General features: G+C 52.1%; 45 protein-coding genes, 1 pseudogene and 1 other annotated feature (1 of these 47 cut by a window edge). Of the genes and pseudogenes, 24 read left to right on the forward strand and 22 right to left on the reverse strand.

Annotation, left to right across the window (positions count from 1 at the left end):
* A protein-coding gene (gene araD, locus AC2FC2_RS12645) for an L-ribulose-5-phosphate 4-epimerase (RefSeq protein ID WP_404759458.1) crosses the window boundary here: on the reverse strand, positions 1 to 70 show its beginning. It extends 626 nt beyond the left edge of the window; only the first 70 of its 696 coding nucleotides appear in the window; the start codon lies at positions 68 to 70; its stop codon lies beyond the left edge, outside the window.
* 364 nt (positions 71 to 434) lie between these two features.
* Here araD and osmB point away from each other — a divergent pair, with 364 nt between their 5' ends.
* Entirely contained in the window at positions 435 to 653 is a 219-nt protein-coding gene (gene osmB / locus AC2FC2_RS12650) for an osmotically-inducible lipoprotein OsmB (RefSeq protein WP_004945176.1), read from the forward strand.
* A gap of 205 nt (positions 654 to 858) precedes the next feature.
* On the opposite strand, the gene yciH is transcribed toward osmB, so the two are convergent.
* Positions 859 to 1,185 (reverse strand): stress response translation initiation inhibitor YciH, encoded by a 327-nt coding sequence (yciH, locus tag AC2FC2_RS12655; RefSeq protein ID WP_404759457.1) that lies wholly within the window; start codon positions 1,183 to 1,185, stop codon positions 859 to 861.
* Between the two features lie 10 nt (positions 1,186 to 1,195).
* The gene (gene pyrF, locus AC2FC2_RS12660; RefSeq protein ID WP_490659325.1) at positions 1,196 to 1,924 is read right to left on the reverse strand and encodes an orotidine-5'-phosphate decarboxylase; all 729 of its coding nucleotides are present in this window, start codon (positions 1,922 to 1,924) and stop codon (positions 1,196 to 1,198) included.
* Positions 1,925 to 2,251: 327 nt separating this feature from the next.
* On the opposite strand from pyrF, the gene bhsA reads away from it, so the two are divergent.
* Both bhsA and AC2FC2_RS12670 read left to right on the forward strand, forming a co-directional pair.
* Positions 2,252 to 2,512, forward strand: coding sequence for a multiple stress resistance protein BhsA (gene bhsA / locus AC2FC2_RS12665; protein WP_209633803.1), 261 nt, complete (start codon positions 2,252 to 2,254; stop codon positions 2,510 to 2,512).
* Between the two features lie 170 nt (positions 2,513 to 2,682).
* Entirely contained in the window at positions 2,683 to 2,979 is a 297-nt protein-coding gene (locus AC2FC2_RS12670; RefSeq protein WP_209634223.1) for an Arc family DNA-binding protein, read from the forward strand.
* 55 nt (positions 2,980 to 3,034) lie between these two features.
* Here the strand turns inward: AC2FC2_RS12670 and lapB are convergent, their stop codons facing one another.
* The 3 genes from lapB to pgpB all read right to left on the reverse strand — a co-directional run bounded on the left by lapB (position 3,035) and on the right by pgpB (position 5,572).
* Positions 3,035 to 4,204 carry a lipopolysaccharide assembly protein LapB gene (gene lapB / locus AC2FC2_RS12675; RefSeq protein ID WP_209633805.1) on the reverse strand — a complete coding sequence of 390 codons (1,170 nt, stop codon included), beginning with the start codon at positions 4,202 to 4,204 and terminating at the stop codon, positions 3,035 to 3,037.
* 6 nt (positions 4,205 to 4,210) lie between these two features.
* Complete coding sequence (locus tag AC2FC2_RS12680) at positions 4,211 to 4,513, reverse strand: LapA family protein (RefSeq protein ID WP_209633807.1); 303 nt, start codon at positions 4,511 to 4,513, stop codon at positions 4,211 to 4,213.
* 294 nt (positions 4,514 to 4,807) lie between these two features.
* Positions 4,808 to 5,572 carry a phosphatidylglycerophosphatase B gene (gene pgpB, locus AC2FC2_RS12685; protein WP_490659326.1) on the reverse strand — a complete coding sequence of 255 codons (765 nt, stop codon included), beginning with the start codon at positions 5,570 to 5,572 and terminating at the stop codon, positions 4,808 to 4,810.
* A gap of 278 nt (positions 5,573 to 5,850) precedes the next feature.
* Between pgpB and ribA the strand changes: the two genes are divergently transcribed.
* Positions 5,851 to 6,444 (forward strand): GTP cyclohydrolase II, encoded by a 594-nt coding sequence (gene ribA / locus AC2FC2_RS12690; RefSeq protein WP_209633811.1) that lies wholly within the window; start codon positions 5,851 to 5,853, stop codon positions 6,442 to 6,444.
* A 46-nt stretch (positions 6,445 to 6,490) separates the two neighbouring features.
* Here the strand turns inward: ribA and acnA are convergent, their stop codons facing one another.
* Entirely contained in the window at positions 6,491 to 9,163 is a 2,673-nt protein-coding gene (gene acnA, locus AC2FC2_RS12695) for an aconitate hydratase AcnA (protein WP_490659327.1), read from the reverse strand.
* Positions 9,164 to 9,601: 438 nt separating this feature from the next.
* Here acnA and AC2FC2_RS12700 point away from each other — a divergent pair, with 438 nt between their 5' ends.
* On the forward strand, positions 9,602 to 10,207 hold the full coding sequence (locus AC2FC2_RS12700) for a hypothetical protein (RefSeq protein WP_490659328.1): 606 nt from the start codon (positions 9,602 to 9,604) through the stop codon (positions 10,205 to 10,207).
* Positions 10,208 to 10,363: 156 nt separating this feature from the next.
* Here the strand turns inward: AC2FC2_RS12700 and cysB are convergent, their stop codons facing one another.
* Together cysB and topA are read right to left on the reverse strand one after the other, a co-directional pair.
* Positions 10,364 to 11,338, reverse strand: coding sequence for an HTH-type transcriptional regulator CysB (gene cysB, locus AC2FC2_RS12705; RefSeq protein WP_037415807.1), 975 nt, complete (start codon positions 11,336 to 11,338; stop codon positions 10,364 to 10,366).
* A 359-nt stretch (positions 11,339 to 11,697) separates the two neighbouring features.
* Entirely contained in the window at positions 11,698 to 14,301 is a 2,604-nt protein-coding gene (topA, locus tag AC2FC2_RS12710; RefSeq protein WP_265553507.1) for a type I DNA topoisomerase, read from the reverse strand.
* A 426-nt stretch (positions 14,302 to 14,727) separates the two neighbouring features.
* Here topA and AC2FC2_RS12715 point away from each other — a divergent pair, with 426 nt between their 5' ends.
* Positions 14,728 to 14,979 (forward strand): YciN family protein, encoded by a 252-nt coding sequence (locus tag AC2FC2_RS12715; protein WP_490659329.1) that lies wholly within the window; start codon positions 14,728 to 14,730, stop codon positions 14,977 to 14,979.
* 46 nt (positions 14,980 to 15,025) lie between these two features.
* Here the strand turns inward: AC2FC2_RS12715 and sohB are convergent, their stop codons facing one another.
* Entirely contained in the window at positions 15,026 to 16,072 is a 1,047-nt protein-coding gene (gene sohB, locus AC2FC2_RS12720) for a protease SohB (protein ID WP_265553509.1), read from the reverse strand.
* A 360-nt stretch (positions 16,073 to 16,432) separates the two neighbouring features.
* On the opposite strand from sohB, the gene AC2FC2_RS12725 reads away from it, so the two are divergent.
* Together AC2FC2_RS12725 and cobO are read left to right on the forward strand one after the other, a co-directional pair.
* Positions 16,433 to 17,194 (forward strand): YciK family oxidoreductase, encoded by a 762-nt coding sequence (locus tag AC2FC2_RS12725; protein WP_490659330.1) that lies wholly within the window; start codon positions 16,433 to 16,435, stop codon positions 17,192 to 17,194.
* A gap of 12 nt (positions 17,195 to 17,206) precedes the next feature.
* Complete coding sequence (cobO, locus tag AC2FC2_RS12730; RefSeq protein WP_490659331.1) at positions 17,207 to 17,797, forward strand: cob(I)yrinic acid a,c-diamide adenosyltransferase; 591 nt, start codon at positions 17,207 to 17,209, stop codon at positions 17,795 to 17,797.
* Positions 17,798 to 17,835: 38 nt separating this feature from the next.
* Here cobO and rluB read toward each other — a convergent pair whose 3' ends face one another.
* The 5 genes from rluB to rnm form a co-directional block, all read right to left on the reverse strand.
* On the reverse strand, positions 17,836 to 18,732 hold the full coding sequence (gene rluB / locus AC2FC2_RS12735) for a 23S rRNA pseudouridine(2605) synthase RluB (protein WP_209633828.1): 897 nt from the start codon (positions 18,730 to 18,732) through the stop codon (positions 17,836 to 17,838).
* 209 nt (positions 18,733 to 18,941) lie between these two features.
* Positions 18,942 to 19,754, reverse strand: a complete 813-nt coding sequence (locus tag AC2FC2_RS12740; protein ID WP_490659332.1) for an alpha/beta fold hydrolase — start codon at positions 19,752 to 19,754, stop codon at positions 18,942 to 18,944.
* Between the two features lie 148 nt (positions 19,755 to 19,902).
* Positions 19,903 to 20,262: a Rap1a/Tai family immunity protein gene (locus AC2FC2_RS12745; RefSeq protein ID WP_209633832.1), complete on the reverse strand. Its 360-nt coding sequence runs from the start codon at positions 20,260 to 20,262 to the stop codon at positions 19,903 to 19,905.
* 114 nt (positions 20,263 to 20,376) lie between these two features.
* The gene (locus AC2FC2_RS12750; protein ID WP_209633835.1) at positions 20,377 to 20,997 is read right to left on the reverse strand and encodes an L-threonylcarbamoyladenylate synthase; all 621 of its coding nucleotides are present in this window, start codon (positions 20,995 to 20,997) and stop codon (positions 20,377 to 20,379) included.
* Between the two features lie 47 nt (positions 20,998 to 21,044).
* A complete protein-coding gene (gene rnm / locus AC2FC2_RS12755) occupies positions 21,045 to 21,932 on the reverse strand; it encodes an RNase RNM (protein WP_209633836.1) in 888 nt (295 codons plus the stop codon).
* A 243-nt stretch (positions 21,933 to 22,175) separates the two neighbouring features.
* Positions 22,176 to 22,279 (forward strand) — a sequence feature (Trp leader region).
* A 24-nt stretch (positions 22,280 to 22,303) separates the two neighbouring features.
* Here rnm and AC2FC2_RS12760 point away from each other — a divergent pair.
* The 6 genes and pseudogenes from AC2FC2_RS12760 (at position 22,304) to AC2FC2_RS12785 (ending at position 29,387) form a co-directional block, all read left to right on the forward strand.
* On the forward strand, positions 22,304 to 23,866 hold the full coding sequence (locus tag AC2FC2_RS12760) for an anthranilate synthase component 1 (RefSeq protein WP_490659333.1): 1,563 nt from the start codon (positions 22,304 to 22,306) through the stop codon (positions 23,864 to 23,866).
* Positions 23,866 to 25,460 (forward strand): annotated as a pseudogene (gene trpD, locus AC2FC2_RS12765) (bifunctional anthranilate synthase glutamate amidotransferase component TrpG/anthranilate phosphoribosyltransferase TrpD). The gene AC2FC2_RS12760 and the pseudogene trpD overlap by 1 nt, the downstream one beginning before the upstream one ends.
* Before the next feature lie 3 nt (positions 25,461 to 25,463).
* Positions 25,464 to 26,825: a bifunctional indole-3-glycerol-phosphate synthase TrpC/phosphoribosylanthranilate isomerase TrpF gene (gene trpCF, locus AC2FC2_RS12770; protein ID WP_490659341.1), complete on the forward strand. Its 1,362-nt coding sequence runs from the start codon at positions 25,464 to 25,466 to the stop codon at positions 26,823 to 26,825.
* 31 nt (positions 26,826 to 26,856) lie between these two features.
* Entirely contained in the window at positions 26,857 to 28,047 is a 1,191-nt protein-coding gene (gene trpB, locus AC2FC2_RS12775) for a tryptophan synthase subunit beta (protein ID WP_006321162.1), read from the forward strand.
* On the forward strand, positions 28,047 to 28,853 hold the full coding sequence (gene trpA / locus AC2FC2_RS12780; protein ID WP_209633843.1) for a tryptophan synthase subunit alpha: 807 nt from the start codon (positions 28,047 to 28,049) through the stop codon (positions 28,851 to 28,853). Before trpB ends, trpA begins: the two co-directional genes overlap by 1 nt.
* Before the next feature lie 219 nt (positions 28,854 to 29,072).
* A complete protein-coding gene (locus AC2FC2_RS12785; protein WP_209633845.1) occupies positions 29,073 to 29,387 on the forward strand; it encodes a BON domain-containing protein in 315 nt (104 codons plus the stop codon).
* Between the two features lie 47 nt (positions 29,388 to 29,434).
* Here the strand turns inward: AC2FC2_RS12785 and ompW are convergent, their stop codons facing one another.
* Positions 29,435 to 30,079 (reverse strand): outer membrane protein OmpW, encoded by a 645-nt coding sequence (ompW, locus tag AC2FC2_RS12790; RefSeq protein WP_115185164.1) that lies wholly within the window; start codon positions 30,077 to 30,079, stop codon positions 29,435 to 29,437.
* 283 nt (positions 30,080 to 30,362) lie between these two features.
* Here ompW and AC2FC2_RS12795 point away from each other — a divergent pair, with 283 nt between their 5' ends.
* The gene (locus tag AC2FC2_RS12795) at positions 30,363 to 30,803 is read left to right on the forward strand and encodes a YkgJ family cysteine cluster protein (RefSeq protein WP_209633847.1); all 441 of its coding nucleotides are present in this window, start codon (positions 30,363 to 30,365) and stop codon (positions 30,801 to 30,803) included.
* A gap of 39 nt (positions 30,804 to 30,842) precedes the next feature.
* Positions 30,843 to 31,595, forward strand: coding sequence for a YciC family protein (locus tag AC2FC2_RS12800; RefSeq protein WP_037415868.1), 753 nt, complete (start codon positions 30,843 to 30,845; stop codon positions 31,593 to 31,595).
* Between the two features lie 46 nt (positions 31,596 to 31,641).
* On the opposite strand, the gene AC2FC2_RS12805 is transcribed toward AC2FC2_RS12800, so the two are convergent.
* Positions 31,642 to 33,345: a SulP family inorganic anion transporter gene (locus AC2FC2_RS12805; protein ID WP_490659334.1), complete on the reverse strand. Its 1,704-nt coding sequence runs from the start codon at positions 33,343 to 33,345 to the stop codon at positions 31,642 to 31,644.
* Positions 33,346 to 33,579: 234 nt separating this feature from the next.
* On the opposite strand from AC2FC2_RS12805, the gene AC2FC2_RS12810 reads away from it, so the two are divergent.
* A complete protein-coding gene (locus AC2FC2_RS12810; RefSeq protein ID WP_037415874.1) occupies positions 33,580 to 34,119 on the forward strand; it encodes a septation protein A in 540 nt (179 codons plus the stop codon).
* Between the two features lie 75 nt (positions 34,120 to 34,194).
* The gene (gene yciA, locus AC2FC2_RS12815) at positions 34,195 to 34,623 is read left to right on the forward strand and encodes an acyl-CoA thioester hydrolase YciA (protein ID WP_012145405.1); all 429 of its coding nucleotides are present in this window, start codon (positions 34,195 to 34,197) and stop codon (positions 34,621 to 34,623) included.
* A gap of 179 nt (positions 34,624 to 34,802) precedes the next feature.
* On the opposite strand, the gene tonB is transcribed toward yciA, so the two are convergent.
* A complete protein-coding gene (gene tonB / locus AC2FC2_RS12820) occupies positions 34,803 to 35,549 on the reverse strand; it encodes a TonB system transport protein TonB (protein WP_209633854.1) in 747 nt (248 codons plus the stop codon).
* A 237-nt stretch (positions 35,550 to 35,786) separates the two neighbouring features.
* Positions 35,787 to 36,440 carry an epoxyqueuosine reductase QueH gene (locus tag AC2FC2_RS12825; RefSeq protein WP_209633856.1) on the reverse strand — a complete coding sequence of 218 codons (654 nt, stop codon included), beginning with the start codon at positions 36,438 to 36,440 and terminating at the stop codon, positions 35,787 to 35,789.
* 181 nt (positions 36,441 to 36,621) lie between these two features.
* On the opposite strand from AC2FC2_RS12825, the gene AC2FC2_RS12830 reads away from it, so the two are divergent.
* Positions 36,622 to 36,918 carry a YciI family protein gene (locus tag AC2FC2_RS12830; RefSeq protein WP_209633858.1) on the forward strand — a complete coding sequence of 99 codons (297 nt, stop codon included), beginning with the start codon at positions 36,622 to 36,624 and terminating at the stop codon, positions 36,916 to 36,918.
* A 273-nt stretch (positions 36,919 to 37,191) separates the two neighbouring features.
* Complete coding sequence (locus tag AC2FC2_RS12835; RefSeq protein ID WP_209633860.1) at positions 37,192 to 37,455, forward strand: DUF1471 domain-containing protein; 264 nt, start codon at positions 37,192 to 37,194, stop codon at positions 37,453 to 37,455.
* Positions 37,456 to 37,535: 80 nt separating this feature from the next.
* Here the strand turns inward: AC2FC2_RS12835 and AC2FC2_RS12840 are convergent, their stop codons facing one another.
* The gene (locus tag AC2FC2_RS12840; protein ID WP_209633862.1) at positions 37,536 to 38,087 is read right to left on the reverse strand and encodes a TetR/AcrR family transcriptional regulator; all 552 of its coding nucleotides are present in this window, start codon (positions 38,085 to 38,087) and stop codon (positions 37,536 to 37,538) included.
* A gap of 124 nt (positions 38,088 to 38,211) precedes the next feature.
* On the opposite strand from AC2FC2_RS12840, the gene AC2FC2_RS12845 reads away from it, so the two are divergent.
* Positions 38,212 to 39,684 (forward strand): MFS transporter, encoded by a 1,473-nt coding sequence (locus AC2FC2_RS12845; RefSeq protein WP_490659335.1) that lies wholly within the window; start codon positions 38,212 to 38,214, stop codon positions 39,682 to 39,684.
* A 196-nt stretch (positions 39,685 to 39,880) separates the two neighbouring features.
* Positions 39,881 to 40,372 (forward strand): Dps family protein, encoded by a 492-nt coding sequence (locus tag AC2FC2_RS12850; protein WP_209633867.1) that lies wholly within the window; start codon positions 39,881 to 39,883, stop codon positions 40,370 to 40,372.
* 47 nt (positions 40,373 to 40,419) lie between these two features.
* On the opposite strand, the gene AC2FC2_RS12855 is transcribed toward AC2FC2_RS12850, so the two are convergent.
* The gene (locus AC2FC2_RS12855) at positions 40,420 to 40,596 is read right to left on the reverse strand and encodes a YciY family protein (RefSeq protein WP_071593055.1); all 177 of its coding nucleotides are present in this window, start codon (positions 40,594 to 40,596) and stop codon (positions 40,420 to 40,422) included.
* 252 nt (positions 40,597 to 40,848) lie between these two features.
* Between AC2FC2_RS12855 and cls the strand changes: the two genes are divergently transcribed.
* Together cls and AC2FC2_RS12865 are read left to right on the forward strand one after the other, a co-directional pair.
* A complete protein-coding gene (cls, locus tag AC2FC2_RS12860; RefSeq protein ID WP_209633868.1) occupies positions 40,849 to 42,309 on the forward strand; it encodes a cardiolipin synthase in 1,461 nt (486 codons plus the stop codon).
* A gap of 177 nt (positions 42,310 to 42,486) precedes the next feature.
* A complete protein-coding gene (locus AC2FC2_RS12865) occupies positions 42,487 to 42,810 on the forward strand; it encodes an HI1450 family dsDNA-mimic protein (RefSeq protein ID WP_004945300.1) in 324 nt (107 codons plus the stop codon).
* Between the two features lie 63 nt (positions 42,811 to 42,873).
* Here the strand turns inward: AC2FC2_RS12865 and AC2FC2_RS12870 are convergent.
* On the reverse strand, positions 42,874 to 43,412 hold a 539-nt coding region (locus AC2FC2_RS12870; RefSeq protein ID WP_490659336.1), incomplete at its 5' end, for an oligopeptide/dipeptide ABC transporter ATP-binding protein.

The following is a 43,412-nucleotide window of genomic DNA, read 5'->3' on the forward strand; positions in this document are numbered from 1 at the left end:
ACGTCACCAGGTGATGGCGCGGCAGTGCCAGGTTGGCTTCGAATACGTGCTGTTTGAGCTCGTTAAGCATTTATCTTTCTCAATTAGGCGTGTTGAGCCTATTGTCAGCAGCCCGTCCCCAGGGAGGTATGGTGCAAATCGCTAAAGACCACGCAGGCTTCTGCTGGAAACGAATATTTGCGAGAGAAAGGGTGAATCGCCTGTACATAACAGGAGAACGGACTTTAAGACTATTTACCTGTTTATTACTTACCAGATGCTTATAGTGAATATGGGCAGAAGTTGTACATTTGGCCTTTTAATTATTCTGCCTTTAACAAAAAATGCCATTTTTTATATCGATACTCTATGGGAGCCAATAGCAGGCCGAATTCGGGGTTCATGCCTATACTTAAGAGGCACTCCCATATAGCCAATGCTAAGGAGAAGTCATTATGATGATTATCAATAAACGTTTCGCCACCGCCGCTTTGGCGCTTACGCTAGCGTTTTCACTCAGCGCTTGTTCCAACATGTCCAAACGTGACCGCAACACCGCTATTGGTGCTGGCGCGGGGGCAGTAGGCGGTGCAGTGTTGACCGATGGTAGCGCACTGGGTACGCTCGGCGGGGCCGCCGTTGGGGGGATCATTGGTCATCAGGTGGGTAAATAATCTGACTGACCGTTCTACAGATACCTCTGCCGACAGGCTGGCAAAAGCATTTTTGCTTTGACGTATTAGCCATAATAAAGATTATTTCAGGTCTGTTTTATCTTCATTCGATGGCATATTACCATCAGTGGGCTCAGGCCCGGCAGCAGTACCCTTAAGCCATGCCGCAGTGTGGTATCGCGGCATGGCCGTTCGCCAGATGCAGTTAACCGCCTGCCAGCTTGACCTTCATTCCTTTGCCTTCCAGCAGCTGTTTAAGCAAATCGCGCTTATCGCCTTGGATTTCAATGACGCCATCCTTGACTGACCCGCCGCAACCGCACTTTTTCTTCAACTCGGCGGCTAATTTATCCAAGGCTGCATCGTCCAAATCCACACCCGAGATAAGACACACACCCTTACCTTTTCGCCCGCTGGTCTGGCGTTGAATACGCACGATACCGTCGCCCTTTTCGCGCTGCGGTTTACTCTCTTCCTGCTTGATGCGCCCTGTGTCGGTGGAATAGACCAGCCGGCTGTTATCATCACTCATGATCTTTTCCTCAAGCCAGTGAGGAGCGAATGGCGCTCAATGTGGCGGCAGGATCGGCTGATTGGGTGATCGGACGCCCAATAACCATATAATCGACACCAGCCGCCTGCGCCTGTACAGGGGTCATGATACGACGTTGATCGCCCGCGGCGCTGCCCTCCGGGCGAATGCCTGGCGTGACCAATTGGAACTGTTGACCACACGCCGCTTTCAGACGCTCAGCCTCATGTGCCGAACACACTACGCCGTCCAATCCACAATCACGGGTCAGACGTGCAAGCCGTTCCGCGTGCTCAGCGGGTGAAAGATCGATACCGATAGCCTGCAGATCTTCTGCTTCCATGCTGGTAAGTACAGTAACCGCAATCAACAACGGTGCCTGGGCACCGTAAGGCAGCAACGCTTCTTTCGCGGCTGTCATCATACGTGCACCGCCGCTGGCGTGGACATTCACCATCCAGACACCCAGCTCGGCAGCTGCGGCTACGGCATGGGCTGTGGTATTCGGAATATCGTGGAATTTCAAATCCAGGAATACCTCGAATCCGCGGTCGTGCAACTCGCGTACGACTTGTGGCCCAAACAGGGTGAACATTTCCTTGCCCACTTTTAACCGGCAGTCTCGTGGATCGATGCGATCAGCAAATGCCAGCGCAGCACCAATATCTGCGTAGTCCAGCGCCACGATAATCGGAGATGATTTTAAGTCATTGTTATTGATGTTATTTTCAGACTTCATTTCTTCTACCTTCTGTAAAATGGACGTAAATAGGCAACAACCTACCAAACTGACGCCGCATTCTACATGTCAGTCGACAGAAATCCCAGCCACAGCGCGCCCTGCCGTTAAGTAATGTTAGTCGTTGATACGTCATCAAGCGTCAATATCACCCCGACGTCCTTAACCCAGCTGATGTAAACCGCCGTAAAGATGCGTAAATTATCATTCATATAATTTGAACAAGATGCTCAGCATTATCAGATTTTAAATCCAATCAGATGCTTTATTATTCAACACATCGGAAGCGAACGCCTTCCAACCTAATTAAACAGACTGGAGTCTCATATGAAAAGCATCAAATATTTTGCAGCAGCCGCAGTTGTCGCTATGACCTCTTTTGCCACTCTGGCCGCTGAGCCGGTGGATATGCAACAGGCAACCAGCCTGACCGCTTCCGGTGTTGTTTCTGCCGGTCATGCTACGACGCTGAGCAGCCTGGAAGCCAAGTTGGCCGCTAAAGCCGATGCGCAAGGTGCAAGCAGTTATCGCATCATTTCTGCCGGCGGTAATAACATGCTGAGTGGCACTGCGGTTATCTATAAATAAGCACTTCAGTATGGGGCCCGGTCTACCGGGCTCTACCGCTTTATCCCTTCAATATCGCGCGTTATTTCCCCTCCTCAGTGTTACAGAAATATTAAATTTTTATTACACACTAGACACTCACTCATGACTGGCTTAGCTTGAAGGCAATCTTCCCGCATAAAGGCTTCAAAATGAGCGAGATATCTACACTAACGATTAAAATCCCTCTGGAACTCAAAGAAAAAATTCGTGCCATTGCCGCCGATAACCAACTTTCTTTGAGCGCTGAGGTTTGTCAACGCCTTGAACACAGCTTCGACTTACCGGCTAAAGCAGAAAAAGCCGCTAAGAAATCGCCGGAGTTACACCATGGCGAAATCGATAATCAGGGGATTGAAGAGGAAATCGAACAACCTTTGAACCAGAAAGAATTGAAAAAACTGCGTCAGTTACTGAAAGGTGGCGTGAAAGCCAGCAAGAAAAAATAAAGCTGCACCAGCACAATAAAAAACGGGGCTAAATAGCCCCGTTTTTTATTGTGCATTATTGCCCATCCAACCCACGGATAGGCTTAACCGATGACCAGGCTCGGCATGACGGGCAATGCCAATACAGGGAATGTGCAGTAAAACCACATTTATGGCAGCGGTAACGCGGCTTGGTCCGTATTTGTTCCCCAACCATATCCCGCAGCAGCAACAGGCTCTCTTTTGCACGCCCGTCTTCCGCATCCGCCAGGTGATAATCCATCAAGCGGTAAAATACTCTCATTGTCGGATGGCGCTGTAACTGGCGGTTGATATACACCTGCACCACGTCACGCCCTTCATGCTGTTCAATAATCTCTGCCAGCATTAATTCGGCGGTGGCGCCGGTGTTTTCTTCCACGCAACGCTTGAGGAAGTCCGCCCAATCCTGCTTTTGTTCCAAATGTTGGTAACACTCATGCAGCATCGGCAGGGTTTCGCTAACCAGTTCTTTATCCTGGCTCAACACCCGCTGTAACGACTCTACCGCTTTGGCATATTCACCCTGCGCCATATAAATGCGGCCAACCATAATCGATACGCGCGCACACTGTTTGTCAGCCGAGGCCGCCCGCTTCAGCAAGCCCATCGCTTTATCGAGATCGTCGCTGCCCATGGCCTGCAGCGCCAGCTCGCAATAGAAATGTGCGATCTCGGTACGTTGCTTGTCTTTGCCCAACTTGACCAGTTTTTCCGCCACGTCAATGGCGCTCAGCCAGTCGCTGGTCGCCTGATGGATCGCCAACAACTGCTGCAACGCAGAGAGGCGAAAATCCTCTTCACCGACCAGTTGGCCGAACATGTCTTCGGCGCGATCGTACATACCGGCCGCCATGTAGTCGCGGCCCAACTGTTGAATAGCCAGCAGGCGTTGTTCGAAGGTGAGAGAGGCGCTTTCCATCAGCGCTTGGTGGATACGGATGGCACGGTCTACTTCACCGCGCGAACGGAACAGGTTACCCAGTGTCAGGTGTGCTTCAACGGTGTTACTGTCCTCTTTCAACATATCAAGGAACAGATCAACCGCTTTATCTTGCTGATTGGAGAGCAGGAAGTTAACCCCAGCCACGTACTCGCGCGACAGACGGTTGGCTTCCTGTTGTTTATCCTGTTGAGCACTTCTGCGCCCCATGTACCAACCGTACGCGGCAGCCACGGGCAGCAACAGAAACAGCAGCTCTAACATAGAAGATTATTCCTTGCTGACAACGGGCTGAGCTACCGGCTCAGCAGGTTGTTCAAGCTGCAGTTCCAGCCTTTTGATTTTGCGTTCGGCCCGCCCCAATGCAATACGGGTGCGCAAATAAAACAGGCCACAAATGACCCAACCGAGAACAAAACCAGCACCAAACAACGCCGCCAACAGGGTCGATACGCGATAGTCGCCCTGCGCAACCAGGTAGTTAAAACTCACAACCTGATCGTTATGCGCGCCCAACGTGACAGAAATCACGAAAATCACCAGAACCAACAAAAAAATCAGCAAATATTTCACATTCTTTCCCGCGATGCCGAGTTAATCGGATGAATTATGCCAATGCGTGGCGTCCCTAACCATTAAGTTAGCATTTCCCATCGTGGCAGGGAAACCCTGCGGCACGATAAAACCACATATCTGCTGGCATATTCGACAGTAAACGACGCTCCCGAACAAATTAATGAGAAAGCTTCTCAAAATAATGGATTAATAAGGATATGGGGACATTGATGCGAATTGCAATGAAGGTATATGTAAGCGGTTAATGCGGCGTCAGTGCGACACCGCATTATGTGACATGGTCACTTATAATTATTTTGTCGCCGTTCTTTCCGCGATTTCATGCTGCTCTTGCGGGGGCGGAGTCAAAGGCCCAAACCAGCGCTGTGCCAGCCAGCAGGCAATCGTCACCAACAGCCAACTGATCAGCGTCGCCATCACCAAGTCACGCGGCCAGTGCATACCCAACAATAAACGACTGCCCATGACCCCCGTTGCCCACAGCATCAATACCGCGACAGTCTTATAATGCCGACGTGGCCATAACAGCCCTACGCCCAGCAGCGCCCAACTGGCAGCAAACATTGTATGACCCGAAGGGAACGCAAAGCCGGTCTCAAATTGCCAATGCTCACGTAACCATGCAGGCACAAGTGTTTGATCTTGTAACTGCTCTTTCACTAACGCGCTCCGCTCTTTGCGGTTGAGCGAGTAAAAGTATTTCTCGTCAATCTGATGGGCTGACTCCAGCCATAACACAAAGGGACGTGGCTCCTGCACCCGATCTTTAATAATTGACTTAACGCCCTGCCCGATCAAAATCGACGCACTCAGCAAAACCAGCAGGCCGATGGCTGGCTTGATGCGAAAACGCAGACACCACAAGAACCAGGCTGCGAGGATAATACTGGTCAGAATGCCCCACGGTGACGTGACCGTTTCAGTTATCCAATACAGGCCTTTCAATAGCCGCCCGTCACCGCCCGGCAACCATTGCCACCCGGAAATCCATGCCACTAACGGCATCAACAACAATATTATCGCCCCTGCTGCCGTACGCTTTGCTATCTCAAACATTCCAATCGCCCTTTGTCTAAGCCAATTGGCAGTGTAACAATCTTGCAATATTGATAACACTCGAAAAATTAAACAGATAGAAAACCTATTGCAATAATAGTTGGCTGAAAACATCGGATGCTGATTTGCTGAGCACCTCAGGGCAAGAAGTTATGGCAAAATAGCCGATAATTAACGAAATGCCGATCGTCGTTGCGCATTTTAATCCTGGTCAGTTCACTGTGCCGGACGTAGGATGCCCAACCATGATTGAATCGGAAGTATTTGTGGAGAGTAACATGCAGCTTAAACGGGTGGCAGAGGCCAAATTGCCAACACCTTGGGGCGATTTCCTGATGGTAGGATTCGAAGAACTGGCTACCGGGCACGATCACCTGGCTCTGGTCTTCGGTGATATTTCTGGTACGAAGCCGGTACTCTCACGCGTGCATTCTGAGTGCCTGACCGGTGATGCATTGTTCAGCTTACGCTGTGACTGTGGTTTTCAATTGGAAGCTGCGCTGGAGCATATTGCAGAAGAAGGCCGCGGTATTTTGCTCTACCACCGCCAGGAAGGTCGCAATATCGGTTTGCTGAATAAAATTCGGGCTTACGCCTTGCAGGATAAGGGCGCGGATACCGTCGAAGCCAACCACCAGCTGGGTTTTGCCGCAGATGAGCGCGACTTCACCCTGTGTGCAGACATGTTCAAACTGCTGGGTGTGGATGAGGTCCGTTTACTGACCAATAACCCGAAAAAGGTTGAGATCCTGACTGAAGCCGGTATCAACATCACCGAACGTGTTCCGTTGATCGTGGGTCGTAACCCGAAAAACGAGCGTTACCTGGCCACCAAGGCTGAGAAGATGGGCCATTTACTGGACCAAAAGTGATTTCTTCTCTGGAAAAATAAGGGCGCCACGAAAGGCGCCCTTTTTATTACAGCATTTTCCTGATCACATAATGCAGAATGCCATCATTTTCATAGTAGGTCAGCTCATTGCCGGTATCGATACGGCAACGGGTATTAACCACTTCCTTGCGTCCATCGGCATACGTAATCAACACCGGCACCGTCTGTCCCGGTTTCAGCGTTTGTAAACCGCTAACGCTAATCTGCTCATCCCCGCTCAGGCCCAAGGTTTTACGTGTCACACCAGCAGGGAACTCCAGTGGCAGAATGCCCATGCCAATCAGGTTAGACCGGTGAATACGTTCAAAGGACTCGGCAATCACAACCCGAACGCCCAATAAGCGAGGACCTTTCGCCGCCCAGTCACGGCTGGAACCAGACCCATATTCTTTACCGGCAATCACCGCCAGCGGTACATTTTCCTGTTGATACTGCATAGCCGCATCGTAGATGGACAGCTGATTCTGTGACGGAATATGCCGGGTGTAACCGCCTTCAACACCCGGCACCATTTCATTGCGGATGCGGATATTGGCAAAGGTACCGCGCATCATCACCTCATGGTTACCACGGCGAGAGCCATACGAGTTGAAGTCCAGCGGCGCAACGCCATGCTCACTCAAGTAGCGCCCTGCCGGGCTGTCACGCTTGATATTCCCCGCAGGGGAAATATGGTCGGTGGTCACGGAGTCGGCCAGGATGGCCAAAATACGCGCGTCCTTGATGTCCTGCACCGGATCCGGCTGCACTTTCATGGTACTAAAGAACGGCGGATGACGAATGTAGGTGGAGTCTGCCTGCCACTGATAGGTGGCGGATCCGGCAACCTGAATCGACTGCCAGTTGGCATCACCGTCAAATACGGCCCCATACTCCTTGTGGAACATGTCGGTACGAACCTCTTCCACCGCTTGGGCAATGTCTTTACTGCTCGGCCAAATATCTCTCAGGTACACCGGCTTGCCATCGTGCCCTTCACCCAGCGGATCCTTGGTAAGGTCGATCTTCATGCTGCCCGCGAGCGCGTAAGCGACCACCAGCGGTGGAGAAGCCAACCAGTTGGTTTTCACCAGCGGATGTATGCGGCCTTCAAAGTTGCGGTTGCCTGACAGCACCGCGCCCACGGTCAAGTCGCCTGCTTTAATAGCCTGTTCTATCGGCTCTGGTAAGGGCCCGGAGTTACCGATACAGGTTGTGCAACCATAGCCGACCAAATTAAAGCCCAGTTCTTCCAGGTATGATGTCAGCTTCGCACTGTCAAAATAGTCGGTTACCACTTTGGAGCCCGGGGCTAATGACGTTTTGACCCAAGGCTTGGTGCGTAAGCCTTTTTTCACCGCATTCTTCGCCAACAGGCCTGCCGCCATCATCACGCTTGGGTTCGAGGTGTTGGTACAGGAGGTAATGGCCGCAATAACAACCGCGCCATTATGCAGATCGTGCGCCTGTCCATTGAGCGTAAAGGGTTTGAATTCCGACGCATGCTGCTGGCCGCCAATATCCAGTTCAGTTGCAGCATTGAACGCCTTTGGCACATCGGGCAGTGCTACACGATCCTGTGGACGCTTCGGTCCGGCCAGGCTGGCAACGACCGTCGACATATCCAGCGCCAGAGTACTGGTAAACACCGGCTCGTCGCCAGGATTACGCCACATGCCCTGCGCTTTGGCGTAAGCTTCCACCAGCGCAATTTGCTCATCACTGCGTCCACTGAGCTTCATATAGCCCAACGTCACCTCATCCACCGGGAAGAAGCCGCAGGTGGCACCAAACTCTGGCGACATATTGGCAATGGTTGCACGGTCAGCCAGCGGCAGATCGGCAAGGCCGTCACCGTAGAATTCAACGAACTTGCCCACGACACCGTGCTTACGCAACATCTGCGTTACGGTCAACACCAGGGCAGTGGCGGTGATACCTTCGCTAAGCTTGCCGGTAAGTTTAAAACCCACAACGTCCGGGATTAGCATTGATACCGGCTGTCCAAGCATTGCTGCTTCAGCTTCGATCCCCCCAACTCCCCAGCCAAGAATACCCAGGCCGTTGATCATGGTGGTGTGGGAGTCGGTACCGACCAGAGTATCTGGATAGGCTATACGCTGGCCGCTTTCGTCGGTGTGCCATACCGTTTGGCCAAGATATTCCAGGTTAACCTGGTGGCAGATACCGGTGCCGGGTGGAACGACACGGAAACGGTTGAAGGCTTTTTGTCCCCAACGCAGGAAGGTATAACGTTCGTGGTTACGCTCCATTTCGATACGCACGTTTTCTTCAAACGCGTCGTCATCGCCAAATTCATCGACGGTGACCGAATGGTCAATGACCAGATCGACAGGTGAAAGCGGGTTAACCTGGTCAACATTGCCGCCCAAGCGTTGTACCGCTTCGCGCATTGCAGCTAAATCTACCACCGCAGGCACGCCAGTAAAGTCCTGCATCAATACGCGAGCCGGACGATAGGCAATCTCCCGGTCTGCATGGCCGGTCTTCAACCAGCCAACGATAGCCTTCAGATCGTCAACCTGCACGGTGTCACCATCCACATGGCGCAGCAGGTTTTCCAACAGCACTTTCATTGATTTTGGCAGCCGGTCGATATCACCCAACTGTCTCGCCGCCAGTGGCAGACTGTAATAGCCATACTCGCTATTCAGCGCAACCAGCTTATCCATACTCGTTTCACGAAGATCGGACGACATAGCTCCTCCATTTCTTATTATGTCTAAAACAGGGTAATCACTGAGGTCTTATTTAAAGATAACACAAAGACGATGTAACGTTTTGATAACAACACGTTTTGATCATAACGATAGGCAGAAGCAATCAAGGATGAAGAAATCTTTTTTTCCCAGAGAGTTAGGTATTAACCAGGGAAGGTATGAGAAAATCCGCAGGGCAATACGCCTGTATCAAGCGCAATCTGTTACGCTTCCTTTCCACTCGCGCGAAAGAAAGGCAGATGCCCGATGCAGCGGCCTGACAAAACACGGGCTACAGTATGGGCAACCTGCTATGTTATTAATTTTTCAGGTGAAACAATATCGCTCTGCCACCTTGTCAGAGATAAACAACAGATAAATGTGGGCATGAAAAATACAATCATGACTGGGCAACAGATTAAAACTAAGGAGGGGTAAGTGGCATTTTTCGGGTTCGTCAGTGAACGGGAGTGTCAACAATGGAAAGGTGCTTCGCCGTATCTTCCCGCTTTCAGCTTTTATGAACAGCACCAATCAGAACCTATCCATGCATCCCCTGAAGCTATTATCCAAGCCGTACTTTCCCTGGATATGACAGAAGATCCCATCATCCGTCGTTTACTGATGCTTCGTCAGTTACCCGGTAAATTCTGGCAGTTGCTCACCAGAATAAAGAAAACAGAACAGCCGGCTCCGTTTGGTTTCGATACCTTTACCTTGCTGCAGCATGGCAGTCATGAGGTTTCACTGGGGTTGACCGGCCGTTTTTGGCGCCCAATGTTAGACGTGAAAAAACTGGAAACCGCGGAAGAATTTCACCGTTTTACTGCGCCTGATGCGGCCAAACTGGTATTACGCTTTAGCGTCACTCAGGACAGTGCAGGTTTGGCAACGCTTAGCACCGAAACCTTCGTCTGGTGCCCGACACCCCAGGTAAAAGCACGGTTCGCCTGCTATTGGGCAGCCATTCGCCCGGCCAGCGGTTGGATAAGGCGACGTACCCTGCGTAGTGTGCAACAGAAACTGGCAACATCCGCTACCTAACACATTAGCGATGGGTGATGAAGAGAAGAGGTAAAAACCGCTCAGTACGCGTGAGAAGTGAATGAGATAATGATAAACAAGCTGCATAGAACGAAGAGCAGAATGTAACACTGAGAGGGGGGCCCCTCTCAGATTACCCGTGATTAACCCAACGGCTTACTTTTCCGGCAGCTTGATGTCTTTAAACATCGCTTCGATCTCTTCATTCGAGCGTAGCGCAACTGCATTATCGACCACGTCACGCGTCAGATGTGGCGCAAAACGCTGGATGAAATCGTACATGTAGCTACGCAGGAAGGTACTCCGGCGGAAGCCAATCTTCGTGGTACTGAAGGTGAAGATATCTCGCGCATCCACTGTCACCAGATCCGGATCTTGTACCGGATCAACTGCCATACTGGCGATAACACCAACACCCAGCCCAAGGCGGACATAGGTTTTAATCACGTCGGCGTCAGTCGCCGTGAATACGATACGTGGCGTCAGGCCGGCACGGTTAAACGCGGTATCCAGCTCAGAACGCCCCGTGAAACCGAAGGTATAAGTGACAATCGGGTAAGCAGCCAGTTCTTCAATGGTGATATGGCTTTTGCCCGCTAATGGATGATCGGGCTTCACAACTACTGCGCGATTCCAGTGGTAGCACGGCAGCATAATTAAATCGTCGTAAAGATGCAGCGCTTCTGTGGCAATGGCAAAGTCTGCGGTGCCTTTGGAGACCGCTTCCGCAATTTGCGTCGGCGACCCCTGGTGCATATGCAGCGAAACCCGCGGATAGCGTTCAATAAAGCCTTTGATCACGTTAGGCAATGCATAACGCGCTTGGGTATGCGTGGTCGCAACGTACAATGAGCCTTTATCCGGGTAGGTATGCTCGCCGGCGACGGCTTTAATCGCATCCACCTTGGACAACACTTCACGTGCAATACGGATGATTTCCAGGCCTGCTGGCGTCACCTGAGTCAGATGTTTTCCGCTGCGCGCGAAAATCTGAATGCCCAGTTCATCTTCCAGCATCCGCACCTGCTTGCTGATACCGGGTTGCGAGGTATAAAGCCCTTCTGCCGTCGAGGAGACATTCAGGTTGTGGTTAACCACTTCCACGATGTAACGAAGCTGCTGCAATTTCATATCTTATACCATCCTAGGTTAAACACTGCGTTGAGCCGCAGCCAGGTATATCGGTGTCGCCCCGGTATGCTGAAAAGTAACAAGCCTTAAACACAGTGCCTCATCCAAGTGATGAATAAACCGCCGTTATTAATAAGCTTTAATCATAAAAAAACTTTTTATATAACCATTATATCATGCCACAGCTTCAAGTATAGATCCGCGTCACACTCTGGTAACGATTATTTTGCATTGCGATCAATATGAAATCGCCGGCCCAGGAGGGAAAAAACAGCAAAGGATAGATCCGTTCTCAGCTTTAGCCAATAAAAAAAACCAGCCACAGGGGCTGGTTTTTATATTGCATTCAGGCTGCAAGTTTACTTTTTACCTTCAACCCATTTGCCATCTATGTAGAAAGCAGACCAGCCGGTGGCTTTTCCGTCTTTCTCAGAAGAGACATACTGTTGTTTGGTCTTGCGGCTAAAGCGCACCATAGTCTTGTTGCCTTCGGCATCCGCTACGGGCGCATCGGCCAGATAACGCAATTTTTCAGGCAAGCGATCCTTGAAGCGGGCCAACTCTTCGACCAACGGCGCACGGGTTTCGCGCGATTTAGGGAACGTGTTGGCAGCCAGGAAGACGCCGGCTGCACCGTCACGCAGAACAAAGTAAGCATCCGACTTTTCGCATGGCAGCTCTGGTAATGGAACCGGATCTTCCTTGGGTGGTGCTACATCGCCGTTACGCAGGATCTTGCGCGTATTCTTGCATGTCTCGTTGGTACAACCCATGTACTTACCAAAACGCCCCATTTTCAGGTGCATTTCAGAGCCACATTTATCGCACTCAACGACTGGACCATCATACCCTTTCAGGCGGAACTCGCCCTCTTCGATCTCATAACCATCACACGCCGGGTTGTTACCGCACACATGCAATTTACGCTGGTTATCGATCAGGTAGCTGTCCATTGCCGTGCCACATTTCTGGCAGCGACGGCGGGCACGCAACGCGTTGGTTTCCGCGTCATCCCCTTCAAGAATGTTCAGTACTTCGGTTTCCGGCACCAGGTTAATGGTGGTCTTACAGCGTTCTTTCGGCGGCAACGCATAACCAGAACACCCCAGGAACACGCCCGTACTTGCCGTGCGAATGCCCATCTGACGGCCACAGGTTGGGCAGTCAATACTGGTCATTACCATCTGATTCGGGCGCATGCCGCCTTCTTCAGGATCTTTTTCTGCCGTGTCTAGCTGTTCGCTGAACTCGGCAAAGAACTCATCCAGTACCGCTTTCCATTCTGCGTGGTTATTCGCTACCTGATCCAGGCCGTCTTCCATGCGGGCGGTGAAGTCATAGTTCATCAGCTCGCGGAAGTTTTCTTCCAGACGGTCAGTCACGATCTCGCCCATTTTTTCTGCGTAGAAACGGCGGTTTTCAACACGCACATAGCCACGATCCTGAATGGTTGAAATGATTGACGCGTAGGTCGATGGACGACCGATACCCCGTTTTTCCAACTCTTTTACCAATGACGCTTCGCTGTAACGCGCTGGCGGCTTGGTGAAGTGCTGGCTTGGGATCAGTTTTTGCAGTTCAAGTTCGCTGCCTACCTCAACAAACGGCAAGGTACGATCTTCATCACCCTTACGCAGAGCAGGCATCACTTTGGTCCAACCGTCGAAACGCAACGTACGGCCCTTGGCGCGCAGCTGGAAATCACCGGCTTTTACCGACAGCGTGGTGGAATCGTACTGCGCTGGCGTCATCTGACAGGCCACAAACTGCCGCCAAATCAGCTGATACAGCTTTTGCGCATCCGCTTCCATATCTTTCAACTGTTCAGCCAGCACATTGACATCCGACGGACGGATGGCCTCATGCGCTTCCTGCGAGTTTTCTTTGCTGCTGTACTGGTTCGGTGCCTTCGGCAAGTATTTGTCGCCGAAGTTATCACCGATATAACCACGCACCATGTTGAGCGCATCCTGGCTCAGGTTGGTGGAGTCGGTACGCATATAGGTGATGTGACCTGCTTCATACAGGCGCTGGGCCATCATCATGGTTTTCTTCACGCCAAAGCTCAAACGGGTACTGGCCGCTTGCTGCAACGTGGACGTAATGTAAGGTGCACCCGGTTTGCTGCTGGTCGGCTTATCTTCGCGATCCAGAACGGTGTAGCGGGCTTTTTCCAGCAGTTTAAGTGCTGCATGTGTCTGCTCACGATTAACCGGCTTGAACGGTTTGTCGTGGGCATGCGTCACTTCCATCTGCAACGTGGTGTCACCCTTCGCTAACAGATCTGCGTGCAGTTCCCAGTACTCTTCCGGTACGAAGGCTTTGATGTCGCGCTCACGCTCCACCACCAACCGAACAGCAACGGATTGCACTCGCCCGGCAGACAGGCCACGGGCAATTTTTTTCCACAACAGTGGCGAAACCATATAACCCACAACGCGGTCCATAAAGCGGCGCGCCTGCTGTGCGTTAACACGGTCAATATTCAGCTCACCCGGCTGTTTGAACGCGTTTTGGATCGCGTTCTTGGTGATTTCGTTAAATACCACCCGGCTAAAGCGTTTGTCGTCACCCCCGATAACTTCCCGCAGGTGCCAGGCAATGGCTTCCCCTTCGCGGTCAAGGTCCGTTGCGAGATAAATGTGGTCGGCGTTTTCCGCTAACGACTTTAACTCGGCGACAACTTTTTCTTTACCCGGCAGGATTTCGTATTGCGCAGCCCAACCATGGTAAGGATCGACGCCCATACGATTTACCAGCGCCGCCTTCTCATCCTTTTTAACTTTAACTTTCTTCTTGGCTTTGTCTTCGGTTGAGTCAGCGCTCTTTTTGCTGGCTGAGCCACTGGTCGGCAAATCACGGATATGACCGACGCTGGACTTCACCACGTAGTCATTACCTAAATATTTATTAATAGTTTTGGCTTTTGCCGGGGACTCAACTATTACGAGAGCTTTACCCATATTTACCTTTACCTAATTTTATTTCTTCTAAAAAGAAGTCTTTTATCTCGCCGTGCCGCAGCGGTTCATATCTCTTTTTTATATTGCGGCAGTCTGGCAAGAGATCAACATGTTTTTTTCTATTGGTTGCTTAACTGCTCAACCTGAACGCAAGTTGTTGATCCTGCCTGCAATTCACCCATGCCCCAGAAGTATGGCTGTGTGAGACTCATTCATGGCGTAAACAAAACCTTCCACCTGACGCCGCAAAATCCCACACTGTACCTGATAAAAAGCGTCACGCAACCTAATTAGCACGGAAAGGCAGATTTCGCCAATCGACAGATACCGCTAGACATCCAGACGGCAAATAAACCTTAGTCTGTTTGCGGATAAATGCGAACTGGCGTTAGAATATGTCCAGAATTTATGATTGGAGTGTAATAAATGCGCACTAATACCTCACCCATTGATCGCGAAACCTTACTGCAAGAAGCAAATAATCTTATTCGTCACCATGATGATTATATGCATGGCATGATTGCCACTGAGGTTGAACAAAAAGTCAGCGTTTTAGTTTTCCGTGGTGAATTCTTTTTGGACCAAGATGGATTGCCAACGGCAAAAACTACCGCCGTATTTAATATGTTTAAACACTTGGCCCACGTGTTCTCTGATAAATATCATCTGGTCGATTAAGCATAAAAAAGGGGGCTTTAAGCCCCCTGCTGTTTAATCGTTACGCTTAAAGCAACGGCTTTTCGCCCCGTTGCCACCAGCGCAATAACAGGCGGTCGATACTTTCCGCCGCACTGCCGGTAAAACGGTCCATCATGCGTTTACGGCGTGCATAACGCACCCCGATCACCTCATGGTTTTCCATTTCAGCAATCAGCAAATCGTCACTGGTACCAATCGCGTCGATGAGTCCCTTCTCTTTCGCTTGCGTACCGAACCAATGCTCACCGGTCGCTACGCTGTCAATATCCAGTGATGGGCGCTGCTGGTGAACGAACTCTTTAAACAGCACATGAGTTTCGTTTAGATCTTCACGGAACTTCTCGCGCCCCTGCTCCGTATTTTCGCCAAACAACGTCAGCGTGCGTTTGAACTCGCCGGCGGTGTGCAATTCAACATCAATATCATTCTTTTTTAACAAGCGGTGGAAGTTAGGGATCTGCGCCACAACGCCGATTGAACCGATAATTGCAAAGGGTGCGGCCACAATACGATCCGCCACACATGCCATCATATAGCCGCCACTGGCCGCGACCTTATCTACAGCCACCGTGAGACGAATACCGCCGGTACGCAAACGCGCCAACTGCGATGAGGCCAACCCGTATCCGTGCACCACACCACCCGGGCTTTCCAGTCGTAGCAGAACTTCGTCCTTCGGTGTCGCTACCGCCAGCACGGCCGAGACCTCCTCGCGCAATGAGGTGACTTCATGGGCATCCATGCTGCCTTTGAAATCCAGCACATACAGGCAAGGTTTGGCGGCTTCAACGGCCCCTGCTTTAGCCCGCTGTTTCTTCAGTTTATCGTCGGCTTTGGTCTGCTTTTTAAACTGCTTGAGCCACGCCTTTTGTTCCGCCTCGCCCATACGTGCCAGACGCATGTCGCGCTGCATATCGCGGTACTGCTCTCCAAGGTCAGTAAGCTGCAGTTCCCCTTTCTGTCGGTTCTTACGTTGCCCCAGGCTGACCGCCAGCAAGGCCAGCGCAGCGATGGCAATCACTACCGTCGCGACTTTGGCCAGAAATAGGCCATAAACAGATATAAACTCCACAGATTCCGCCTTTATTAACAGGTTGTTAGTATGACTTCATTCATTCTAGCCAACCGACGCGGTGGCTGTCGCGGCTAAATAAAAATTCCTTGTGCTGCTTCTTTACTATGTGGGCGCATTTGGGCTTACCCAAGGCGGCACAGTTCCATTTTTGTTACAAAAGAATGCCGATTCTGCCGCCTAATCATTGAAAATACGATCCATTTGAGGCATATAACACGGATTATTCATCAACATGATGAGCCAAATTCGCTGTGAGGCCATATATGCAGTTGAGCCGTTGCTCCTGCTATGGCCTCTCAATCCACACCGCTCCCCGACGTAAGTGGGAGACCAGCCACCCAGGCGCGAGGAATTATTGTGCACTACCAACCCAAGCAGGATTTACTGGAAAACCGTATCATTTTAGTCACTGGTGCCGGAGACGGTATTGGTCGCGAAGCTGCACTCACCTACGCCAGATTTGGCGCGCAATTGGTGCTGCTGGGCCGTACCGAAAGTAAGCTGCAAGCGGTGCAGGCCGAGATTGCCAAATTCAGCAGAGCGCCAACCTACATCATCACACTTGACCTGTTGCATACCACCCAAGAACAGTGCAAACAGGTGGCAGACGAACTGACGACGCATGTCCCGCGGCTGGACGGCGTGCTGCATAATGCAGGCCTGCTCGGCGATATCGCCCCCATGGCAGACCTGTCGATGACGATGTGGGACGACGTCATGCAGGTCAACGTCAACGCAACATTTATGCTCACTCAAGCACTCTTGCCGCTGCTACTGAAATCCAATTCGGGTTCGCTGGTATTTACCAGCTCCAGCGTCGGCCGTACCGGGCGCGCAAACTGGGGCGCTTATGCCGTTTCAAAGTTCGCAACCGAAGGGATGATGCAGGTATTCGCCGATGAATACAAAAGTCGCAACTTGCGGGCAAACTGCATCAATCCTGGCGGAACTCGTACCCAAATGCGTGCATCTGCCTTCCCGAATGAAGACAAAAGCAAGCTGAAAACCCCGGCGGATATCATGCCGCTTTACCTCTATCTGATGGGGGATGACAGCCGTCGTAAAACCGGCATGAGCTTCGACGCTCAACCGAACCGCAAACCCGGCGCAGCCGAATAAAGGGGCTTTATCATGGCTGAAGATCGTCACCAACAACGTCAACAACGTTTGAAAGAACAGGTCGACGCCCGCATTGCTGCTGCGCAGGACGCTCGGGGTTTACTGCTGGTGTTCACCGGTAACGGTAAAGGCAAAACCACTGCGGCATTTGGCACAGTAACGCGGGCCGTTGGTCACGGTATGAAAGCCGCCGTTATCCAATTCATTAAAGGTGAATGGCCAAACGGAGAAAAAAACCTGCTGCAACAGCATGGTGTTGAATTCCAGGTAATGGCGACCGGCTTTACCTGGGAAACGCAGAATAAAGCAGGAGACACCGCCGCCTGTCAGGCCGTATGGCAACAGGGTAAGCGCATGCTGGCCGACAACAGCCTGGATCTGGTGCTACTGGACGAACTGACCTATATGGTCAGCTACGGCTATCTTGAGCTGGATGAACTGCTGGAGGCGCTTCGGCAACGTCCTGTGCACCAAACGGTGATTATCACCGGACGTGGCTGCCATCGCGATATTTTAGCGTTAGCGGATACGGTTACGGAAATGCGGCCGGTGAAGCACGCGTTTGATGCGGGTATCAAAGCACAACAGGGTATTGACTGGTAATAGAAAACGCCGCAGTCCTGGGGGCTGCGGCGTGCTGATTAACTGCGCTTGCTTGGTTTGCCCGGTTTGCTGCCCGGCGCACTACGGCGACCGCTGCCAGCAACCTGTGTGTGACGTTTGACGGCACGACGGATCTGATTGGCCTTCACTCGGCGGCGTTCACGCTCAACCGGCATCTTGCTGACGGTTTCCGGTTTCAACTCAACCAATTCACGCAGATAGTTAATCGCCGGCAGTTCGAGCTCGGTCCAACCGCCACGTGGCAGGCCCTTCGGCAAATCGATATCACCATAACGCACGCGGATCAAACGGCTAACCTGAACACCAACGGCTTCCCAAAGGCGACGCACTTCGCGGTTACGTCCTTCAGTCAGGGTTACGTTATACCACTGGTTAATACCTTCGCCACCCTGGAAGGTAATGGTGCGGAAAGCGGCTGGGCCGTCTTCCAACTGAACGCCCTTACTCAATTGCTTCACTTTCTCGTCGTCAATTTGGCCAAATACGCGCACTGCGTATTCACGCTCAACTTCACGACTCGGGTGCATCAGGCGGTTTGCCAGCTCACCGTCTGTGGTGAACAACAGCAAACCGGAGGTATTGACGTCCAAACGCCCTACCGCTACCCAGCGTGAGCCGCGCAGCTTAGGCAGACGATCGAATACCGTTGGACGGCCTTCAGGATCGCTACGGGTACAGAGTTCGCCTTCCGGCTTGTAATACGCCAGTACACGGCAAACTTCTTCTTCAGATTCTTTAATCGCAACAATATGGCCATCCAGGCGGATCTTCATTGAAGGGGTTACTTCAACGCGGTCACCCAGCTTGGCAATTTTACCGTCGACGCTAACGCGCCCGGCTTCAATAATGGTTTCGATTTCACGACGCGAGCCATGGCCGGCACGCGCTAAAACTTTCTGTAACTTCTCGCTCATTGAGCAACCTCTAGTGTCGCCTTCACAGGCGTCGGGGGGATGACCGCCGCGGCGTCTGGCACCACAACAGTAACAATACATTTACTTGGATCGAACCGCGCATTATACAGGCTTTCAATAGTGTTGAAACCCACTTTATTTCCTGATCGATTATCCAAAATTATGGGTGGTAAGAAATCGTGAAACAGCGGGCGCCAACCCGCTTCGATTCAAACAGGAAGGGAATTGCGCTCCAGGAAACGGATAACCGCCTGATATACGCTCTCTGGACATTCGAGGATACCAAGATGGGTAGAAGCATGCTCAAGTCGTACAACCGAAAAGAAAGAATGAACCTCCGCAAACCGCTGTTGTTGCCGCAAATAATCGTCGTCACGATCCAACGCGTAAATATGGCAACAAGCTGGGGGCAAGGTTAATGCACCCAACCGGTTAAGCGGCGATTGATATTGCCGATAGGCTTGTTCGATCGCCACACCGGCAGCCTGCCATACCCGGAAATCCTCCTTCGCCATTTCAACGGTTAAATGATGTTTAACCTGCGGGTGCACAATGCCGCCCTGCCAAAAGCTAAACAAAGCATCACGTGCCGCTACCCAGCGTTCAGGACGCTGCATGTGTTGCACAGAATCAAAAAATGCCGGATCAGGTTGCGTCATTATCCAATCGAGAAACACCATTCCTTGCACTTGTTGAGGTAAGCTCTCAGCGAGAGCAACCGCAATCCAACTGGCATGTGCCACCGAAAGTGTCACACATTTCCCCACCTGCAACTCAAGCAACAGTTGGCGAAGGTCTGCCAGCAGTTCCTCGACACCAAGCGAAAGCTGCTCATCGCGGTCAGACAGCGCATGGCCTCGCCAATCAAGGCTAATCACACGGAAGTGTTGTTCAGCCAACGCGATAAAGGGGGCAAAAACGGTTTTCGGTTCACACCAACCAGGCAGCAGTACCAGCGTCAGCGGGCCTGAGCCGGAATCATGGTAATCGAGGGAAAGGGTACCGTAGCGAAACGCTGTCATTTTTTCTCCTGAACGTCATATCCCAAATCGGTGAAGGGACGTTTGCGTTAGCGGTAATATGACAGCGTCTATCAATTTCATCTATTGGAAATAATGCTAAAGAAAAAGCATCGCACCTAATGAAAAAATACGCACTAAACGGACAACGTTAATGCCGTGCACAAGGGTAAGCGGCGGTTAACGCCAGCATAATCACCGACGGTGCGGAGTAATGCAATTGCTCCGGATGTTCATTTAAATACTGCATAACCGCATCCGAAGCCGTGCCTACGCTCATGCCCGCTTCCGGACAAATACTACGGTTACCTTGCATAGAAAAGGTATCAAACACGCCTGCAACGTACCCCATAAACATCCCCGCATCGAGAGCTTCAGCGACGGTAGCTGCCCCACTTTTATTTTTCACATAGCCGCTGGTTTCAGACAGCAAAGCGCTACCGGAATAAAACCCCGCGCTGGCCACAGAAGAAAATAATAACGCCGCCAATAAAGAAACCCATTTAATCATCGCTACGCATCCTGCCTAATTATCAATTTTTGATATTGTAGGATAGCGGTTTTACCGATAAATGACGCCGTTTCAGTCACTTTTCAGAAAATGAGCAAACATTATGGCAATGCATCAGCGGAAGGGCGTTGGGTCACCGGCGCCCTCGCGTACCACTTCCGGTGCGGACTCCGTCAGGTCAATCACCGTGGTAGGCTGCTGGCCCAGGAAACCACCGTGGATCACCAGATCTACCTGTTTTCCCAAATGTTCGCTGATCTCTTCCGGATCGGACTCGGCAAAATCATTACCCGGAAGCATCAACGTAGTCGACATCATTGGCTCGTTAAGCACTTCCAGTAATGCCAGCGCAATCGGGTTCGAGGGCACGCGCAAACCGATGGTTTTGCGCTTGTCGTTCATCAACCGCCGCGGAACTTCTTTGGTCGCTTTCAGGATAAAAGTGTAGTTGCCCGGCGTGTTATTTTTGATCAGCCGGAACGCGGTATTGTCGACGTAAGCGTAAGTCGACAATTCAGACAGATCGCGGCACATCAGCGTAAAGTTATGATTACCATCCAATTGACGGATACGGCAGATACGTTCCATCGCCGACTTTTCTTCCAGCTTGCAGCCCAGTGCATAACCAGAATCCGTGGGATAGACGATCACGCCCCCTTTACGCAGTACATCCACTGCCTGATTGATAAGACGTGGCTGTGGGTTGTCTGGGTGAATATAAAAAAGCTGACTCATGACTTGCTCCTAAAATGATGCACGCGGGCGGCATCGCCCACGTTAAATCAATCGACTTTAGCCAGTTGCGGTTGCGGCCAGTCACGCCACACGGGTTCAACCCCACCGGGTAACCACAGTTTACGGCCCAGTTCGATCCACGAGCAGGGTTGATGGAAATCAGACCCCTGCGACGCCAGTAATTGATATTCTTGCGCATACTTTGCCAACAGCGAACGCTCATGCGGTGCTTGCTGACATTGGGCCACTTCCATCGCGTCACCGCCATGTGCGGCAAAATGCGCAAACAGCCGCTTCAACCATTTTGCCGTCAGATCATAACGGCCCGGATGCGCGATCACTGCCTGACCGCCGGATTGATGAATCACATCAATGGCTTGTTCTATTGTACACCACTGTGGCGGAACGTAACCGGTTTTGCCTTTCGCCAGGTATTTCTTGAATACCTGAGCCATATTGTCCGCCATACCAATTTGCACCAGATAACGCGCAAAATGCCCGCGGGTCACTGCCCCGCCGTCGGCTAATTTTTGCGCCCCTTCAAATGCCCCTTCGATACGGGCTTTGGCTAATCGTGCTCCTATTTCCTGTGCACGGAGGTTACGGCGTTCTGTCTGTTCGGACAGCAGTTGTACTATCGCCGGGTGCCGGGTTTCAATACCCAAACCGACGATATGAATCTCATGGTTTTCCCACAACGTGGAGATTTCCACACCATTGACCAACTGCAGCGGAAGGGACAACTCAGCAATGGTTGCCGCTGCGGCGGCCAAACCATCTGTGGTGTCATGATCGGTTATCGCCAAAACACCCACCCGCATTTCAACCGCACGTTGCACCAACTGCGCCGGCGTAAGGTAGCCGTCAGAAGCGGTAGTATGGCTGTGGAGATCGTAGAGAGTAAATGCGGAGGGCTGGGGGCTGCTGTCTGTCAAAAGAAATATCCGGCAATGGCTTGGCTTTCTATCATACCCGCGATCGCCCGTTGGACGGAAATCTATTATGACGCGCTGCCGTTTCAGCTTAATGAAAATAATTCACACTTAGCGATAAAACATTGTACGAAAAGAGGGTTGACTTTATTCTCGCGAACCAGTTAACTAGTACGCAAGTTCAGGGCATATCCCTGGTTGGATGATAAACAAGAGAGCACAGAAATGACTAAGCAAACTTCTCTTCTTCGTTGGTGGCGTACTTCCCTTTTTCGGGCGGAGTAATCACGCATACCTGTCATCTGACACTGCAGATTCCCTAAGCCCGCTGGTAACGCGGGCTTTTTTTTGGACAAATTTTAACTGGAACTCCCATGACGAACATCAAACCACAGCTCAAATTACTGAAGGCGGAGGCCAGTTACCGGGGCGATCCCACCACCATTTTTCATCAGTTGTGCGGCGCGCGCCCGGCAACCCTGCTGTTAGAGTCAGCAGAAATCAACAGCAAGCAAAACCTGCAAAGCTTGTTAGTGATCGACAGCGCTTTACGCATCACCGCACTGGGGCGCACCGTCACATTGCAAGCACTGACGGCTAACGGCGCCGCGATGTTGCCATTGCTGGATGAAGCATTGCCCGCCGAAGTGCAGATTCAGGTGCGTCCTAACGGCCGTGAACTGACCTTCCCGCTGATTGATGCTATTCAGGACGAAGACGCACGACTGCGTTCACTGTCGGTGTTTGATGCACTGCGCACCTTAGTCACACTGGTCGACTCTCCCGCAGACGAACGTGAAGCGGTGATGCTCGGCGGCCTGTTTGCCTATGATCTGGTTGCCGGTTTCGAAGACCTGCCTGAACTGCGTCAAGATCAACGTTGCCCTGATTTCTGTTTCTACCTGGCGGAAACCTTGCTGGTGCTGGATCACCAGCGCGGCGTTGCGCGCCTGCAGGCCAGTGTCTTCACTGCTGACGCCGCAGAAGAACAGCGTCTGCAACAACGTTTGGAACAGCTACAGGCTCAATTGAAGCAGACACCGCAACCCATTCCTCATCAGAAACTCGAAGACATGCAACTGAGTTGCAACCAGACCGATGAAGAGTACGGCGCAGTGGTCAGTGAATTGCAACAGGCCATCCGTCAGGGCGAAATCTTCCAGGTGGTCCCCTCACGTCGTTTCTCGCTGCCCTGCCCAGCCCCGCTGGCAGCCTACCAGACGCTGAAAGACAATAACCCAAGCCCGTACATGTTCTTTATGCAGGACGATGAGTTCACCCTGTTTGGTGCTTCACCTGAAAGTGCACTGAAATACGACGCCAACAACCGTCAGATCGAGATCTATCCGATTGCCGGCACCCGCCCGCGTGGCCGTCGCGCCGATGGGTCGCTGGATTTGGATCTCGACAGCCGTATCGAACTCGAAATGCGCACCGACCACAAAGAGTTGGCCGAACATTTGATGCTGGTCGACCTGGCTCGCAACGATTTAGCGCGCATCTGCCAGGCCGGCAGCCGCTACGTGGCCGATTTGACCAAAGTAGACCGCTATTCTTTTGTCATGCACCTGGTTTCTCGAGTGATTGGCACCCTGCGTGCTGACCTTGACGTGCTGCATGCCTATCAGGCCTGCATGAACATGGGTACGTTAAGCGGCGCCCCAAAAGTACGTGCCATGCAGCTGATCGCTGCCTCTGAAGGCACCCGCCGCGGCAGCTACGGCGGTGCGGTGGGTTATTTCACCGCTACCGGTGATTTGGATACCTGTATTGTCATCCGCTCCGCGTATGTTGAAGACGGGATTGCCACTGTGCAAGCCGGCGCTGGCGTGGTGTTGGACTCTATTCCTCAGGCGGAAGCCGATGAGACCCGTAATAAAGCACGTGCCGTGCTGCGTGCCATTGCCAGTGCGCATCAGGCCAAGGAGGTGTTCTGATGGCCGATATCTTACTGCTCGATAATGTTGATTCCTTCACCTACAACCTGGTCGATCAGCTGCGCGCCAGCGGCCATCAGGTGGTGATTTACCGCAACCAGATTTCTGCCGATGTGATTATTGAGCGTCTGCAGCAGTTAGAACAGCCGGTTCTGATGCTATCACCGGGCCCAGGTACACCGTCTGAAGCGGGCTGTATGCCTGAACTGTTACAACGCTTGCGCGGCCACCTGCCTATTATTGGTATCTGCCTGGGGCATCAGGCGATTGTTGAAGCCTACGGCGGCCACGTAGGCCAAGCCGGTGAGATCTTGCACGGCAAGGCGTCAGCAATTAGCCACGATGGCGAAGGCATGTTTACCGGCATGGCGAATCCATTGCCGGTGGCGCGCTACCATTCACTGGTAGGCAGCAAGATCCCAGCCGGGCTCACGGTTAACGCCCATTTTAACGACATGGTGATGGCAGTACGTAATGACAAGCATCGCGTATGCGGTTTCCAGTTTCATCCAGAATCGATCCTGACCACCCATGGCGCGCGTTTGCTTGAGCAAACTCTGGCCTGGGCGCTGGCGAAATAACGAGGGAAACGACCATGCATACTATTCTTGAAAAATTGTACCGTTCAGAATCGATGAACCAGCAGGAAAGCCAGCAATTATTCAGCGCCATCGTTCGCGGTGAGTTAGAACCAAGCCAGCTGGCAGCGGCGCTGATCAGCATGAAAATTCGCGGCGAGCGCCCGGAAGAGATTGCCGGGGCAGCCAAAGCACTGCTGGCCGATGCGCTGCCATTTCCTCGTCCAGACTACCCGTTTGCCGATATCGTCGGCACCGGGGGCGACGGCACTAACAGCATTAATATCTCCACCGCCAGCGCCTTTGTAGCGGCGGCGTGTGGCGCCAAAGTAGCCAAACATGGCAATCGCAGCGTTTCCAGCCGGTCTGGTTCATCAGATTTGCTGGCGGCATTTGGTATTCGCCTGGATCTGCCGGCGGATGAGGCTCGTAAAGCGCTGGACGAGTTGGGCGTCTGTTTCCTGTTTGCGCCGCAGTACCACACCGGCTTCCGCCATGCGATGCCCGTACGCCAGCAGTTGAAAACCCGCACGGTATTCAATGTGCTGGGCCCGCTGATTAACCCAGCTCGCCCACCGCTGGCACTGATCGGCGTTTACAGCCCAGAATTGGTGCTGCCTATAGCTGAAACACTGCGCGTATTGGGTTACCAGCGAGCGGCCGTGGTACACGGCGGCGGAATGGATGAAGTGGCGATTCATGCCACTACCCATGTGGCCGAATTGAACAACGGTGAAATTGAGAGCTACCAGTTAACACCGCAATCCTTTGGGTTGCAAAGCTATCCGCTGGAAGCCCTGCTGGGCGGCTCACCCGAAGAAAATCGTGACATTCTGGCACGGTTGTTACAAGGTAAAGGTGACCCGGCTCACGCCGCTGCGGTAGCCGCTAACGTGGGGCTGCTGCTGAAGTTATTCGGGCATGAAGACCTGCGCCAAAATGCGCAGCAGGCACTGGACATGATTCACAGCGGGCAAGCTTACGAGCGCGTTACCGCACTGGCAGCAAGAGGATAAATGATGCAGGAAACCGTGCTCAACAAGATTGTTCGTGATAAAGCGCAATGGGTCGCAGCACGACAGCAACAACAGCCACTGGCCAGCTTTCAAAATGAAATCGTCCCAAGCGAGCGTGATTTTTACCATGCGCTACAGGGAACCAGAACGGCGTTTATTCTTGAATGTAAAAAGGCATCCCCTTCAAAGGGCCTGATTCGCGAAAATTTTGATCCTGTCGAGATTGCTTCGGTCTACAAGGATTTCGCCTCGGCGATTTCAGTTCTGACCGATGAAAAATACTTCCAGGGTAGCTTCGATTTTCTGCCGCTGGTCAGCAAGACGGTCACACAGCCCGTATTGTGCAAAGATTTTATTATCGACCCGTATCAGATCTACCTGGCGCGTTTCTATCAAGCCGACGCTATTTTGCTGATGCTTTCAGTGCTTAACGACGACCAATACCGTCAGCTCGCCGCTGTCGCACACAGCTTAAACATGGGCGTACTGACGGAAGTGATCAGCGAAGAAGAACTGCAGCGGGCCATTGTTCTGGAAGCGCGCGTGGTCGGTATCAACAACCGCGATCTCCGTGACCTGAGTATCGATCTGGATCGTACTCGCCAGCTTGCGCCACGCGTCCCACAGGGTGTGACGGTGATCAGCGAGTCCGGCATCAACAATTACGGCCAGATCCGCGAGCTAAGCCACTTTGCCAACGGTTTCTTGATCGGCAGCGCGTTGATGTCTGAAAGCGATCTGCGTGCCGCCGTGCGCCGGGTGATTTTAGGGGACAATAAAGTCTGCGGGTTGACCCGCGCCCAGGATGCCGCCGCTGCCTACCAGGCTGGGGCCGTCTACGGCGGGCTGATTTTTGTCGGGCGCTCACCACGCTATGTCGATATCAACCGTGCCCGTGAGGTTATTTCCGGTGCACCGCTGAAGTATGTCGGCGTGTTCTGCGATGCGCAGGTAGAGACTGTAGTACAAACCGTTGAACGTCTGGGCTTGAGAGCCGTGCAACTGCATGGGGCGGAGGATCAAAACTATATCACCGCCCTGCGTGCCGAGTTGCCGAACGACTGCCAAATCTGGAAAGCACTGAGCGTGAAAGACCATTTACCGAAGCGCGATTTGAAGCACGTCGATCGCTATCTGCTGGATAACGGTGCGGGTGGGACTGGCCAGCGTTTCGACTGGTCGGTGCTGCAGGGTGAAAACCTGGATAACGTCATGCTTGCAGGGGGTCTGGGTGCCGACAATTGCGTTGACGCAGCCAAACTCGGCTGTGCCGGTTTGGACTTTAATTCCGGCGTTGAGAGCCAACCCGGTATTAAGGATCCTGCCCGTCTGACGGCGGTTTTCCAGACGTTGCGCGCTTACTGAACATTATTAACGGATAATAACGGGAACTATAATGACGCTGCTTAACCCCTACTTCGGCGAATTTGGTGGCCAATATGTGCCACAGATTCTGATGCCGGCCTTAAAACAACTTGAAGAAGCCTTTGTAAGCGCACAGCGCGATCCGGAATTTCAGGCTGAATTTATCGACTTGCTGAAAAACTACGCAGGCCGCCCTACGGCATTAACACTTTGCAAGAATCTCACCGCAGGAACTAAAACCAAGCTGTACTTGAAACGTGAAGATCTGCTGCACGGTGGCGCTCACAAAACCAACCAGGTGTTGGGTCAGGCACTGCTCGCGAAACGCATGGGCAAAACAGAGATCATTGCCGAGACCGGTGCAGGCCAACATGGCGTGGCCTCGGCATTGGCGTGTGCCCTGCTCGGCCTGAAGTGTCGCATCTATATGGGTGCCAAAGATATTGAACGTCAGTCACCCAACGTATTCCGCATGCGTTTGATGGGCGCAGAGGTAATCCCGGTTCACAGTGGATCTTCCACACTGAAAGACGCCTGTAATGAAGCGTTGCGCGACTGGTCTGGCAGTTACGAAACCGCCCACTATATGTTGGGTACCGCTGCAGGCCCACACCCGTACCCAACCATTGTACGTGAATTCCAGCGCATGATCGGCGAAGAAACCAAAGCACAGATGCTGGAACGCGAAGGCCGCCTGCCGGATGCCGTCTTGGCGTGTGTTGGTGGTGGTTCCAACGCTATCGGTATGTTTGCCGATTTTATCGATGATGCCAGCGTGGGTCTTATCGGCGTAGAGCCTGCCGGTCTGGGGATCGAAACCGGTCAACACGGTGCACCATTGAAACACGGTCATGTCGGTATCTATTTCGGCATGAAAGCGCCGATGATGCAGACCTCCGAAGGCCAGATTGAGGAGTCCTACTCCATTTCTGCCGGGTTGGACTTCCCTTCAGTCGGGCCACAGCACGCTTATTTGAACAGTATTGGTCGTGCGGAGTACGTGTCGATTACCGATGACGAAGCCCTGGATGCATTCAAAGCGCTTTCGCGCAGTGAAGGTATCATTCCGGCTCTGGAGTCTTCCCACGCGTTGGCGCATGCACTGAAAATGATCCGTGAAACGCCGCAAAAAGAACAGATACTGGTGGTTAACCTGTCCGGACGTGGCGACAAAGACATATTTACCGTTCACGACATTCTGAAAGCTCGGGGAGAAATCTGATGGAACGTTACCAGCAACTGTTCGACCGCCTTGCAAGTCATAAGGAAGGCGCTTTCGTCCCGTTCGTGACGCTCGGTGATCCAAACCCGGCGCTGTCATTACAGATCATTGATACTCTGGTTGAGGCCGGTGCAGACGCGTTAGAGCTGGGTATTCCGTTTTCGGACCCGCTGGCTGACGGCCCAACCATTCAAAGTGCAGCACTTCGCGCTTTTGCTTCTGGCGTGACGCCAACCCAATGTTTTGAAATGTTGGCCGCTATTCGTCAGAAACACCCAACGATCCCTATTGGTCTGTTGATGTACGCCAATCTGGTCTTCCATAAAGGTATCGATACGTTTTACCAGCGCTGTGCCGAGGTAGGCGTTGATTCGGTGCTGATTGCCGATGTGCCTTATGAAGAGTCAGCCCCTTTCCGCGCTGCGGCCACCCGCCATGGCATTGCGCCTATCTTTATCTGTCCGCCAAATGCAGACGACGACTTGCTGCGTGAAATTGCCTCACACGGTAGAGGTTACACCTACCTGCTGTCGCGTGCAGGCGTCACCGGAACCGAAAGCCGCGCACAGTTGCCACTTCATCACCTGGTAAACAAGCTGCGCGAGTATCATGCCGCGCCGCCCCTGCAGGGCTTCGGTATTTCTGAACCGACGCAGGTACGCGATGCGCTGCAAGCCGGGGCTGCTGGCGCAATTTCCGGCTCGGCAATCGTTAAGATTATCGAACAGCACCAGGACCAACCGGCAGAAATGCTGAAACGACTGGCAACCTTTGTCAGTGAAATGAAAGCAGCAACACGGGCTTAATCCCATTAACAACGGGTGCAGTGGATCGCGCCCGTTGTTAACATCTTGTTTCCTATCAAACTTGTGCTTTTTTTTTACACCAACAATTTGTACAAACCCAATTCTTGTCTCACACTTAACCTTGCGCGTCGGGCATTTCAGTATTTTTAGGAGTGCGTTACGTTTTCAGGTGAAAACCCGAATGTAGTTTCAACAATAACATTGCATGGAGAGTAATTTATGAAGCTATTTAAAACCCTTTCAGCCTTATGCATGGCAGCCGTTGTGGCATTCGCAGTGAGTGCCTGCGCGCCAACAGCGAAATCTGAAGGGACTGGCGGTTATATTGACGATACGGTAGTGACTACCAAGGTGAAGTCAGCACTGCTGGCGGATAAAACCATCAAGTCTACCGAAATCAGCGTTGAGACCTTTAAAGGTCGTGTACAACTGAGTGGCTTTGTTAGCTCAAGCGCCGATGCCAACCGCGCTGTGCAGGTCACGCGTGGTGTTGCGGGTGTGAAATCCGTTGATAACGTTATGCAAATCAAGTAGCGATAAAAAAACGGAGGCGCAACATGCGCCTCCCTGTTTCACACCTGTCAGAAGCGATAACCTGCCCCGAACATAAACACCCACGGATCCAAACGCGTATCAATGCTGTGGTGATTACCGTCCGCATCGTCAAAGCGGGTTTTGGTCTCGATGTTCATCCACCACACTGACATGTTCAGCATCCAGTGTTCATCCAGGTTGTAATCCAGGCCCGCTTGCGCAGCCACGCCCCAAGAATCTTTGAGACTCAGGTTGCTCAGCCCAGCACCTTTACCGTTGTCATTGAATTTTTCATCAAAGAAAGTGGTGTAGTTAACACCCAGTCCAAGATAGGGACGCAGTTTGTCTTGCTTGTCGCCAAAATAGTACTGTGCCATCAAGCTCGGGGGGAGATCACGTACCGTCGCGATATCACCGTTCACTGCCGAACCATTCAGCCCGACCTTGTGACGAAACGGCGTTGCTGCCAACAATTCGACACCAATATTGTCGGTAACCATATAGCCGAAGGTCAGGCCAAGTTGGGTGTTGTTATCGGCGCTGAATGAGCCCTGCCCCAATACGTCGTCCGATCCGGCATTTGGCCGCACCGTTGCAGCGCCAGCGCGGAAAAGAAAATCACCTGCCTGATGTGCACTTGCCAACATCGGCGCCATCATCGCCGCCAATACCACCAGAGTTGTCTTTTTCATTATCCATTCCATTTGTGTGGTTATCATCCAGGGGGAATATACCTACTTACGGGTATTTATGATCCCATCGAGATCACATCTTATGTGTAAAAGTTTTAATTCCTACTAAAAACAAGGTTACCTAAAGGACTAATAAATCAAGGATTGATCTGAATCAAAAAACGCCTTTTGTTGCAAATTATCCACATGTTTAAATTTCAGTTGCTAAAAAAAACGCCGCTGCGTAATTTCATCTTCCGTGTTGGTTTTGGTTGGTGCCGTAAGGAGTCGGCGAGCAATCAAGATGAGCGAAATTCTAAATCCCTGTGTCAGTTGCGGCGCGTGCTGCGGCTATTTTCGAGTATCATTCTATTGGGCCGAAGCGGAAGATGGCGGCGGCGTGGTTCCTATATCCCTTACTGAGCCATTAACCCCCTTCTTGCGCTGTATGCAGGGGACCAACAGCAAGTCCCCACGTTGTACCGCACTCGACGGCGAAATCGGCAAAGCCGTTTCTTGCTCGATTTACCTTAATCGTCCCACCCCCTGTCGCGAATTCGACCAATCAGGCGAAAACGGCCTACGTAACGAAGCGTGCGATCGCGCCCGTGAACGTTATGGCCTGCCGCCATTGCCCGTTCCCCTGCCGCTGTCTTTGCCGAGCGTCACGATCGACGAAGAAATAGCCGTAGTGCAATTCGCGGGGTGCCACAGCGACGTGGAACAGGGTACAATCGCCCACTGATTTTGATTTATCTCTGTTTCTCGATGCCAAGGAGTCTGCATGCCTATCACGGCCAACACGTTGTACCGTGACAGTTTCAATTTTTTCCGTAACCAACTGACCAGCATCTTGATGCTGGCGCTGTTGACTGCGTTCATTTCTGTATTGCTCAATCAGGCTTTCAGTCCTGACGTTGAACAGCTGAAAATTCTGAGCGCAACGGAAGGTGACTTTGCTGCATCTGCCGGTATGGGGATCCAGGAAATCATTCAACAAATGACGCCAGAGCAACAAATGGTGTTATTGAAGGTCTCAGCCGCCGCCACGTTTTCTGCATTAGTGGGTAATGTGTTGCTGGTAGGTGGGATGTTGACGCTGATTCGCCTGGTTTCCCAGGGGCAGCGTATCAGCGCATTGCGCGCTATTGGTGCTTCTGCACCGGAGCTACCGCGTCTGCTGCTGCTGCTGTTTATCTGTACGTTGTTGACTCAACTGGGCCTGACGCTATTTGTCGTGCCTGGCGTGATCATGGCAATCGCCTTCTCGTTAGCGCCGGTCATTACCGCTACCGAGAAGAAAGGCGTCTTTGCCTCGATTAAGCTGAGTTGCAAGTTGGCATTTGCCAATGCGCGCGTAATTGTTCCAGCCATGATGCTCTGGCTGGCGGCAAAACTGCTGGTGCTGTTTTTGGTGAGCCACCTTTCTGTGCTGACGCCAAACGTCGCGAGCGTGGTACTGACTGCGCTGAGCAACCTGGTTTCCGCACTGCTGCTGATTTACCTGTTCCGTCTGTATATGCTGCTGCGCAGCTAACCTTTCGGCAGGACCTAAAAGGCACGCTTCGGCGTGCCTTTTTTGCTTACTGGGCCGTAGAAGGCTCTGCCTGCTCCTTGCTCTGAATCAACTTCAGGGCCAGGTACAAATCCGGCACCAGGATTAATTCCCGATCGCGCCCCAGGCGATTGATACGGAACCAACGTGTCAATTCGGTTCGCCGCCCCGCCAGCACCAACTTAACGTTACGCTGTAATAAATCGCGTTTCAATTCGTCGATCGCGGCCAATACACTGATATCCGCATGGGTAAAACTGGCGACAGCATCCACAACGACCCAACGCGGCTGAAACGGCGTGCTGTCCACCAGGTTAAGGATCCGCCGTTTGAAATAGGCCACGTTGAAGTAAGTCAGCGGCGAATTGAAGCGGTACATCATCACCCCGGGCACCGCCTTTATACCGTTATTGTTGCCCATTGAGTGGATCATACCTTCATCATTAACACCCAGGAGCTGTTCGGTCGGGCGGAAGACCGTGCGCAGAAACTGCATCAAACCCAGTAATACCGCCAACCCAATGCCACTTATCACCCCGACCAGCAGTACGCAGAGGAAGGTAAACATCGCCAACCTGAATGCCTGGGCGTTACGGCGACGCATGACCCAGATACCGCGGATATCCAGCAGAGACCAAGCAGCATACATCAGCACCACACCCAAACCCGCCACAGGAATAAACTGCAACGGCGCCATCAGAAACAGCAACACGAAGGCAATCACAGCGGCAGCAATGATTGATACCAACTGACTTTTACCACCGTTAGCATCATTGACCGCAGTACGCGAATCCGCCCCGCTGATGGCGAACCCTTGAGACAGCGCAGAAACAATATTCACCAACCCGAGCGCACGGAACTCCGCGTCGGCGTTAACCTCGTAACCGTTCTTGGCTGCAAAACTACGGGCGGTCAGCATCATACTGACAAAGCTCACCACCGCGAGGTTAAGCGCCGGAATGACCATGTCACGCAGTAAACCCGGTTGGAAATCTGGCCACTGTACGATAGGCAACACATCACTGAATCCCCCTACCGTCACCACACCATGTTGTTGCAATCCACCAGCCCAGGTCGCAAAGGTGACCAGAACGATAGCGAATAACGGCGCTGGCCAGTTAGGACGCCATTTTTTGAACCCGATCAGCGTAACTAACGTCAACAACGATACCGACATCGTCAGCCAATCGCTGTGCATCAGATTGCCCGGCAGCGCATAGATACGTTCAATCAATTGCGCCGAGTGCACACCAAAACCGAACACTTTGCCGATTTGATCGACCATGATGGTAATCGCCACGCCGTTCAACAACCCACTCAGTATCGGCCGTGAGAGCAAATCGGCTAACGCACCCAACTTGAAGCGGCTGGCCAATAGGCACCAGGCGCCCATCATCGCCGTCATCATAATGGTCAATTGCCAGTGTCGCTCCATGTTGCCAGCCGCCAACGGGGTCACAACAGCGGCAATCACCGCACACGTCGCAGCGTCTGGCCCGACAATAAGCTGACGTGAAGATCCGAAAAATGCGTAGGCAACCATCGGTAAAATACATGAGTAAAGCCCGACGACTGGGCTAACACCTGCCAATTCGGCATAGGCAATCGCCACCGGCAAGGCCACAGCCGCAACGGATAGTCCGGCGCGTATGTCCGGTTTAAGCCAACTGCGTTGATACCCTAATAAATGCGTCAAACCAGGCGTTAGCGCCTGGAGAGATTTCCACTGCATAAACTGTTTTCCGTTATAAATTATCCGGCTATTATTACGCGTATCATGCGATGCCAATGCCGCATTGGCAATCTGCCCACCGTGAACTCGCGACCTCAATCGTAAGTTTATGCAAATTCCTGCTTTCACGGCGGAAATCCCGTGGCTAAACGCCGATAATCAGCACTTTCCAGCGGTACACAGAGACCGCCAAATCCGGTATAGTCGGCCGATGAACAGATGATGGATTGATTTATGAAGCAGTTTCTTGATTTCCTCCCGTTAATTGTCTTTTTTGCATTTTATAAGCTCTACGATATCTACGTTGCGTCAGGTGCGCTGATTGTCGCCACGGCACTGGCGTTAGTGTTCACCTGGTTCAAATACCGCAAAATCGAGAAGATGACACTGATCACCTTCCTGATGGTATTGGTGTTTGGTACCCTGACGTTGGTGTTCCATAACGATTTGTTTATCAAATGGAAAGTAACCATCATCTACAGCCTGTTCGCGCTGGCGTTGCTGATCAGCCAGCTGGTGCTCAAAAAGCCGCTGGTGCAACGTATGCTGGGTAAAGAGATAACACTTCCCGATAGAGTCTGGAACAACCTCAACCTGGCATGGGCCGTATTCTTCCTGGCTTGCGGTCTGGCAAATATTTACGTTGCTTTCTGGCTGCCTCAGAGTGTGTGGGTTAACTTTAAAGTGTTCGGGTTGACCGCACTGACGCTGATATTTACCCTCCTCAGCGGCGTTTATATTTACCGACACATGCCAGAAGAACAGAAAAAATAGTTACAAAATTGTTAATGCCCGTGACCTTGGCTACGGGCAGTATAGTGAAATCCCTTCCTTGATAAGCAGACAGCTATGACTCAACAACGACCTTTACCCAGTGGCGAAATGGTGCTGCGAACGCTGGCGATGCCGGCAGATACCAACGCCAACGGTGACATTTTTGGCGGCTGGCTGATGTCGCAGATGGACATCGGCGGCGCTATTCAGGCGAAAGAAATTGCCGAAGGCCGCGTCGTCACCGTGCGTGTCGATGGGATGACTTTTCTGAAACCGGTCGCAGTCGGTGACGTGGTGTGTTGCTACGCGCACTGCATTCGCACTGGGCGGAGCTCCATCACCATCAATATCGAAGTGTGGGTCAAGAAAGTGTCCTCTGCCCCAATCGGTCAGCGCTACCGTGCAACCGAAGCGGTATTTACCTATGTGGCCGTGGATGACGAAGGTAATTCACGTGCCCTGCCAGATGGCAAGATGAACTTCCGCGTAGGATTTGAAGAATAAGCTGAGATACAGTGGCTAGCCCTGATTTTGGTTAACACTTTCCAGCCTTATAACGCCCGATGAACTTCATCGGGCGTTTTGCATTGTAGCGACAGTACAGTCGCCGTGTGTTGTCGGTCAGGGGCCAACAAAAAGGGCCGCAGTAGCGCCCCTTCATCTTGATTAACAATACCAGCCTGTCAGTTCAATTCCGTGGTGCCATTAATTTTAAAGCGAATGTTTACGGTACGATCTTTCGCTTCTTTGGCTTCATAACGCCACTTACGCAGCGCCTGTTTTACTTCACGCTCAAACATATTACGTGGTTCCGCAGACAGGATACGTACGTTGCTCACACGGCCATCACTGTCGATATCAAACTGCACCCGCACATTACCTTCAATCTGCAAGGCTCTGGCTCGTGGCGGATAAATCGGATCGGCGCGGCTGATCGGCCTTGGCCCTACATCACGTGAGTTCCCCTGCACTGGTGCCGACGGGGCCTGCTTCACCGGCGCTTTGTCGATAGGCTTGGCTGGCTCGTTATTTTCAAACGGCGATGGCTCACGCGGCTCGGTTTTCTGCGGTTCACGCTTAACCGTTTTCTCTACCTTTGGCTTCGGTTTTGGCTTCGGTTTGGGTTTCACCGGCTCAGGCTTCAGGATCGCCTTCGGTGGCGGCTCTGGAATAGGCTCCGGTTCCGGCTCGGGTTCAGGCTCAACCTGCGGTTCTGGCTCAGGTTCGGCTGGCGCAGGCGGTGGCGGCTCCGCCATCGCGGCGGTATTGACCATCATGACGCTGATTGGCGCCTCTTCAGGTTTCGGTAACTCCATCACTTCCTTGACGGAAGCATAAAGTAAACCCGCCACCAGGGCGCTATGTAAGCCAACTGACAGGACAATCGGCACGGACAAACGGCGATTAAGGAACATCTTTTTTAGCGGCATAATGATTCTGTTTCCTCTGGTTCGCCAAGTTTAAATGCAAATAGCAATCATATTCAATAACGAATGGCAAACTATCGCTCTAATCGTCATTAATCATCGCTAAAACCTGCAAACTCATGGGGATATTAACCTTTCATTTGCCTTTTAACTGAGGGTTTTACACGCTTTATTAACCTGATTTACGGTGATTAAAACGAAAAAACCCGCCTTAGCGGGTTATCTTTCACCAATGTAGCGCTATTCTTCATCACCGTAATACAGCACACCCAACTTGATCAGCGGTCTTCCCTGCGCTTTACGGTGCAAGTTGGTATCGCGTAATGAATAGACACAGCCGCAGTACTCTTGCTGATAAAAACGCTCGCGCTTGCTGATGTCGATCATCCGCGACGCACCGCCTTTTTTACGCCAGTTGTAATCCCAATACGCCAGGTCTGGGTACTTTTCCGCCGCGCGTATGCCACAGTCGGTGATTTGCTGCATGTTCTTCCAGCGAGAGATTCCCAGCGAACTGGAAATAGTGTCGTACCCGTTTTCATGTGCATAGAGTGCAGTGCGTTCAAAACGCATGTCGAAACACATGGTGCAACGGATCCCGCGTTCCGGTTCGTGCTCCATGCCTTTTGCACGGGCAAACCAGTTATCGGTGTCGTAATCGGCATCGATGATAGGCACACCATGTTGCTCGGCAAAACGGATGTTCTCATCCTTGCGCAGCAGGTATTCCTTCTGAGGATGAATATTCGGGTTGTAGAAGAAAATGGCGTAGTCGATGCCGGAGGCCTGTATGGCTTCCATCACCTCTCCGGAACAAGGCGCACAGCAAGAATGCAACAGCAACTTGCTTTTGCCCTCAGGCAAGTCGAGTTTATCTCTAACCAGTTCCGTCATTTCCTCACCTCTCAACCCTTGTCCTAGTAAATCGTGCGGCCGCACTATACGAATAAAAGCGAGTTGCTTCAAGGTATAAGCGCCAGCCATAGGCAAATTCCAGCGGGCTGGCATTCCCTTGTCTCCCCTTTTGCGCTACTTTAAATTCACCGTTCTATAGCAATGATTTTAAAGGTGAAACATGCTTTATCTGATCTACGCGCAAGACGTACCCAACTCATTAGAAAATCGCTTGTCGGTACGCCCGGCACACCTGGCTCGCCTGCAGGCACTGCGTGATGAAGGCCGATTGGTGATTGCCGGCCCCAATCCGGCGATCGACAGCAACGATCCTGGCAGTGCCGGTTTCAGCGGTTCCACCGTGATTGCGGAATTCGCCTCATTGGCAGATGCACAAGCGTGGGCTAAGCAAGATCCCTACGTCGCCGCGGGCGTATATGCTGACGTAACGGTAAAACCCTTTAAGCAAGTATTCTAGTGTAGTCGCACTGAGCGGGTTAGGCATTATCACCTTCCCGCTGTATTGCGGACAAAAAAAAGCCAGCACGGAGTGGCTGGCTAAAGGGTTCTTCGAGGGAATATCTTGTTCGCTAACGTTACTCTCTTCACCACGCGGTTCGCCATCTATCGATGTGATAGGCAAATCCACCTCTTTTTTGGGCCGAATGGAATATTCCTCGTGTTGTCCTACACTTGAGCCGTAGTCAGAGCAAAATTTATCGATTCTTTCTACCTTCCAAAAGGAACAGTGATGAAAGCAACTAAATATCTCTTGGCAGCACTGGCATTCGCCTCTTTCTCTTCCATGGCAGCTATCGAAATCACCAAAGAAGAAGCGGCGAAACACACTGAAATTGGACCGGTTACCATCTCACAAGACGGTGACGACACTGTGGGTATCGACCACGCAAGATTGTCTAAAGCGGTTGATGAAAAAGGCGGCAAGTACTACGTCATTATTGGCCGTGAAGGGAAAACCACCTTCGAAACCATCAATGCCGTAGCCTACAAATAATACCGGTATAGCTGAACATCATATTATTAACGCGGTGGGCAAGTCATACCGCGTTAATCGTTAACTCCCCCAAACCCCAACTATTTTTTATCCTGTTGTAATACCACTGACTGCATATCCGCAAACATGCTTTCCCATTCTGACTGGTCAATGTCCATCAGACCAAAGAATCTCAACATAAATGCCCCTTCTGTTGCCAGGAAAGCCAACCGGGCACGCTTACCCTCTTCGGTCGTTAAATCCAGACCGATAATCCTGCTGCGATACCATTCACGGGTGCTGTCTAAATGTTCCGGCGTTTGGATCAAGGTCGCCATCAGCCCTGCCGCCTTCGCGCTGGAAGCTTGATCAGAGCTCCGGGTTGCCTGCATATGCGCTTGAACAGTGGTTGTCGCTGAGGGATTTTCCCCGGCAATAGCATCGAATACGTTGTCATACGCCTTGCCCCAGCGATCAAACATTGCGTCGATCAACGCATCTTTGCTGCCAAAGCAGTATTGCACCCCGCCCTTGGAAATTCCCATTGCTTTAGCAACGGAATCAATGGTCAGCCCGGCTGCGCCTTGAGTAGCGACAATCGCTTCAGCCACATCCAAAACCTTGTCACGATCGATGCTGCGTTGACGTCCCATTGATAAACCCTCTTTTCAATACATACGTATGGATATATATTACGACCAGTATACCACCCAGAGCCTCCGGGTAGTTACCTAATGGCAACGCATCCGCGTCGCCCGCTTCTTTTGGAATAATATTATGCACGTTAACAACCGCTGGTTGATCCTGGCAATGATCTCCAGCGCGCTATTTTTGATCATCATCGACATGACGGTGTTATACACCGCCTTGCCACGGCTCACGCAGGCACTGGATGCCAGCGCGTCACAGAAATTGTGGATCGTAAATGCCTATCCGCTCGTGGTCGCCGGTTTATTGCCCGGCGCAGGTATGTTGAGCGATCGCGTTGGTCATAAACGGCTGTTTATTGCGGGGTTGCCTGTTTTTGCCATCGCCTCCCTATGTGCGGCCTTTTCTCCATCGGCCGAATGGCTTATTGCCGCCCGCGTGTTCCTGGCGGTAGGCGCAGCGATGATGATGCCAGCGACGCTGTCCATCGTCCGACATGTTTTTACCGACGAACGTGAACGCGCCTTGGCGATAGGTATTTGGGCCGCCGTCGCTTCCGGTGGTGCCGCCATCGGCCCAGTGGTTGGCGGCGTGTTGCTGGAGTATTTCTGGTGGGGCTCGGTGTTTTTGATCAACGTACCTGTCGTTATGCTGGTTCTGCCTCTGGCATGGCGGTTGATACCCCATTGCGGCGGTGAAACTGAGCGTCCCTACGATATTCTTGGGTCGGTACAGATCATGGCGGGCTTGGTGGGCTGTATCTATGCGCTGAAAGAGTTGAGCAAAGCGTCGCCATCCTTTACTGCATTGGCGCTTGCCGCCGCGATCGGTATTACGGCACTGTGGTTGTTTGTTCGCCGCCAGCGACGGTTGCCCTACCCGATGATCGACTTCTCTTTGTTCAAGAACCGGCTGTTTGCTGGTGGTGTAGGCGTCGCGTTGGTGTCTATGGTAGCGCTAGTGGGCGTGGAATTGGTGCTAACCCAACGCCTACAGTTAGTGCTTGATTTGAGCCCATTACAGGCCGCGCTGTTTATTCTGCCGATCCCACTGGCATCCGCTTTGGCTGGCCCGCTGGCCGGTTTATTGCTACCGCACTACGGTGAGCGCAGCATGATACTTGGCGGATTACTCCTGACGGGATTCGGTATCGCCGGTCTGGCCCTGCTTTATCAAAGCAACCTGATGCTGCAGTTGGTTTGCCTGTTTATCGCCGGCTTTGGTATCGGCGGCGCCATCACTGCCGCATCAACCGCCATCATGCTGAATGCCCCGGAAGAGAAGTCCGGTATGGCGGCATCAATCGAGGACGTCTCCTACGAGCTGGGCGGCGTTCTGGGCATTACGCTGCTCGGTGGATTAATGTCGGCTGTTTATAGCCATAGCCTGGTGCTGCCGGATAATTTATCGGTGGGCAGCATCGCCTACGACAGTATTGATGAAGCCCTAAGATTGGCGGCCAATCTGGCTACCGAACAAGCAGCACAGCTTAAATACCTTGCGCGTCTGGCTTTCGACCGTGCATTCATCGTCGTTTTGTTTGCGGCGGCGTTGCTGATGGCGTTGGGCGCTGGCGTGGCAAAAATGGCCTTGCGCAAGTAATGGCACGAAGCCGCTTTTGTTGTTAACGCATTCTGCTTAAACTGATTTGGCAATTTGCTTTACGGATTTACCGGTATTGGTTTCAGCGATGGCAGTGATGCCTTTGAACGTCTTTAACCACAAGGTAAATCCGGTTACTGTGTTTGTTATGGGTATTGTGTGAATCATCGAAACAAATAATCAGGAGAAGATTATTATGGCAACGACGAAGAAAGCAGCGAAAAACCATATCGGCCTGGACAGTAAACAATCGGCAAAGCTATCAGACGCGTTAAATGCGCTTCTGGCGAATTATCAGGTGCTGTATATGAATGTGCGCGGCTATCACTGGAATATTTCAGGCCCGCACTTTTTTGAACTGCACGTCAAATTTGAAGAAACCTATAACGATCTGCTGACCAAAGTTGATGAGCTGGCAGAGCGTATTCTTACCCTGGGTTCACAACCGCGACATGCCTTCAGCGATTATCTGAAAACGTCCGACATCAAGGAAGACACTAACGTCACTGATGATAAAGGCACGCTCACAGGGTTGCTGCACGGTTATTCAGTGTTATTGCAACAGCAACGCGAGCTGCTGACACTGGCCGCGGATGCCGGTGATGAAGGTACAGCCTCACTGATGAGCGACTACATCAAAGAGCAAGAAAAGCAGGTTTGGATGCTTAACGCTTATTTGGGTAAATAAGCCCTACCGCACGAAACAAAACAGTCCCCTCAGGGACTGTTTTCGTTTTACCACTCGTACGCCACCACAAACAGTAATGAACGCCGGTGCTGGTCATCCAGGCGGCGTCGCACCCGAATAATATGCCGATTACTGCATGACTGGCGCTCCAACCAGCGATGCCTGCGGCGCTGACTCTGTCGCAACATCCGCCAGCGCCCCACCTCGTTTCTACTGCGTCTCATCGTTTCGCTACTCGTCCGTCAAATGCCAACGGCGGGCATTATAGCCCTTTCACCGCACGATCCAAGCCACAGTTCGCCGCTTTTCATCTCCGCTGAGTGGCAGGACAGCCGGGACAAAATGTTTTTTTATTTGCAGCAAGTCCCTTAAGGTAATCATATTTTTGCAACATAAGCGCCGAGAAAAGGTTTCACCTTTACCATTCTGTGCGTACACTCATCATTGGTGGTTTGCGAACGGGATTTTTCGCCTTTATGACAACATTTTATACCGTAATCAGTTGGCTCATGGTATTTGGTTACTGGCTGCTTATCGCCGGGGTGACGCTGCGTATCTTGATGAAACGCCGGGCAGTGCCATCCGCGATGGCTTGGCTGCTGGTTATCTATATTCTGCCGCTGTTTGGTATCGTGGCTTATTTATCTTTTGGTGAGTTGCATCTGGGCAAACGTCGCGCGGAGCGCGCCAAGGCGATGTGGCCTTCTACCGCACGCTGGCTCAGTGAATTAAAAGAAAGCCAACGTATCTTCGCCACCGACTACAGCGAGGTCGCCCGGCCTCTGTTCCAACTGTGCGATCGCCGCCAAGGCATTGACGGCGTTAAAGGCAACCAACTCCAATTACTCACCACCACTGATTCAACGCTAAAAGCGTTAATCCGTGATATTGAACTGGCGCGCCATAATATCGAGATGGTGTTCTATATTTGGCAGCCCGGCGGCTTGGTTGACCAGGTGGCCGAATCACTGATGGCTGCTGCACGCCGTGGTGTACACTGCCGTCTGATGCTGGATTCTGCCGGCAGCTTGCAATTTTTCCGCAGTCCCTATCCTGGCATGATGCGCAACGCCGGTATCGAAGTGGTCGAAGCGCTCAAAGTTAACGTGTTCCGTGTATTCCTTCGTCGAATGGATTTACGTCAACACCGTAAAGTGGTGCTGATCGACAACTATATTGCTTATACCGGCAGTATGAATATGGTTGACCCACGTTACTTCAAACAGGACGCCGGTGTCGGTCAGTGGATCGATCTGATGGCCCGTATGGAAGGCCCGGTAGCCAGTACCATGGGCATCGTTTACGCCTGTGACTGGGAAATTGAAACCGGTAAGCGCATTCTGCCGCCGCCGCCCGACGTCAATATTATGCCGTTCGAACAGGAAAGCGGTCATACCATTCAGGTTATCGCCTCCGGCCCCGGCTTCCCGGAAGAAATGATCCACCAAGCCCTGCTAACCGCGGTTTACTCAGCACGTGAGCAGTTGATCATGACCACCCCCTATTTCGTACCCAGTGACGACCTGCTGCATGCCATCTGCACGGCCGCACTCCGTGGTGTTGAGGTCAGTATCATTGTTCCACGTGATAACGACTCCACCATGGTGCGCTGGGCAAGTCGCTCTTTCTTCTCCGAGCTGCTGGAAGCAGGCGTGCGTATTTATCAGTTTGAAGGTGGCTTGCTGCATACCAAAAGCGTACTGGTCGATGGCCAACTTAGCCTGGTTGGCACGGTGAACCTGGACATGCGCAGTCTGTGGTTAAACTTTGAAATCACATTGGTGATCGACGACGACGGTTTCGGCAGTGATTTAGCCTGTGTGCAAGATGACTATATTGCTCGCTCACAGTTATTGAACGCCAAAGAATGGCAGAAACGGCCGTTCTGGCACCGCATTGTTGAACGCCTATTTTACTTTTTCAGCCCGCTGCTATAAATGCCGTAGCGGGTATCTTTTATACTCGTCGCCTTTCAAGCTGCAGTGTTGTTAACTCACTCACTCTTCCCAGTGACTGACGAAAGTCAGCGGCTGGGGATGAATGAGCGGGTTGTCTAGCTGCAACTTGAAATTCATAGGGTATAATGAGAAATCATTTGTTATCAGGATTTGATTATGGATTTGAATAACCGCCTTACTGAAGACGAAACGCTGGAACAGGCTTACGACATCTTTTTGGAGTTGGCCGGCGACAATCTGGATCCGGCGGATATTCTGCTGTTCAACTTACAGTTTGAGGAGCGCGGTGGCGCAGAACTGTATGACCCGGCAGAAGACTGGTCAGAACATGTAGACTTTGATCTGAACCCGGACTTCTTTGCCGAGGTCGTGATTGGCCTGGCGGACAGCGACGGCGAACCTATCAACGACGTCTTTGCCCGCGTGCTGCTCTGCCGCGAAAAAGACCACAAGCTTTGCCACATTCTGTGGAAAGAGTGAGTCACACGTCAGCATAAAAAACCCGCCAATATTGGCGGGTTTTTTGTTGCCGGACGTCGGGCGTTATAGCGGGTCGACCTTGAGGCAGGACACCGCATGGCGGAAACTGCCTTCCAGCAACGGGCGCGTCTTGGCGCATTCCGGCCCGGCGATGGGGCAACGGGTTCGGAAAACGCAGCCTGATGGCGGGTTAATCGGCGAAGGCAGCTCCCCTTCCAACAACTGGATCTGCTTGTCCTTCTCCTTGTCCGGATCTGGAATCGGCACCGCCGACATCAACGCTTTGGTGTAAGGGTGCTGCGGGTTATGGTACACCTCATCATAGGTGCCCAGTTCCACCGCATGGCCCAGGTACATGACCAACACGCGATCAGAAATATGTTTTACGACCGCCAAGTCATGCGCGATAAAGATCAGCGACAGGCCCATTTCACGCTGCAGTTGCTGCAACAAGTTGACCACCTGCGCCTGAATCGACACGTCCAGCGCCGAGACCGGTTCGTCGCAGATCACCAGCTTAGGTTCGAGAATCAAGGCGCGTGCAATACCGATACGCTGACACTGGCCGCCAGAGAACTCATGCGGATAACGGTTGATCAGGT

It is taken from the genome of Serratia sp. CoH_122_TC_1, assembly GCF_058191755.1.

What these genes read in the sequence shown, in the direction of transcription:
- osmB (WP_004945176.1), top strand. Translation starts at nt 435, where the DNA reads ATGATGATTATCAATAAACGTTTCGCCACCGCCGCTTTGGCGCTTACG.
- AC2FC2_RS12840 (WP_209633862.1), bottom strand. Translation starts at nt 38,087, where the DNA reads ATGGGACGTCAACGCAGCATCGATCGTGACAAGGTTTTGGATGTGGCT.
- AC2FC2_RS12865 (WP_004945300.1), top strand. Translation starts at nt 42,487, where the DNA reads ATGGATTTGAATAACCGCCTTACTGAAGACGAAACGCTGGAACAGGCT.
- AC2FC2_RS12760 (WP_490659333.1), top strand. Translation starts at nt 22,304, where the DNA reads ATGACGAACATCAAACCACAGCTCAAATTACTGAAGGCGGAGGCCAGT.
- trpCF (WP_490659341.1), top strand. Translation starts at nt 25,464, where the DNA reads ATGCAGGAAACCGTGCTCAACAAGATTGTTCGTGATAAAGCGCAATGG.
- yciA (WP_012145405.1), top strand. Translation starts at nt 34,195, where the DNA reads ATGACTCAACAACGACCTTTACCCAGTGGCGAAATGGTGCTGCGAACG.
- cobO (WP_490659331.1), top strand. Translation starts at nt 17,207, where the DNA reads ATGGCTGAAGATCGTCACCAACAACGTCAACAACGTTTGAAAGAACAG.
- AC2FC2_RS12805 (WP_490659334.1), bottom strand. Translation starts at nt 33,345, where the DNA reads ATGCAGTGGAAATCTCTCCAGGCGCTAACGCCTGGTTTGACGCATTTA.
- AC2FC2_RS12810 (WP_037415874.1), top strand. Translation starts at nt 33,580, where the DNA reads ATGAAGCAGTTTCTTGATTTCCTCCCGTTAATTGTCTTTTTTGCATTT.
- AC2FC2_RS12750 (WP_209633835.1), bottom strand. Translation starts at nt 20,997, where the DNA reads ATGAGTCAGCTTTTTTATATTCACCCAGACAACCCACAGCCACGTCTT.
- AC2FC2_RS12845 (WP_490659335.1), top strand. Translation starts at nt 38,212, where the DNA reads ATGCACGTTAACAACCGCTGGTTGATCCTGGCAATGATCTCCAGCGCG.
- AC2FC2_RS12745 (WP_209633832.1), bottom strand. Translation starts at nt 20,262, where the DNA reads ATGATTAAATGGGTTTCTTTATTGGCGGCGTTATTATTTTCTTCTGTG.
- cysB (WP_037415807.1), bottom strand. Translation starts at nt 11,338, where the DNA reads ATGAAATTGCAGCAGCTTCGTTACATCGTGGAAGTGGTTAACCACAAC.
- AC2FC2_RS12825 (WP_209633856.1), bottom strand. Translation starts at nt 36,440, where the DNA reads ATGACGGAACTGGTTAGAGATAAACTCGACTTGCCTGAGGGCAAAAGC.
- AC2FC2_RS12795 (WP_209633847.1), top strand. Translation starts at nt 30,363, where the DNA reads ATGAGCGAAATTCTAAATCCCTGTGTCAGTTGCGGCGCGTGCTGCGGC.
- AC2FC2_RS12800 (WP_037415868.1), top strand. Translation starts at nt 30,843, where the DNA reads ATGCCTATCACGGCCAACACGTTGTACCGTGACAGTTTCAATTTTTTC.
- pgpB (WP_490659326.1), bottom strand. Translation starts at nt 5,572, where the DNA reads ATGTTTGAGATAGCAAAGCGTACGGCAGCAGGGGCGATAATATTGTTG.
- lapB (WP_209633805.1), bottom strand. Translation starts at nt 4,204, where the DNA reads ATGTTAGAGCTGCTGTTTCTGTTGCTGCCCGTGGCTGCCGCGTACGGT.
- acnA (WP_490659327.1), bottom strand. Translation starts at nt 9,163, where the DNA reads ATGTCGTCCGATCTTCGTGAAACGAGTATGGATAAGCTGGTTGCGCTG.
- AC2FC2_RS12830 (WP_209633858.1), top strand. Translation starts at nt 36,622, where the DNA reads ATGCTTTATCTGATCTACGCGCAAGACGTACCCAACTCATTAGAAAAT.
- pyrF (WP_490659325.1), bottom strand. Translation starts at nt 1,924, where the DNA reads ATGAAGTCTGAAAATAACATCAATAACAATGACTTAAAATCATCTCCG.
- AC2FC2_RS12850 (WP_209633867.1), top strand. Translation starts at nt 39,881, where the DNA reads ATGGCAACGACGAAGAAAGCAGCGAAAAACCATATCGGCCTGGACAGT.
- AC2FC2_RS12715 (WP_490659329.1), top strand. Translation starts at nt 14,728, where the DNA reads ATGCGCACTAATACCTCACCCATTGATCGCGAAACCTTACTGCAAGAA.
- AC2FC2_RS12740 (WP_490659332.1), bottom strand. Translation starts at nt 19,754, where the DNA reads ATGACAGCGTTTCGCTACGGTACCCTTTCCCTCGATTACCATGATTCC.
- AC2FC2_RS12670 (WP_209634223.1), top strand. Translation starts at nt 2,683, where the DNA reads ATGAGCGAGATATCTACACTAACGATTAAAATCCCTCTGGAACTCAAA.
- tonB (WP_209633854.1), bottom strand. Translation starts at nt 35,549, where the DNA reads ATGCCGCTAAAAAAGATGTTCCTTAATCGCCGTTTGTCCGTGCCGATT.
- AC2FC2_RS12785 (WP_209633845.1), top strand. Translation starts at nt 29,073, where the DNA reads ATGAAGCTATTTAAAACCCTTTCAGCCTTATGCATGGCAGCCGTTGTG.
- bhsA (WP_209633803.1), top strand. Translation starts at nt 2,252, where the DNA reads ATGAAAAGCATCAAATATTTTGCAGCAGCCGCAGTTGTCGCTATGACC.
- trpA (WP_209633843.1), top strand. Translation starts at nt 28,047, where the DNA reads ATGGAACGTTACCAGCAACTGTTCGACCGCCTTGCAAGTCATAAGGAA.
- AC2FC2_RS12855 (WP_071593055.1), bottom strand. Translation starts at nt 40,596, where the DNA reads ATGAGACGCAGTAGAAACGAGGTGGGGCGCTGGCGGATGTTGCGACAG.
- topA (WP_265553507.1), bottom strand. Translation starts at nt 14,301, where the DNA reads ATGGGTAAAGCTCTCGTAATAGTTGAGTCCCCGGCAAAAGCCAAAACT.
- rluB (WP_209633828.1), bottom strand. Translation starts at nt 18,732, where the DNA reads ATGAGCGAGAAGTTACAGAAAGTTTTAGCGCGTGCCGGCCATGGCTCG.
- ribA (WP_209633811.1), top strand. Translation starts at nt 5,851, where the DNA reads ATGCAGCTTAAACGGGTGGCAGAGGCCAAATTGCCAACACCTTGGGGC.
- trpB (WP_006321162.1), top strand. Translation starts at nt 26,857, where the DNA reads ATGACGCTGCTTAACCCCTACTTCGGCGAATTTGGTGGCCAATATGTG.
- yciH (WP_404759457.1), bottom strand. Translation starts at nt 1,185, where the DNA reads ATGAGTGATGATAACAGCCGGCTGGTCTATTCCACCGACACAGGGCGC.
- cls (WP_209633868.1), top strand. Translation starts at nt 40,849, where the DNA reads ATGACAACATTTTATACCGTAATCAGTTGGCTCATGGTATTTGGTTAC.
- AC2FC2_RS12835 (WP_209633860.1), top strand. Translation starts at nt 37,192, where the DNA reads ATGAAAGCAACTAAATATCTCTTGGCAGCACTGGCATTCGCCTCTTTC.
- ompW (WP_115185164.1), bottom strand. Translation starts at nt 30,079, where the DNA reads ATGAAAAAGACAACTCTGGTGGTATTGGCGGCGATGATGGCGCCGATG.